This is a genomic window from Rhodococcus sp. KB6, assembly GCF_001445685.1.
Lineage (GTDB): Bacteria > Actinomycetota > Actinomycetes > Mycobacteriales > Mycobacteriaceae > Rhodococcus_F > Rhodococcus_F qingshengii.
This window is the reverse complement of sequence record NZ_LNAK01000099.1, coordinates 56,697-105,638: the sequence shown is the minus strand read 5'-3', so window position 1 is coordinate 105,638 and position 48,942 is coordinate 56,697. Positions and strand designations below refer to the sequence as shown.

Annotated in this window: 30 protein-coding genes (1 of these 30 cut by a window edge); 24 read left to right on the top strand and 6 right to left on the bottom strand. The window is 63.9% G+C overall.

The features are described from left to right. On the top strand, nt 1-1,459 hold a 1,459-nt coding region (locus ASU23_RS13100; protein ID WP_172827058.1), incomplete at its 5' end, for an Ig-like domain-containing protein. A gap of 251 nt (nt 1,460-1,710) precedes the next feature. Further along, nucleotides 1,711-5,184, top strand: coding sequence for an Ig-like domain-containing protein (locus ASU23_RS13095; protein ID WP_156423159.1), 3,474 nt, complete (start codon nt 1,711-1,713; stop codon nt 5,182-5,184). Between the two features lie 10 nt (nt 5,185-5,194). On the opposite strand, the gene ASU23_RS13090 is transcribed toward ASU23_RS13095, so the two are convergent. Then, nucleotides 5,195-6,034: a hypothetical protein gene (locus ASU23_RS13090; protein WP_058038055.1), complete on the bottom strand. Its 840-nt coding sequence runs from the start codon at nt 6,032-6,034 to the stop codon at nt 5,195-5,197. Nucleotides 6,035-6,127: 93 nt separating this feature from the next. Here ASU23_RS13090 and ASU23_RS13085 point away from each other — a divergent pair, with 93 nt between their 5' ends. The 3 genes from ASU23_RS13085 to ASU23_RS13075 are packed head-to-tail and all read left to right on the top strand — an operon-like array spanning nt 6,128 to nt 8,496. Next, on the top strand, nt 6,128-6,883 hold the full coding sequence (locus ASU23_RS13085; protein WP_003943903.1) for a 1-acyl-sn-glycerol-3-phosphate acyltransferase: 756 nt from the start codon (nt 6,128-6,130) through the stop codon (nt 6,881-6,883). A gap of 3 nt (nt 6,884-6,886) precedes the next feature. Beyond that, nucleotides 6,887-7,621 (top strand): 1-acyl-sn-glycerol-3-phosphate acyltransferase, encoded by a 735-nt coding sequence (locus ASU23_RS13080; protein WP_058038054.1) that lies wholly within the window; start codon nt 6,887-6,889, stop codon nt 7,619-7,621. 53 nt (nt 7,622-7,674) lie between these two features. Beyond that, nucleotides 7,675-8,496, top strand: a complete 822-nt coding sequence (locus ASU23_RS13075) for a Cof-type HAD-IIB family hydrolase (RefSeq protein ID WP_037131235.1) — start codon at nt 7,675-7,677, stop codon at nt 8,494-8,496. Nucleotides 8,497-8,533: 37 nt separating this feature from the next. Here ASU23_RS13075 and ASU23_RS13070 read toward each other — a convergent pair whose 3' ends face one another. After that, nucleotides 8,534-10,507 carry an N-acetylmuramoyl-L-alanine amidase gene (locus ASU23_RS13070; protein ID WP_058038053.1) on the bottom strand — a complete coding sequence of 658 codons (1,974 nt, stop codon included), beginning with the start codon at nt 10,505-10,507 and terminating at the stop codon, nt 8,534-8,536. Between the two features lie 331 nt (nt 10,508-10,838). On the opposite strand from ASU23_RS13070, the gene ASU23_RS13065 reads away from it, so the two are divergent. Next, nucleotides 10,839-12,401 (top strand): SpoIID/LytB domain-containing protein, encoded by a 1,563-nt coding sequence (locus ASU23_RS13065; RefSeq protein ID WP_030535824.1) that lies wholly within the window; start codon nt 10,839-10,841, stop codon nt 12,399-12,401. A 102-nt stretch (nt 12,402-12,503) separates the two neighbouring features. On the opposite strand, the gene ASU23_RS13060 is transcribed toward ASU23_RS13065, so the two are convergent. Further along, complete coding sequence (locus ASU23_RS13060; protein ID WP_003943944.1) at nt 12,504-13,997, bottom strand: PucR family transcriptional regulator; 1,494 nt, start codon at nt 13,995-13,997, stop codon at nt 12,504-12,506. Between the two features lie 171 nt (nt 13,998-14,168). Between ASU23_RS13060 and ASU23_RS13055 the strand changes: the two genes are divergently transcribed. From ASU23_RS13055 to ASU23_RS12975, 17 genes are all read left to right on the top strand, one after another. After that, nucleotides 14,169-15,572 carry an amino acid permease gene (locus ASU23_RS13055; RefSeq protein WP_007731826.1) on the top strand — a complete coding sequence of 468 codons (1,404 nt, stop codon included), beginning with the start codon at nt 14,169-14,171 and terminating at the stop codon, nt 15,570-15,572. Nucleotides 15,573-15,662: 90 nt separating this feature from the next. Beyond that, a complete protein-coding gene (locus tag ASU23_RS13050) occupies nt 15,663-16,844 on the top strand; it encodes a thiolase family protein (RefSeq protein ID WP_007731825.1) in 1,182 nt (393 codons plus the stop codon). A 2-nt stretch (nt 16,845-16,846) separates the two neighbouring features. Further along, on the top strand, nt 16,847-17,998 hold the full coding sequence (locus tag ASU23_RS13045) for an acyl-CoA dehydrogenase family protein (protein ID WP_007731824.1): 1,152 nt from the start codon (nt 16,847-16,849) through the stop codon (nt 17,996-17,998). Between the two features lie 110 nt (nt 17,999-18,108). Continuing rightward, complete coding sequence (locus ASU23_RS13040) at nt 18,109-19,032, top strand: MBL fold metallo-hydrolase (protein WP_058038052.1); 924 nt, start codon at nt 18,109-18,111, stop codon at nt 19,030-19,032. 69 nt (nt 19,033-19,101) lie between these two features. After that, entirely contained in the window at nt 19,102-20,316 is a 1,215-nt protein-coding gene (glf, locus tag ASU23_RS13035) for a UDP-galactopyranose mutase (protein ID WP_007731822.1), read from the top strand. Then, nucleotides 20,313-22,226 carry a glycosyltransferase gene (locus ASU23_RS13030; RefSeq protein ID WP_058038051.1) on the top strand — a complete coding sequence of 638 codons (1,914 nt, stop codon included), beginning with the start codon at nt 20,313-20,315 and terminating at the stop codon, nt 22,224-22,226. Before glf ends, ASU23_RS13030 begins: the two co-directional genes overlap by 4 nt. Further along, entirely contained in the window at nt 22,207-22,740 is a 534-nt protein-coding gene (locus tag ASU23_RS13025; RefSeq protein WP_003943893.1) for a phosphatase PAP2 family protein, read from the top strand. Before ASU23_RS13030 ends, ASU23_RS13025 begins: the two co-directional genes overlap by 20 nt. Next, nucleotides 22,737-23,642, top strand: coding sequence for a decaprenyl-phosphate phosphoribosyltransferase (locus tag ASU23_RS13020; RefSeq protein ID WP_003943808.1), 906 nt, complete (start codon nt 22,737-22,739; stop codon nt 23,640-23,642). The genes ASU23_RS13025 and ASU23_RS13020 overlap by 4 nt, the downstream gene beginning before the upstream one ends. Continuing rightward, entirely contained in the window at nt 23,620-25,539 is a 1,920-nt protein-coding gene (gene zomB, locus ASU23_RS13015) for a flagellar motor control protein ZomB (protein ID WP_058038050.1), read from the top strand. Before ASU23_RS13020 ends, zomB begins: the two co-directional genes overlap by 23 nt. Nucleotides 25,540-25,870: 331 nt before the next feature. Continuing rightward, complete coding sequence (locus ASU23_RS13010) at nt 25,871-26,881, top strand: alpha/beta hydrolase family protein (protein WP_007731818.1); 1,011 nt, start codon at nt 25,871-25,873, stop codon at nt 26,879-26,881. A 252-nt stretch (nt 26,882-27,133) separates the two neighbouring features. After that, nucleotides 27,134-29,017, top strand: a complete 1,884-nt coding sequence (locus ASU23_RS13005; protein WP_003943922.1) for an alpha/beta hydrolase-fold protein — start codon at nt 27,134-27,136, stop codon at nt 29,015-29,017. Nucleotides 29,018-29,123: 106 nt separating this feature from the next. Next, on the top strand, nt 29,124-29,675 hold the full coding sequence (locus ASU23_RS13000; RefSeq protein ID WP_003943980.1) for a DUF732 domain-containing protein: 552 nt from the start codon (nt 29,124-29,126) through the stop codon (nt 29,673-29,675). A gap of 9 nt (nt 29,676-29,684) precedes the next feature. Then, nucleotides 29,685-30,638, top strand: coding sequence for a cutinase family protein (locus tag ASU23_RS12995; protein WP_003943848.1), 954 nt, complete (start codon nt 29,685-29,687; stop codon nt 30,636-30,638). Between the two features lie 205 nt (nt 30,639-30,843). Beyond that, nucleotides 30,844-31,839: an LLM class F420-dependent oxidoreductase gene (locus ASU23_RS12990; protein WP_007731815.1), complete on the top strand. Its 996-nt coding sequence runs from the start codon at nt 30,844-30,846 to the stop codon at nt 31,837-31,839. A gap of 182 nt (nt 31,840-32,021) precedes the next feature. After that, nucleotides 32,022-33,911 carry a long-chain-fatty-acid--AMP ligase FadD32 gene (fadD32, locus tag ASU23_RS12985; protein ID WP_003943899.1) on the top strand — a complete coding sequence of 630 codons (1,890 nt, stop codon included), beginning with the start codon at nt 32,022-32,024 and terminating at the stop codon, nt 33,909-33,911. A gap of 37 nt (nt 33,912-33,948) precedes the next feature. Beyond that, nucleotides 33,949-38,874, top strand: coding sequence for a polyketide synthase Pks13 (pks13, locus tag ASU23_RS12980; protein ID WP_058038049.1), 4,926 nt, complete (start codon nt 33,949-33,951; stop codon nt 38,872-38,874). Continuing rightward, entirely contained in the window at nt 38,871-40,412 is a 1,542-nt protein-coding gene (locus tag ASU23_RS12975; RefSeq protein ID WP_003943957.1) for an acyl-CoA carboxylase subunit beta, read from the top strand. The genes pks13 and ASU23_RS12975 overlap by 4 nt, the downstream gene beginning before the upstream one ends. On the opposite strand, the gene ASU23_RS12970 is transcribed toward ASU23_RS12975, so the two are convergent. Beyond that, nucleotides 40,409-41,320 (bottom strand): LysR family transcriptional regulator, encoded by a 912-nt coding sequence (locus ASU23_RS12970; RefSeq protein WP_007731813.1) that lies wholly within the window; start codon nt 41,318-41,320, stop codon nt 40,409-40,411. The two genes, ASU23_RS12975 and ASU23_RS12970, sit on opposite strands and share 4 nt — an antisense overlap. Before the next feature lie 73 nt (nt 41,321-41,393). On the opposite strand from ASU23_RS12970, the gene ASU23_RS12965 reads away from it, so the two are divergent. Continuing rightward, entirely contained in the window at nt 41,394-42,344 is a 951-nt protein-coding gene (locus ASU23_RS12965) for a DMT family transporter (RefSeq protein ID WP_058038048.1), read from the top strand. Here ASU23_RS12965 and ASU23_RS12960 read toward each other — a convergent pair. Together ASU23_RS12960 and ASU23_RS12955 are read right to left on the bottom strand one after the other, a co-directional pair. Continuing rightward, nucleotides 42,341-45,643, bottom strand: a complete 3,303-nt coding sequence (locus ASU23_RS12960) for an arabinosyltransferase domain-containing protein (protein ID WP_058038047.1) — start codon at nt 45,641-45,643, stop codon at nt 42,341-42,343. The genes ASU23_RS12965 and ASU23_RS12960 overlap by 4 nt on opposite strands. 73 nt (nt 45,644-45,716) lie before the next feature. Continuing rightward, nucleotides 45,717-48,942: the 3' portion of an arabinosyltransferase domain-containing protein gene (locus tag ASU23_RS12955; protein ID WP_058038046.1), read on the bottom strand. The gene runs 29 nt beyond the window's last position; the window shows 3,226 of its 3,255 coding nt (coding positions 30-3,255); its start codon lies beyond the right edge, outside the window; the stop codon is at nt 45,717-45,719.

Here is a 48,942-nt window from a genome sequence, read left to right as displayed (position 1 = left end):
TGATCTGACCGCTACCGTGGCTCCCTCGAATGCTGTCGGTACGGTGCAGTTCAAGTCGAACGGCACGGCAATCGGTGCACCGGTGACAGTCACGTCCGGTGTTGCGACTCTGTCGCACGCGTTCGATGCTGCTGGCGCTCAAAGCGTTACGGCTGACTTCACCGCGGGTGCTGGCTTCGTGAGTTCGTCGGCGCCTGCTCAGACGGTGACGGTGTCCGATCCGGCTCCGGTGGATGTGGAGACCACGACGGCGCTCTCGGTTCCGGCTACGGCAATCACGGGTACTGCGGTAGATCTGACCGCTACCGTGGCTCCGAACAATGCTGTCGGTACGGTGCAGTTCAAGTCGAACGGCACTGCAATCGGCACTCCGGTGACGGTGACTGGTGGTGTTGCGACTCTGTCGCATGCGTTCGATGTTGCTGGTGCGCAGAGTGTTACGGCTGACTTCACCGCTGGTGCTGGCTTTGTCAGCTCGTCGGCGTCGGCTCAGACGGTGACCGTTTCTGATCCGGCTCCGGTGGATGTCGAGACCACGACGTCACTCTCGGTTCCCCCGACGGCGGTCACGGGTACTGCGGTTGATCTGACCGCTACCGTGGCTCCCTCGAATGCTGTCGGTACGGTGCAGTTCAAGTCGAACGGCACGGCAATCGGTGCACCGGTGACAGTCACGTCCGGTGTTGCGACTCTGTCGCACGCATTCGATGCTGCTGGCGCTCAAAGCGTTACGGCTGACTTCACCGCCGGTGCTGGCTTCGTGAGTTCGTCGGCGCCTGCTCAGACGGTGACGGTGTCTGATCCGGCTCCGGTCGACAAGGCGACAAAGACGGTGCTGAGTGTTCAGGGTGAAGCCAAGGTCGGACTGCCTGTTGATCTCTTCGCGACAGTGTCCGAAGATCCCTCGGACGCCCTGGTGCCTTCCGGCGGAACGGTCCAGTTCAAGATCGGTGGAGTCGATCTGGGCGCCCCGGTCGCGGTTGTTGACGGAGTTGCCAAGCTCCCGCACGTCTTCGGAGCAGAAGGCACCTTTGCAGTCTCGGCTGTATTCAGTGGATCCGGGGTGTTCACGTCGTCCACTGCGGAGTCTGTCGACGTCAATGTCACGGTTCCGACCCCGTCGGATGTCGAAAGCTCTACGTCGTTGACGGCTCCGTCCTCGGCAAAGGTCGGCACGGCGGTGCAGCTGAAGGCTGTGGTCAGTTCTTCCGGCGCGACGTCGGGAACCGTCCAGTTCTTCGACGGAACGACTCCGATCGGAACTGCCGTTGATGTTGTCGGTGGGCAGGCCGTGCTGAGCCACACCTTCACCACGACCGGCAACCATTCGATCACCGCGGTCTACAGCGGAGCCCAGGGCGTCACGGGTTCCACGTCGACTGCATCGGTTGTGAACGTCGGTAACGGGGGCGGTGACTTCGGTTCGCTCGGATCGTTGTCGCTGCCGTTCGGGTCCTGATTCTCCGATGATGTGATGCCCCTTGCGCCCGACGGGTGCAAGGGGCATCGCTCTTCGCGAATCGATGATTGGTCGTTAGCAGAACTATCGGCAATTCGTGAATATTTGTCTGAAATAACTGATACAAGTACTACTTTCGACGGGTACTGTACGAGCGTCCAGCTCCATTCCGATTTCCGCTCTGTTCGAGTGACCTCCTTCCGTGCGGTTCCCGATCCACGTCTGTTGCTAGCTGAGGAGAGTTCGTGTTGGTGAGAAGAAGTTCCGCGGTCGTGGTGGCGGCGTTGGTCGGTGGCGTGCTGGTGGCAGGTGGCGTTGCTTCGGCAGCTCCGACGTCATCTCCCGCGGTGGAGAACTCGATCGGGTTCAAGCTGGGTTGCGATGGTTATGAACATCTGGCTGTTGATATCGCGGATGTGTTTCATTCGACGGGTGTGACGGTGTCTGCGCCGGAGAAGGTGGTGGCGGGGTCGACGTTCACCTATCGGGTTCAGCCGAACGTGATGTCGGTGCCGACGGGTGGGCATGCAGGCCGCAGTGTCGGTAAGTGGACGCGGCTCAAGTACGACTTCGATATACCTGCAGGGGTGTCGTTGGTGGATGCTCAGGTCGTGGCAGGTACTTCGTCGAATTTGTCCGGTGTGACTCCGTCGGTGATTCGGATCAACGACGGCGGTTCGCCGGATGGCGCGGGTACGCATCTGCGTATTTCGGGGAACAATCAGACTGCTGACTCGAACAACAAGGGCGGTAACGGCCCGAGCACGAGTAAGAACAGTGACGGTGGAATCGAGGTAGGGGCAGGGAAGACCTTCCGGTTGCCCGCGATCGACGTGACGGTGGTTGCCGGTGCCGCGGGTAGTACGGTGCAGCCGAAGTTGCGTGCCACAGATGGTGATTCGGGTGCGTTCAATTCGCCGAAGAATGCGTTCACGTTCTTGCAGTACGAGACCCTTTGGCCGGGGTACTGGGAGCGCTACAACTGCTCTCCGCGCGATTCGAGTGGTGGTGGGTTGAATGCGGGTGGTCAGGCATTGGCCACCGTCAACGTCGTCTCGCAGGCGGGGACCGCGACTGCAGTGACATCCGGCGCGGCTGCAACGGTCGGTCAGTCGACCGATTTGGTTGCGCAGGTCTCCCCGGCACCGACAGGCGGCACCGTTCAGTTCAAGGATGGCGGAACTGACATCGGCGCCCCGGTGGCCGTCGTCAATGGCGTTGCCACACTGCCACATACATTCACCGCAGCGGGAGATCACTCCATCACCGCTGTATACGACGGTGTTCTCGAGTTTCTGACATCCACGTCACCAGCACGCACAGTGAGCGTGGCCGCTGCCGATGTACAGACGACTGCGTCGTTGACAGTGCCGAGTAGTGCCGTCGAGCAGACCTCGGTCGCGCTGACCGCAAACATCTCACCGGCAGCTAACGGTGGAACGGTCCAGTTCAAGGACGGTGGCATCGACATCGGCGGACCCATCGCGGTGACTGGCGGAGCGGCGACCCTGGATCACACGTTCACCACGACGGGATCACACTCGATCACTGCGGTCTACTCAGGTACTGCAGGTTTTGGTGGTTCGACCGCGCAAGCTCAGACCATCGAGATCTCGAGCTCAGCGCTGAGTACGACTACAACGCTTCAAGTTCCGGCTACGGCGGTCACGGGTACTGCGGTTGATTTGACCGCTACCGTGGCTCCGAACAATGCGGTGGGTTCGGTGCAGTTCAAGTCGAACGGCACGGCGATCGGTTCACCGGTTGCAGTTGCGTCAGGTGTCGCGATGCTGTCGCATGCATTCGATACTGCTGGTGCTCAAAGTGTTACGGCTGACTTCACTGCCGGTGCAGGGTTCGTGAGTTCGTCGGCGCCTGCTCAGACGGTGACGGTGTCGGCTCCGGCTCCGGTGGATGTGGTGACCACGACGTCACTCTCGGTTCCCGCGACGGCGGTTACGGGTACTGCGGTTGATCTGACGGCGACGGTTGCTCCGAACAACGCTGTCGGTTCGGTGCAGTTCAAGTCGAACGGCACTGCGATCGGCACTCCGGTTGCAGTTGCGTCAGGTGTCGCGACGCTGTCGCATGCTTTCGATACTGCTGGTGCACAAAGTGTTACGGCTGACTTCACTGCCGGTGCAGGGTTTGTCAGCTCGTCGGCGCCTGCTCAGACGGTGACGGTGTCGGCTCCGGCTCCGGTGGATGTGGTGACGACGACGTCGTTGTCGGTTCCCGCGACTGCCATCACGGGCACGGCTGTTGATCTGACCGCGACGGTTGCTCCGAACAACGCTGTCGGTACGGTGCAGTTCAAGTCGAACGGCACTGCGATCGGCACTCCGGTTGCAGTCACGTCAGGTGTCGCGACGCTGTCGCATGCATTCGATACTGCTGGTGCACAAAGTGTTACGGCTGACTTCACTGCCGGTGCAGGGTTTGTCAGCTCGTCGGCGCCTGCTCAGACGGTGACGGTGTCGGATCCGGCTCCGGTGGATGTGGTGACGACGACGTCGTTGTCGGTTCCCGCGACTGCCATCACGGGCACGGCTGTTGATCTGACCGCGACGGTTGCTCCGAACAATGCTGTCGGTACGGTGCAGTTCAAGTCGAATGGCACTGCGATCGGCACTCCGGTGGCAGTCACGTCGGGTGTTGCGACGCTGTCGCATGCGTTCGATGCTGCTGGTGCTCAGAGTGTTACGGCTGACTTCACTGCCGGTGCTGGCTTTGTGAGTTCGTCGGCGTCGGCTCAGACGGTGACGGTGTCGGATCCGGCTCCGGTGGATGTGGTGACGACGACGTCGCTGTCGGTTCCGGCTACGGCGGTTACGGGTGCGGCTGTTGATCTGACGGCGACGGTTGCTCCGAGCAACGCTGTGGGTTCGGTGCAGTTCAAGTCGAACGGTGCGGCGATCGGTTCCCCGGTCACGGTGTCCGGTGGTACCGCGACCCTCTCACATTCCTTCGATGCCGCTGGCGCGCAGAGCATTACCGCGGATTTCACCGCTGGTGCCGGATTCAAAAACTCGGTTGCGAGTGCGAAGTCAGTTCAGGTCAGTGTTGCCGACCAGGAATCCGTCGTCGAACTGAATATTCCGACCGACGCCAAAACTGGTGTGGCGACCGACTTGTGGGCAACCGTCCGAACGTCGTCGGATGATGCTGTCGGCGTCGGAACCGTGCAGTTCTACGACGGTGGCGTCGCGATCGGCGGTCCTGAAGCGGTTACGGCCGGCGCTGCGGGCCTGACGCATTCGTTTACCTCTGCGGGTGCGCACAGCATCACTGCGGTCTATTCGGGAGGAGCCGGTGTAGTCGGATCCTCGGCCCAGGCGCGGACGGTGAATGTAACGGACCCTGCGCCTTCGGATGTCACCACGGAGACTGTGGTGACGGCGCCTGCCGATGCTGTGGTGAACAAGTCGGTGACGCTGTCGGCGACTGTCAGTTCGGTGCAGAACGGTGGAACGGTGCAGTTCATGGATGGGGACACCCCGATCGGTGACGCTGTGGCGGTGGTCAACGGGATCGCGGCGCTGAACCACACCTTCACCACAACTGGCGCGCATTCGATTTCGGCAATCTACAGTGGCGCAGCCGGATTCACAGGCTCCACCTCGACGGCCCACGCAATTCAGGTCAAGGCTGCAACCGGTGGTGGCACGGGCAGCCTCGGTTCAGGCAGCGCTGGCTCGAGCGATTTCCTTCCCTTCGGTTCCTGACCGAAGCAGTTCAGGTCGCGGCCCCGAGGCAATATCCCTCGGGGCCGATCGACAGGGTGAACTGCATCGAGCGCGAGTTACCGGTTCCGTCGCTGACGGGCAGGGTGACACGGACGTAGTCGCCGCGAACCGGAGTGACTGTTGCAGCGTCGGCGTCGAAAGACTTGATACCGGCCAGCTGATTCGGATCGAGCTTGAGAGGCGGCTGGCCGGTTGCGCCGGTGCCGTCCGGATCCCACGGGCTGTTGCCGGGGCAGATCAGTGGATAGAACGTCTCGACGTCGCGGGTATTGACCGGCCGTCCCGTGGCGCGTGAGAGAAACCTGACGACGGCGTGGGAAGCGTCGGCCGTGGTGTAGAAGTTTGATTGCCCCGCAGGGAAGACGAACGGGCACGCATAGCCGGAAGCGATCTCCGAGCGCTTGGCGGCGACGGAGAGTCCGCCTCCATTCCAGGTGACCGCGTACTGGCCGTCGACGCCTGGTGCGGCGATGGCCGTCAAGATGGCGGGAACATCCGAGTATCGGTCGGCGATCGTTGTGGGCGGCATCGTCCAGCATGCGTTCGTGAGCGCGTCCACGTCCAAGGACACCAGGTCCGTTGCCCAAGCTGCCAAGGCCGGCGCAGCAGCCGGATTGCCGGGCACGTCACCAACCGGAGGTGGCGCGACCGGCGCAGCGGGCGCAATTGTCGTCGTGGGTGCGAGAGTGGTTGTCGTCGTGGTTTCAGTCGTCGGCGGAGACGGTTCGTCCGTCAGGATTCCCGTCCGTCCGTCGTCCTCACATGCGGTTATCGCCAACGTCATGGCGAGTGCGACTGCCCCCACTGCCGCTCGTCCTGCCGACTTCATTCGTTCGTACGCCCCTTTTGCGACATTCTGACCAACATCCACCCCAGAACTGCTGCGGGTCAGATCACGGATTCCCGTCTACGCTAGCGAACTGTGGATCCCGTTTACAGAACAGTCATCGGCATCGCCCGTACCGTCTTCGCTTTCGAGGGCCTGAAGTTCTCCGTCAAGGGAGAGCAGAACATCCCGGCGTCCGGTGGCGCCGTGATCGCGATCAACCACACCGGGTACATGGACTTCACGTATGCGGGACTGCCGGCACGGACCCCGAAGCGCTACATCCGGTTCATGGCCAAGAAAGAGGTCTTCGACAACAAGATCTCCGGACCGATCATGCGGGCCCTCAAGCACATCCCGGTCGACCGCGGCGCGGGCGCCGACTCCTACAAGGCGGCCGTAGATTTCCTGAAGCGCGGCGAATTGGTGGGCGTGTACCCCGAAGCCACGATCAGTCGGAGCTTCGAGATCAAGGAATTCAAGTCCGGCGCCGCCCGCATGGCGATCGAGGCGGGCGTCCCGATCGTTCCCGTCGTCATCTGGGGCGCTCAGCGCGTGTGGACGAAGGGTTATCCGAAGCGTTTGGGCCGCACCAACACTCCCATCTCCATTGCCGTCGGCGAGCCGATTGCACCTTTCGAGCCGGCGAGTGAGCTGACGGCGAAGCTGCGGTCGACGATGCAGGAGTTGCTGCTCGATCTGCAGAAGAACTACGACCATCCCGCCGGCGAGTACTGGGTGCCGGCCCGCCTCGGTGGCAGCGCGCCGACGCTCGAGCAGGCCGACAAGATGGATGCCGATGAGGCCGAGGCGAAAGCCAAGGCTCGCGAGGCGCGGAAGTCCGAAGGCTGACCGATGTCCTTCGAACCCGTTTACACCGCTGTCGAGGTAGTCGCACGTGGTTTGAGCGGTTTCCAGGGCGTGAAAGTCACCCGCACCGGGACGGAGCACGTCCCGGTGTCCGGTGGCGCCGTCATCGCGATCAACCACACGAGCTACCTCGATTTCATACCGGCGGCCCTGGCGGTCGGTACCGCGAAACGCAAGCTCAGGGTGATGGCAAAGGCCGAGTTGGCGGACAACAAGGTACTCGGCTTCCTCATGCGTGGATGCGGTGTCATCGAAGTCGATCGCTCTGCCGGAGCGCAGGCGTATCGAGCCGGAGTCGACGCCCTGAAACGGGGCGAACTGGTGGGCGTCTACCCGGAGGCGACGATCAGCCGGAGCTTCGAGATCAAGGAAATGAAATCCGGAGCAGCTCGGATGGCCATCGACGCCGGCGTTCCGATAATTCCGCTGATCGTCTGGGGCGCCCAGCGGATCGTCACCAAGGGCGGACCGAAAAATCTGGGCCGCAATCATTTCCCGATCTCGGTGGAGGTGGGTGCACCGATCGATCCGGTCGAGCCCGCCGAAGCGTTGAGCGAGATTCTGCGCATCGAGATGGATGCAATCCTGCGCCACGTGCAGGACGGGTTCGTGCACGAGCCCGGGGCGTACTGGGTGCCTCGTCGACTCGGCGGTGGCGCACCGACGCCGGAGGAAGCCGCGGCCATGGACGCACAGGAACGCGCGAAGCGGGCGCGCTGAGCGAGACCGTCGTACCGGGCAGGCACAATGGCGGTGTGAGCCCAGACCGTCGTATCAGCCCTGACCGCCCAACCTTGGTTGCGACCGATGTCGACGGCACCCTCATCGATCACGACGAGTTGGTCAGTGCCCGCACCCGCGCCGCCGTGCATGCCGTCGTCGAATCCGGCACGCCGTTCCTGCTGGCAACCGGGCGTCCTCCGCGATGGATTTCGCCCGTCGTCGAGGGCTTGGGATACGCGCCACTCGCCGTCTGCGCCAATGGAGCCGTTGTCTACGACAGCTACGCCGACCGCGTCCTCAGCGCCGCGACCTTGTCGGTCGACGCACTCACCGAACTCTCCGAGCTGGCACTGGTTGCACTCCCGGGCGCAGGTTTGGCCGCGGAACGAGTGGGGGAGAGCGCACATGACGCCGCCACCCCACAGTTCGTCAGCTCACCAGATTACGAACACGCCTGGCTCAACCCGGACAACACCGAGATGTCCGAGGACGAAGTGCTTGCGGCGCCGGCCGTCAAACTCCTGATTCGCCGTCCAGGCATGACCAGCACGGCGATGTACGACACGCTCGCCCCGCACGTCGGTGCGCTCGCCGACATGACGTACTCCACCGAGAACGGACTGATCGAACTCTCGGCGCCGGGCATCACGAAGGCGTCGGGCCTGGTTGCCGCCGCGGAGAGGTTCGGCTTCGACCTGTCGGGTCTGGTGGCCTTCGGGGACATGCCCAACGACATCCCGATGCTGGGGATGGCTCGACTCGGCGTTGCCATGGGCAACGCTCACCCCGAAGCCAAAGCCGCAGCCGACGAGGTCACCGACACCAATTCGGCACACGGGGTTGCAAAAGTCCTCGAGCGCTGGTGGTCGTAGAACCCACCAGCGCCCGAGGACGTGTCTTGCTCGAGTGTCAGCCGACAGGCGCGCTGTTGGCCATTTCCTGGGCAAAGGTCTCGTTGTAGGTCTTGAGGACCTTCGTGACCATGCCGGTGATCTGGTTGAAGATCAGCGAACCGTTCTCGAAGTCGCTTCGCAGGCCGTCCGGGATCGAGTACTCGTCCGAGATCGGCAATCCCAGTTCACCCGCGTCGGAACCGAAACTCTGCCACGACTTGAAGATCTCGCCGAGCACGGTGAACACTCCGCCGTTCGGCGAGGTGTAGACAGCGCCGTTCTGGAACAGCGCACCCTGGTTGCCGAGCTTCGCCTGCAGAATTCCGGACAGTGCCTGGCCGAGGCGTCCGATCTCGCCACCTTCGGCGATCCACTTCTGCGCGAGCGGTGAATTGTCGGTGATCTGCAGAATCTGGGTGACCAGATCCGGGATCGACGAACCGGTGCCACCGGTGACCGTGTCGACCGGAGTGGTCGGCTTGGGCGCAGGCGTCGACGGATTGGAAGGGTTCGAGGGGTTCAACGTTCCCCCGATGTTCGCGGCCGCGATGTTCCGGATGTCGTTCATGTGTGCGTATGCGGCATCACCCGGGCACGCGGTGTTTCCGACGTCGCGGTGGGCGAAGATGATCGGCAGATCGACTGCTGCGCCCTGCGGGTACGGCGTGAACTCGGTGCCCTCGGAGTACATCGTCGTTCGGCCCTTGGGATCGAGTCCGGCCATGCCGAGCTTCCAACCGAGGAACTTGCCGACGGCGTTGAGCGTCGCCTGCGAAGGCTCGACGGTGGAGTAGTCGCCCATCATCGCGATACCTGTGGTGTTCTCGTTGAATCCACCCGCGTGTGCACCCTGAACTGCCTTGTCGAGTCCGCCTGCGCGGCCTTCGAAGGTCTGACCGTACTTGTCGACGAGGACGTTGTATCCGACGTCGCACCAGCCGAGCGTCTGTGCGTGGTAGGCGTAGATCGAGCGGACGATGCCGGCCGATTCGGCCTTCGTGTAGTTGTTGCTACCTGCGGTGTGGTGAACGGTCGCGCCACCGATGAAGTCGTCGTAGGTGGGGGAGTCGCAGCGAAGTGACTCGTCTGCTCCCCACTGAGCGCGGGTGATGACGGACGGTCCGCTGCCGCCGAGCGGCGCTGCGACGGCCTGCAGATTGCTGTCTGCCTCGCTGGCACCCGGGTCGATCAACACGGCGGTGACGGCATCTGCTGCCGTCGTCACCTGGCGAAGCGGCTTGGACACCGAAGCGGGTGTGTACCCGAGTTCGCCGGTGGCTGCGGGTGCTTCAGTGGGGGCAGCTTCCGGAGCGGGCGCGGGGGCAGCTTCCGGAGCCGGGGCCGGCACAACCTCGGCTGCGGGAGCAGCGGCGCCCTGCGGCGTGAGGATCTGGATGGACTTGGTGGCGCCGACGAAGACCGGTTCGGTGGCGGTACCGGAGTTGGTGGCCTGATCCGAGCTGGCGGAGTCGATGGCGTCAGGGGTGAACCACGGGCCCCAGGTGCCGTCTTCGGCCAGGGCGCGGACCTTGGACTGCGCCGAGGCGATGGTGTCCGAGGTCAACGCGACCATGCTGAACGGAGTGTCGCGGGTGACTTCCTTGACCACGGCACCTGGCTCTTCCTCGGAAGGAACCGGAGCGGTTTCGGTCGGGGCGCCGGGAGCAGCGGGTGCCGGGAACAGCTCGGTCGGCAGCGTGATCCCGGGAGGTAGCGGGATTTCGGTCGGGAGCTTGAGGTTTCTCAGATCACCGAGGTTGATGTCGGGGAGATCGAGACCGGTCAGCTCCTTGACCGGAATGATGATGTCGGGCACCGACGCGAGGAGCACCTCTGCGATCTGGGTCGGCACTGCTACTGACGTCGTCTCGTTCGCGGAACGTACATCGGACGTAGTGCTCGTGAAGCCGTAGACCGCAAAAGGACTTGCGACAGCCACTGCGGCTACAGCCCCGAGTACGAGCGAGGGCTTCGGTCGACGGTGTGGCAAGGGATTACTCCTCGGTTGTAGTTACTTGCGAGCGAACTTCAGGGCCGATGACGGCCGTGAACGGAATCCTTCAAAACCGGATCCGAGCAGGTCGGATGCCATGTTCTGGGGTTGAACTCCAGTTTTCGGACGCGTACGTCTGCAACTCGTGATGCTGATGTGACTCGTGTGACTGGTGTTGCTAACTCCAAACACTCTTGCCACACTAGTCACAAAAGTCCATAACGCTCAACCTTAGGGTGAGACTTTAGTTAAATCGTTGTGGACTGGCCTGCGCGCGAAGTACCGACTTCGCGGACTCGTGAGGCCGGTAGCGATGAGGAGAGCATTGATGGCGAGAAGCGGAAGAAGCGGAACTGCAGGTAAGAAGCCTGTGTCCGGTCGCGCAGGTCGCTTTCTGGTGGGCGGACCCGGGAGGCGAACCTCGCTGATGCGGATCTCGGTCCTCGGTCTCGTTCCGGCTCTTGCGCTCGGCGTCGCGATCGGAGGTTTCACGCAAATCCGCGCTGACGAGCCGTCGATCCTGCACGCCGTCGCTGCCGACACGCAATTCACGCTCTCCGGGCACGGCAACGGACATGGCCGTGGAATGGGCCAGTGGGGCGCTTACGGCTACGCCAAGAACGACGGCTGGTCCGGCGAGCGAATCCTCAGTCACTACTACGGGGGAACCGTCCTGGACTCGATGCCGCCTGCCCAGATGAGTGTGCGGCTCACGGCCCAGGACAACTCGACGCTCGACGTCTACTCCGACGCCGGCCTCGTGGTCAACGGTCAGCGCACCGCGCCCGGCGAGGCTGCCCATCTCACTGCACTGCCCGGTGGCGGTGCGCAGGTAGTGGTCACCAGCGGGTGCGGTGGCGGGGTTGTCTGGGAAGCGGTCACCGACCATCCGTGGGTGGACCCGGTGGACCTCGGTCCTGATCGACCCGCCGACCAGTTCCTGAAGCTGTGCAACAACGACGCGCCCTATCGAGGCGCCCTCGGCGTAGTGCTCGACAACGGCTCGGCTCGGACAGTCAATCTCCTCGACATGGAGGACTACCTGCTCGGCGTGGTGCCGGTCGAAGCGAAGGCCGAATGGGCCGATTCCGGTGGGGCCGAAGCGCTACGGGCGCAAGCCGTGGCAGCACGCTCGTACGCTGCGACCGAGCATCGCAGCTCGTACGCCGACACCTGCGACACTCAGGACTGCCAGGTCTACGGCGGAGCGGGCAAGGAAGATCCCCGCACCACCGAAGCCGTCCGGTCCACCGCCGGCGCCGTTCTGTCGCGTGACGGCAAGATCGTTGCCACCGAATTCTCCTCGTCCACAGGAGGTTACAGCTCCGGCGGTGAATTCCCGGCCGTCGAGGATCTCGGTGACGCCCTTTCTCCGAATCATGACTGGACAGTGAATCTGACCGCAGGGCAGATTGCGGACGCCTTCGATGTGGGTGAGCTGCAATCGCTCAAGATTCTCTCGCGCAACGGATTCGGTACCGACGGCGGGCGAGTGACGGCAGTCGAGGTAGTCGGAACAGATGCAACTGTTGGCGCCACCGGAATTCAGTTCCGCCAGAAACTCGGCCTGAAATCCGACTGGTTCACCATCGGTGACGGTGCGGGTGTGGTAGTGGCACCGGATTCGGAATCGACAGTGCCGGAATCCAATTCGCCATCCGACGATCCATCGGGTACGGTTACGGAGACGCAGATCGAGAAGAAGTATCGGGAGCTCGGCGGTGAAAGCGGCTCTCTCGGTGCTCCTGCCGGCCCGGAGATGCAGTTGCCCTCCGAAGCAGGCACTTTCCGTGTCTACGAAAACGGAACCATCATCTGGACAAAGGTTTTGGGCGCGCAGGTAGTTGATGCCAACGTGCTCCGCGAGTGGATACCGACGGGCGGAAGCTAGGGGAAGGTCGGTCGGTAGCGACTCGCACGTATCGACTCTGAAGGGTCTCTGCCGTAACCCGGCGGAGGCCCTTCAGGTCGTTCAGGGTTCGTTGGTTGTCGGTCAGATGGTCGGGGCGTCGCCGAGCAGGCGGTACTCGAGCCACAACTCCGCACGTTCCGTGGGGGAGCCGAGGTCGAGCTGGAGAAGGCTCTCGATCCGAGCGAGTCTGCTGCGCAACGTATGCCGATGAATATTCAGCGCTGTGGCCGCGGCGTCGCCCACACCGTTGTGTGCCAGCCACATGGCCAAGGTCCGGTAGAGATCGCTACCGCCCTTCGCTTCCAGAAGCGGGCGCAAGTGTGCCGCCGCGAATGCCGTCGAGCGATCCTGGTCGAGAAATGCGGACAATCCGCTCTCCGAGAGTTCGGCGAACCGCATCGAAGGCAGGTTGCGGGCACCGGCCTCGGCTGCTGCCTGCGCGGCTTGGCGTCTGGCGCGCGAGAGATCGTCCCACCACAGCATGTCCGACACGCCGACGGTGACGTCGATTTCGTTGACACGGGCGAGGATTCGCCCGCTGTCGGTAGCCGAGACGACGGCAATCAGTGCACCGTCGGTGATGCCGAACGCCAGATCGCGGCTGAGACCATCGAGCAGTGAGACGGACACGCTCTCGAGCAGGCCACTCGGGCCCGCTACGTGGAAGACCTGGAAAGGCTCGACCGGAAATCCTCCCCACAGTTCCCCGGAGATGTTGCGGGCGAGCGCATTCTGTCCCTCGAACAGCTGATGCATCGCAACGGTACGAAGGTGGTTCATCGTCAGCTGTGCGTCTCGGGTTCGAGCCGTCATCAACGTGAGCAGAGACGCGGCTGCGATGACGATGCCCTGATTCAGTGAACCGACGGCGCCGGGGCAGCCGGCGACGAGGTACCCCATCAGCTTTCCCCTCGACGTCAGCAGCGGATGGGAGATGACGTCCTCGTTCTCACTCGTGAGGAAACTGACTTCCATCGGGCGGGCGTCGCGCTCGGGGGCAGTTCGCTCGATTCCGGCGGCCGCGGCGGTGTGTGAGATCTCGACGGTATGTCCGGCCGAGTCCAGTAGAGCCGCCCATCCGCCGATCAATTCCGCCACCCGTCGTACGACTGCCCGGGTGCCGTTGACCGTCACCGCAGCTTGAAGCAGTCGCCGCAGGCTCTGGTAATTGCTGCGCAGCGCTTTCATGTCGTCGTCGGATTGCGCCTTCGACACCGCTTTGGTCAGGGCGATGAAAGGTGTTCGCAATGGGACGTCGAGAAGGGGCACACTGAAACGGGTGGCCGCATCCACCAGAGTCTGTGGCGCCTGCTCGTATCCGAGGCCGGTTCCGAAACCGATTCCGGCAATTCCGGCCGCCACCAGGGTCCGTACGAATCGGGTCGTTTCCGCGGCCGTCGTCGGTAGTGACACCCCGGTGATGAGTAGTAGTTCACCGCCGTCGAGGAAGGGCGTCGGGTCGGGAAGTTCGGAGACATGTGCCCAGGTCAGGGTGCGATCGAGCTGGTCGTGCCCAGCCAGGACGCGAAGGCCGAACTGTTCGGTCGCACAAAGCTGGCGGAGCGTGATGGGCATGAGTCCAGTCTGACACCTCGAACTCGCCACTTTGTAGTGCCTGCGGTCACGTTTGTACAAAGTGGAGCCTGACGCGAGCTTGCCGAAGGTCCGACACTGGCGCTATCGAAAATGCGCTCCGGATAGAGCGCCACCGAGATCCACGTTCCGAACAGCCCACAAGGAGTACTGATGTCCAGTACAGACCAGCCGGCACTTCAGCACACGCTGAAGAAGCGGCATCTGTCGATGATTGCGATCGCAGGCGTCATCGGCGCCGGACTGTTCGTCGGCTCCGGTGTGGCGATCCAGGAGACGGGACCCGGTGTCCTGATTTCCTACGCGCTTGCCGGCGTCGTCGTCATCCTCGTGATGCGCATGCTCGGTGAGATGTCGGCAGCGTCGCCGGAAACCGGCTCGTTCTCCTCGTACGCCGACAAGGCCATCGGCCGCTGGGCGGGCTTCTCGATCGGCTGGCTGTACGCGTGGTTCTGGATCATCGTGCTCGGCATCGAGGCCACCGCCGGTGCCCTCATCATGAATCGCTGGGTTCCGGGGGTTCCCCAGTGGACCTGGGCATTGATTCTGATGATCGTGCTGACGCTGACCAACATCATCTCGGTCAAGTCGTTCGGCGAGTTCGAGTTCTGGTTCGCCTCCATCAAGGTCGTCGCCATCATCGCGTTCCTCGGCATGGGCATCGTGGCGATCTGCGGATGGATGCCCGGCGTCGAAGCACCCGGAATGACAAACCTGACCGGTCACGGCGGCTTCCTGCCGAACGGAACAGGAGCGATGCTCGCCGCAGTCCTTGTGGTCGTGTTCTCGTTCTTCGGGGCCGAAATCGCCACGATCGCAGCCGGTGAATCGGCCAACCCGCTCGAAGCTGTTCGCGCAGCCGTCAAATCCGTCGTCTGGCGAATTCTCATCTTCTACATCGGCTCGATCGCGGTGGTCGTCACTCTGCTTCCCTGGGACAGCGCGTCGGTTGCACTCAGCCCGTACGTCGCCGTCATGGACTCCTACGGCATTCCGGCCGCGGGCAACATCATGGACGTCGTCGTCCTCACGTCGGTTCTGTCCTGCCTCAACTCGGGTCTCTACACCGCGAGCCGCATGATCTTCTCCCTCGCCGGCCGCGGCGACGCCCCCAAGTCGCTCTCACGTATCGAGAAGACCGGCGTCCCGATGCGCGCTGTCCTGGTCTCGACGATCGTCGGCTTCCTCACCGTCGGCATGAACTACCTCTCCCCGGACAAGGTCTTCCTGTTCCTGGTCAACTCCTCCGGTGCGATCGCGCTGTTCGTCTGGCTGGTCATCTCGGTGTCCCAGCTGCGCACCCGCCGCAAGCTCGAAGCTTCGGGCCAGGAGCTGGAACTCAAGATGTGGTTCTTCCCGTACCTGACCTACGCCACGATCGCCGCCATCATCGCGCTCTGCATCGGAATGCTCACCCTGGACTCGACGCGCAGCCAGATGATCGTGTCCCTGGGACTTGCAGCGATCCTCGTGGGTATCGGGCTCTACCGCTACCGGAACCACAAAGACACCGACGCCGAGGTCGTGCCCGTCGCCGAGAGCGCTCCCACACCCTGACACCAACGTCCCCATCTGCGAGATACTTCGATGTCCTAGTATCGGCCACGGACAGAGAAATCGACGTGAGCACAGCAGATGGGGACAATCATGACCACACCCGAACCGATCGTCATCGTCGACGGGGCCAGGACCCCCGTCGGTAGCTTCGGCGGCGTCTTCAAGGACGTACCCGCGCACGAGTTGGGCGCCGCAGCAGCCAAGGCCGCGCTGAGCCGCGCCGGCGTTGCGCCCGAAGACATCGACGAGGTCGTCATGGGCTGCATCGGCCAGGTCGGCCCGGACGCCTACAACGCACGCCGCGTCGGCATCGCCGCCGGACTGCCCGAGAACGTCCCCGCCTACACCGTCAACCGTCTCTGTGGCAGCGGCCTGCAGGCTGTGTGGTCTGCGGCGATGCAGATGCGATGGGGTGCAGCTGCCATCACGCTCGCCGGCGGTGACGAGAGCATGTCTCGCATGCCCTTCTACGACTTCGCCGCCCGCTCGGGCTACAAGCTCGGCGATCGCAGCCTCGTCGACGGCACCGTCGCGATGCTCACCGACCCGTTCAGCAAGGCTCACATGGGCCGCACTGCCGAAGCCGTCGCCCGTAAGTACGGCGTCAGTCGCGAGCAGCAGGACGAGTTCGCCGTCGAATCTCAGCGCCGCGCCGCTACCGACGCAGCGAAGGCGGCATTCGCCGAGGAAATCACTCCCGTCGAGACCGGTGGTCGGCGCTCCGTCACCGTCACCGAGGACGAGCATCCCAAGCCCGGAACCACCGTCGAAACCCTCGCCAAGCTGCGCCCCGCATTCGAAGAGGGCGGATCCGTCACCGCCGGTAACGCGTCGGGCATCAACGACGGCGCCGGCGCACTCGTCCTCGCGACGGGCACCGAGGCAGCCAAGCGTGGTCTCACCGGACTGGTCACGCTCGAAACCGTCACGACGGCAGCCATGGAGCCCGGCCTGATGGGCTACGCTCCCGTGCTCGCTCTCGAAAAGCTCTTTGCACAAACAGGATTGAAGCCGTCCGACATCGGCACCGCCGAGGTCAACGAGGCGTTCGCTTCGCAGGCCATCGCCGTCATCCGTGACAGTGGCCTGGATCCGGAGAAGACCAACCCGTACGGCGGAGCGATCGCCCTCGGACACCCGGTCGGCGCCACCGGAGCCATCCTCACCCTGCGTGCCGCGCGCGACATGGTTCGCCGCGACCTCGAATTCGGCATCGTCACCATGTGCATCGGCGGCGGTCAGGCACTCGCTGCCCTGCTGAAGCGGGTCTGATCATGGCGACCAAGCGCAAGCCGTCGTGGCACGACGACGAGATCACCGCAGTAGCCGAACTGGCCCGTGGTTTCTTCGATCGTGAACTGATCGCCAAGCGTGAGCAGTGGGACGCTCAGCATCGCGTCGACCGGTCCGTGTGGCTCGAAGCCGGCAAGCTCGGTCTGCTGTGCTGCTCGATTCCCGAGGAATACGGCGGGGGCGGTGGAACTTTCGCGCACGATCTCGCTGTCTTCGAGGCGCAGGGCTACTGCGGTGACTATGCGCTCGGTAACTCCGTGCACAGTGGCATCGTCGCCCACTACGTGCTCGAGTACGGAAGCGAAGAGCAGAAGAAGGCCTGGCTGCCAGGTATGGCGACGGGCGAAATCCTCGGCGCCATCGGAATGACCGAGCCAGGAACAGGTTCCGACCTCAAGGCAATCACCACGTCCGCGATCCGTGACGGTGACCACTACGTCGTGAACGGGTCGAAGACCTTCATCACCAATGGTGGCAGCGCAGACATGATCGTGCTTGCCGTCAAGACCGACCCCAAGGCGGGCGCCAAGGGTGTCTCGCTCCTGATCGTGGATCTTCGTGACTGCGAAGGCTTTGCGGTCGGCCGCGTGCTCGACAAGGTCGGTCAGCACGGCGCCGATACGTCGGAGCTGTCCTTCACCGACGTTCGCGTTCCCGTCTCGAACCTCCTCGGTGAGTCCGAGGGGCTCGGCTTCGGTCAGTTGATGGCGCAGCTGGTGCAGGAACGCCTCATCATCGGCGCGCAGGCCATCGGCACCATCGAGCGTGCAGTCGAGGAGACCGTTGCATACACCAAGGCGCGTCAAGCGTTCGGGCACAGCCTCTTCGAGTTCCAGAACACCGCCTTCGAGCTGGCCGAGTGCCAGACGATCGCACGCACCTGCCGTGTCTTCCTCGACAACTGCATCGAGGATCACCTCAACGGCGAGCTGGACGGCGCAGACGCCGCGATGGTCAAGTACTGGCTCACCGAGCAGCAATGCGCCGTCGTCGACCGGTGCGTGCAGCTCTACGGCGGATACGGCTACATGCGTGAATACCCGATCGCGCGCATGTACGAGGACTCCCGCGTCCAGAAGATCTACGCCGGCGCCAACGAAGTGATGAAGGGCATCATCGCGAAGAGTCTTTGATCACCGGCGTCGAAAACCATTGACACCGACCAGGCACCCACCGAGCATTTCGGTGGGTGCCTTTGTGTGTGCCCACAAGCGGTATCGAGCTGTTCGGAAGGCAAACACTGATGAGCTTCACCATCGACGTCGGGTCGGCACGCGTCACCCAACTGACAGAGCTGGCGCACTGGCCGTTTCCGCCGCGAGAGCTCTTTCCCCAGGCGAGTGAGGCGGAGGTAGAGGAAGCGTCGGCGCGGCTGACACCGGAGTTCTTCGACGCGGGTAGCGGTGACCTCGTACTTGCCATCCACACCTACCTGGTGGAAATCGGCGGCAAGGCCATCGTGGTCGACACCGGCAACGGCAACAGCAAGCACCGGCCGAACCTCTTGCCGCATCACATGTTCGGCACCGACTACCTCTCACGCTTCGCAGCCACCGGTGTGTCCGTCGACGACGTCGATCTGGTGGTCAGCACACATCTGCACCCCGACCACTGTGGCTGGAACACCGCCCTCGACGCCGAAACCTGGCGGCCTACCTTCCCCCGCGCGACCTACATTTTCGATCGCACCGAACTGGCCGCGCTCCAACAACTCGCCGCCGACGGTCCACACGAAGGAGTGGTCTCGGATCTGGCGCAGACCTTCGAGGACAGCGTCCGTCCCGTTCTGGACGGGGCGAAGTGGGAGGCGGTCGACGACGGCCACGTCCTGGTCGAGTCCGAAGGCACACGCGTCGTCGTTCGCAGCGCGCCCGGCCACACGCCGGGCCATATCGTGATCGAGATTCGCACTGCCGACGGCGGCGCCGTCATCTCCGGCGATGTGATCCACCATCCGATCCAGTTTCTGTACCCGGACCTCAGCCAGGGCGGCGACGCGGATCCCGAGATCGCGAGGGTCACCCGCCGCGAACTTCTCGAACGCTGCGCGTCGGAGGGACTACTTCTACTTCCCGCACACTTCCCCGTCGACGAACCGATCGTGATCGAATTCGAGTCGAGCGGTGCACCGAGTGCTTCCGGTCTAATCGGTCTTGCAACGTCCTGACTTGCCGCATCGGCCCTGGTGACGCATCCAACCCTCGGCTTCCGAACAGGTCCGATACCCTGGTTCATCGTGACCGCTGCAAATTCAGAGACCGCCCGTGCCCAGTACGACCTGATCGTCGTCGGTTCGGGATTCTTCGGGCTGACCATCGCCGAGCGTGCCGCTACCCAGCTGGGTAAGCGCGTGCTGGTGCTGGATCGCCGTCACCACCTGGGGGGAAACGCATACTCGGAGGCAGAGCCGGAGACCGGCATCGAGGTCCACAAGTACGGTGCCCACCTGTTCCACACCTCCAACAAGAAGGTCTGGGACTACGTCACCCAGTTCACGGAGTTCACGAACTACCAGCACCGCGTCTTCGCGCTGCACAAGGGACAGGCGTATCAGTTCCCAATGGGACTCGGTCTCGTGTCGCAGTTCTTCGGTCGGTACTTCACTCCCGAAGAAGCACGCGCCCTCATCGCCGAACAGTCCAGCGAGATCGATTCGAAGGACGCCTCCAATCTCGAAGAGAAGGCGATCTCCCTGATCGGACGCCCGCTCTACGAAGCGTTCGTGCGTGACTACACAGCTAAGCAGTGGCAGACCGACCCCACCGAGTTGCCCGCCGCGAACATCAGCCGCCTGCCGGTCCGCTACAACTTCGACAACCGCTACTTCAACGACACGTACGAGGGCCTGCCTGTCGACGGCTACACGGCGTGGCTCGAGAACATGGCGAAGGATCCGAAGATCGAGGTCCGCCTCGACACCGATTACTTCGACGTCCGCGACGAACTGCGCACCGCCAGCCCCGACGCCCCTGTCATCTACACGGGCCCGCTCGACCGCTACTTCGACTACTCCGAAGGTGCACTGGGATGGCGCACCCTCGATTTCGAGACCGAGGTTCTGCCCACCGGAGACTTCCAGGGCACCCCGGTCATGAACTACAACGACGCCGACGTGCCGTTCACCCGTATCCACGAGTTCCGTCACTTCCATCCGGAGCGCGAGTACCCGACCGACAAGACCGTCATCATGCGTGAGTTCTCACGTGCCGCGGAGGCGAAGGACGAGCCGTACTACCCGATCAACACTCCAGAGGATCGCGAGAAGCTCTCCGCGTACCGCTCACGCGCCAAGAAGGAGACCGCGGAGAACAAGGTCCTCTTCGGTGGGCGTCTCGGCACCTACCAGTACCTGGACATGCACATGGCGATCGCCAGCGCGCTGACGATGTTCGAGAACACCCTGCGCCCGCATCTCGAAACGGGTGCGGAATTGGCAGGGGAGAGCGAATGAACGCACGTCATCTACTCGAAGGCGAAGATGCCGTCAGCGGCGACGAGGTGACCTACCTCGGCAAGTCCCTGCTTCAGCGGATCATCCTGCCCCGCGCCGGTGAGCCGCTCGACGTCCGCACGTTGTACTTGGAAGAGTCCTGGTCCAACAGTCGGCGGGCGCACTCGACCTCGCGCACGTCGGTAGCGCTCGGCGCCGAGACCGAGGTCTCGTTCGCCACGTACTTCAACGCGTTCCCTGCCAGCTACTGGCGTCGATGGTCCATCCTGAAATCGGTGGTCCTTCGTCTCGAGCTGTCCGGCCACGGCCGCGTCGACATCTACCGTTCCAAGGCGGATTCCTCGCGAATTCACGTGGAAGGCAAGGAATTTGCCGACGGCGATGCCGCGGTCGAGTTCGAGGTGGAACTGGCGCCGTTCGAGGACGGTGGCTGGATCTGGTTCGACATCACCACCGATACGGCAGTGGTCGTCGAGAGCGGCGGCTGGTACGCGCCCGTCGAGGCTCCCGGCGAAGCGACTGTCGCCGTTGGTATTCCGACGTTCAACCGTCCGAACGACGCGGTCAAGGCGCTTGCTGCACTGGCTTCGGATCCGCTGGTGTCGGACGTGATCAAGGCCGTCATCATGCCGGATCAGGGCACCCGCAAGGTGCGTGACGAACCCGGATTCGCCGAAGCTGCTGCAGCGCTCGGTGATCGGCTCGCCATTCACGATCAGGGCAACCTCGGCGGCTCGGGCGGATACAGCCGAATCATGTACGAGGCACTCAAGACGACGCAGTGCCAGCACATCCTGTTCATGGACGACGACATCGAGATCGAACCGGACTCGATTCTGCGTGCGCTTTCGTTCTCGCGTTTCGCGAAGTCGCCGATGCTGGTGGGTGGGCAGATGCTCAACCTGCAGGAACGAAGCCACCTCCACGTGATGGGTGAAGTGGTCGACCGCGGCATCTTCATGTGGACCGCGGCACCGAACGTCGAATACGACCACGATTTCTCGAAGAAGCCGCTGCGCGAATCGAAACTCCTGCACCGCCGCATCGACGTCGACTTCAACGGCTGGTGGATGTGCATGATCCCGCGCCAGGTCGCCGAAGAAATCAAGCAGCCACTACCGCTCTTCATCAAGTGGGACGACTGCGAATACGGTTTGCGCGCAAAGAAAGCCGGATACCCGACCGTCACGCTGCCCGGTGCCGCGATCTGGCACATGGCGTGGAGCGACAAGGACGACGCCATCGACTGGCAGGCGTACTTCCACCTCCGTAACCGTCTGGTGGTGGCCGCGCTCCACATGCCGGGCAACGGCCGTGGCCTCGTGGTCAACACGGTGAAGGCAACGCTCAAGCACCTGCTGTGCCTCGAGTACTCCACCGTCGCGATCCAGAACAAGGCCATCGCGGACTTCCTCGCCGGACCCGAGCACGTCGCGAACATGCTGCCGACGGCACTCGGTGAGGTCCACGCCCAGCGCAAGGAATTCTCCGACGCCGTCGTACTGCCGTCGTCGACTGCGTTGCCGCTGCCCTCCGGTGCGGATGTCGGAGACGTGAGCCTGCCGCTGTCGACCGTCGCGAAGATCACCCGGGTCCTCAGGGCCGGAGTGCACAACGTGAAGCCGGCCAAGCCGGAACACCTCGAGCGCCCTCAGCTCAACGTTCCGACCATCGACGCCCGTTGGTTCCTGCTCTCGCAGGTCGACGGCGTCACCGTCACCACGGCCGACGGTCGCGGCGTCGTCTACCGCAAGCGAAACCCGAAACTCGCGCTCGAACTGCTCAAGGAAGCAACACGGTTGCGCCGCGAACTCGCCGCCCGTTTCCCCGAGCTCAAGAAGCAGTACCAGGACGCCGTTCCTTCACTGACCAGCACGGAAAGGTGGGAACGTGTCTTCGGCATCTCCTGAAGTACAGATTCTGGCCGGGATTCAGTCGACCGTCGGGCAGCTGCCGGGAGCCGTCAAGGTCGCCCGCGGTATGTCTCACTTCGGTGAGCACTCCCTCGGGTGGATCGCGATCGCTGCCGTCGGAGCTGCTGTGGACAAGCCGCGTCGACGGGAATGGGCCGGAGCAGCCGTCGGAGCATTCGGTGCACACGCCGCCTCCGTGGTGATCAAACGAGTGGTCAGGCGCAAGCGACCTTCCGATCCTTCGGTGCAGGTCAACGTCTCGACACCGAGCAAGCTCAGCTTCCCGTCATCACACGCGACGTCGACGACGGCGGCGGCTGTGCTGATCGGTCGGCTCACCGGGCTACCCTTACCGGCGTTGCTGGTGCCCCCGATGATGCTTTCGCGTCTGGTCCTGGGAGTTCACTACCCGACCGACGTACTCGCCGGAGCGGCACTGGGAGCCGCATCCGCGGCGGTAGTTCGCCGGGTCGAAGAAGCCAGAGCCGAACAGAAATGTGGAGATAAATGAGCGAGGAACCGGCTACGGTCAGCGGACCCCCGAAGTCCCTGCCCGCCGGCATCGTCAAGGCGCTTCGCCCACGTCAGTGGGTCAAGAACGTCCTTGTGCTGGCAGCGCCCATCGCGGCCGGAACCGCCACCGAAGCCGACGTGCTGTTGCCCGTCGCGCTGGCGTTCGTCGTGTTCTGTATGGCGGCATCAGGCATCTATCTCGTCAACGACGCGATGGATGTCGAAGCCGACCGTGCTCACCCCACGAAGCGATTCCGTCCCATCGCGGCCGGCGTTCTACCCGTCAACATCGCCTACGGCATGGCAGTCGTGCTGCTTGCCGGTGCGATCGGGCTGTCCTTCCTGGCCAACTGGCAACTCGCCGTGGTCATGGGCGTGTACATCGTCATCCAGCTCGCCTACTGCTTCGGTCTCAAGCATCAGGCCGTCATCGACATCTGCATCGTCTCGTCCGGCTTCCTGCTTCGAGCGATCGCCGGTGGCGTTGCCGCCGAGATCGATCTCTCGCAGTGGTTCCTGCTGATGATGGCGTTCGGCTCACTCTTCATGGCGGCAGGCAAGCGCTACGCCGAACTGCAGTTGGCCGAGAAGACCGGCGCCAAGATCCGTAAGTCCCTCGAGAGCTACACGATGACGTACTTGCGTTTCGTGTGGACGATGGCAGCGACGACGCTGGTCCTCTGCTACGGCCTGTGGGCGTTCCAACAGGACGCCATCAAGGGCACCAACTGGTACGCCATCTCGATGGTGCCGTTCACCATCGCGGTGCTGCGATACGCGGTGGACGTCGACGGCGGCGAAGCCGGAGAGCCTGAGGAGATCGCGCTCGGTGACCGGGTGCTGCAACTCCTCGCGATTGCGTGGATCGGAGTAGTGGGTGTCGCTGTCTACCTCGTCTGAGCCACGCACCGAGGCCGACCCGCACGTCGACACTGCGGCGAATCGCACCACCCTCAGTCGAGGAGTTTTTCTCGGCGGGGTGGTGCTTGCTGCTGCCCTCATGTTCTGGGGTGCGTGGGAGCGTCGCTGGATCGCCGACGACGGACTCATCGTCTTGCGAACCGTCCGCAACCTGCTCGCGGGGAACGGCCCGGTCTTCAACGCGGGTGAGCGTGTCGAGGCGAACACGAGTACCGCGTGGACGTACATCGTCTACGCGTTCAGTTGGCTCACGCAGATCCGTCTCGAATACGTTGTTCTGACGATCGCGCTCGTACTCTCGACTGCTGCCGTCGTGTTGGCGATGCTCGGCACCGGTCGTCTGTACCGCGGCGTTCGGTCGTCGGCGGGCGGAACGATCCTGCTGGTACCGGCAGGTGTTCTCGTTTACATCGCGGTTCCGCCTGCGCGAGATTTCGCCACTTCCGGGCTCGAGACATGCTTGGTGATCTTCTGGATCGCGCTCCTGTGGGTACTGCTCGTTCGGTGGGCGCAGGCGTCGACGCCGTCCACGGCGTCGATCCTGACTCTCTCGTTCGTGGCCGGACTCGGACCACTGGTTCGACCCGAGATGGCGATTCCCGGTGCTGCCGCGTTGATGATGATCGTTCTCTCCGCAGGCCTGACCTGGAAGATTCGCACACTGATCGTCGTCGTCGCCGGACTTGTCCCGGTGGGCTATCAGATCTGGCGAATGGGCTATTACGCCTTGCCGTACCCGAACACCGCGGTGTCGAAGGACGCCGGTGGCGCGAAGTGGGCGCAGGGTTTTGCGTACCTGTGGAACCTCGTCGGGCCGTACCTGCTCTGGTTGCCGTTGCTGTTCCTGCTCATCGGTGCGCTGCTGCTCGTGTGGCGAAGCCGAGCGGACACACCTACCGCCACCGCAGATCAACCCGCACGCCCGCTGTGGCAGCGCTTTCAGCAGTTTCTGCGCACGCCGCGGGCGATTGTCACCTTCATTCTCGGCAGTGGGCTGATCCTCGGGATCTACTCTCTGCGCGTCGGCGGCGACTTCATGCACGGCCGCGTCCTGTTGCCGGTGCTGTTCTGCCTGCTCATCCCGGTGGCGGTCATTCCGTTGCGGGTGCCGGCGCGGGCAGCGTTCGGAAGTAATCGCGACACCGCGATCTTCGGAGTCTCGGCGGTGCTGTGGATCGGCACGATCATCTGGGCCTTCTTCGCCGCGAACACGACGGGTATGCCCGAAGGATCCGTGGTGGGTCGCTCGGGAATCGTCGACGAGCGAGCGTTCTACGCACTCAACACCGGTCACAAGCATCCGATCCTGGCCGAGGACTACCTCGACTATCCGCGAATGCGTGCCATGGTCGAGACCATCGCGCGGACTCCGGAGGGTGGGCTGCTGCTGCCGTCCGCGAGCTACGACTCCTGGTTCGTCGTCCCACCACCCGGACCGATCGAAGAGCCGGCCGAGCACGTCGTCTTCTTCCTCAACCTCGGAATGACGAGCATGAACGTCGGCCTCGACGTTCGGGTGCTCGATCAGATGGGGCTGGCGTATCCCCTGGCAGCTCACACCGAGCGACTCGAGGACGGCCGGATCGGGCACGACAAGAATCTCTATCCGGACTGGGTGGTCGCGGACACGGGAATGATCGACGTTCGACCGTGGCTGCCGTTCTTCCTCGACGAAGACTGGGTTGCGGACGCAAAGCTGGCCATCACCTGCCCGGAAACTCAGGAGCTGCTCACGTCGTACCGCTCCGAGCTGACCTGGGCCAGATTCAAACAGAACTTCCAGCAGGCATTCGACTTCGCGAAGTACCGATTCGACCGGGTTCCGGCCTACGAATTGGAACGCTGCGGTCTCGTTCCACCGGAGTCACCCAGGTGATGTGATCAGCATCACCGACTGTTGAGGGTTTGAATATTTCGATTCAGTAACACCGAATTGATTGGCCACGATGTACTCGAAGACGATTCACCTAACCTGAATCACCCCCGAGGGGTGATGACGGTGTTGCTCGCGGATTGGGACGTAACGGTCCACCTATTTGTCACAGCTGAACCTGTGACATAAAGTCCAGCGAGCGCAGTGTGACTTGGAAGAGGTCCGCTGCCGACCCGAACTCGTTCGGGCTGGCAGAAAAGCCTGTTCCCCGACGGAATCCGCCGGAACCACTCCACCGAGTGGGTTCCGCAGACGAAGAGAGAGAGCAGTATCCATGCGTTTTGCCAGAAAGAGGCTGACCCAGCGCCTCAAGCACCGAGCGTTGGCCATCGGTGCCGCAGCACTTGTGCTCCCCCTTGCTGCAGGAGTTGCCGGTAGTGCTGTCGCCTCTGCTGCGCCTGCGCACACTGCTCCCAGCCACACCGCCCCCTCCGGCGGATACGACGAGCTGTGGGTGCCCTCCTCGATGGGCAACATCAAGGTCCAGGTCCAGTGGGCCGCTCGCGGCGGAAACGCTGCCCTTTACCTCCTCGACGGCCTGCGTGCGCGTAACGACGCCAACGCGTGGAGCTTCGAGACCAATGCGATGGACCAGTACCGCAACGACAACATCACTCTCGTGATGCCCGTCGGCGGCGAGTCCAGCTTCTACAGCGACTGGTATGCACCGTCGAACTTCAACGGCCAGCAGATCACGTACAAGTGGGAAACCTTCCTCACCGAAGAACTGCCCAACTTCCTCGCGAACTACGGCGTCTCGCCCACCAACAACGCGGTCCTCGGCCTCTCGATGGGTGGCAGCGCTGCTCTGACGCTGGCTGCTTACCACCGTGACCAGTTCAAGTTCGCCGGCTCGCTGTCGGGCTACCTGAACATCTCGGCTCCGGGCATGCGCGAGGCAATCCGCGTCGCAATGCTCGATGCCGGTCGCTTCAACGTCGACTCCATGTGGGGACCGCCGTGGAGCCCGTCCTGGCTGCGCAACGACCCGTTCGTCTTCGCACCGCGTCTGCAGGGCCTGTCGATGTACATCTCGTCGGCAAGCGGCCTGCCCGGTGAATACGACCACCCGCGCGCACCGATCGATTACTACAACACGGCTAACGGCATGGGTCTCGAGGCTCTCGCCCTGGTCAACACCCGTGCATTCCAGATCCGCATGAACTCGCTGGGTATCCCGGCCACCTACAGCTTCCCGTCCAACGGCACGCACTCGTGGCCGTACTGGTCGGCAGAGCTGTGGAAGGCTCGCGGCCAGATCCTCGACACCATGAACGCTTGGTGATCGTGCGCGATCCCGTGACCTAGTCACTTCACCAGTGCCGTTCCGGACTCCTCGAAGGAGAACCGGGACGGCACTTGTGTATTCAGGTGCTGCACAAGCGCCCGATGTCAGTAACAATTGCACCACCAGTAACAGCGCGGCTACCCCAAGCGGGGATCGTTTGCGTGTAGAAATAGTTTCAACGGGGGTCTGGCTGCTCAGGCGGCCACACGATCGACGCGCGGACCGAACGTAAGGAAAGAGAGTGAGCTCATGCGAGTAGGCCTTGCCACGGAGGACCGTCGCCGGTCCCGGGCAACCTTCCGGACAAAGGTCGTCGGCGCACTGGCAGCGATGCTGGTTCTGCCGATCGCCGCGGGCTTGACGACGGCCGGAACCGCGGCAGCCGCGCCGGCACCTGCTCAGGCCGCACCGGCCGCCACCCAGAACCCCACCGGAGCAGCGGTCACGAAGGTCGACTGGCTCAGCGAGCGTCGCGTCGCGCTGTGGGTGAACTCTCCCGCGATGGGCACCCCGATTCAGGTGCAGATCCTCTTGGCCCGCGATTGGAACGTCAATCCGTCGGCCAGCTTCCCCTCGGTCTGGATGCTCGACGGTCTTCGCGCGACCGACAACGAGAACGCCTGGACCTACGAGACCGACGCCGAGTCCTTCTACGCGGACAAGAACGTCAACGTCATCCTCCCGGTCGGCGGTCAGTCCAGCTTCTACTCCGACTGGCTCCAGCCCGACAACGGCAAGAACTACCAGTGGGAGACGTTCCTGACCAAGGAACTGCCCCCCATCCTCGAAAAGGACTGGCGGACCACGCAGACACGCGGTGTCGTCGGACTGTCGATGGGCGGCACGTCCGCCATGTTCCTCACGGCGCGCAACCCCGGCTTCTTCAAGTTCGCCGCTTCGCTCTCCGGCATCCTCACCACCACCTCGCTCGGCATGCCTCAGGCAATCCAGTTCGCGATGACCGACGCCGGTGGATACAACTCCGCCGCGATGTGGGGACCGCCGTCCAACCCGCAGTGGGCTGCACACGATCCGTACGCGCTCGCCGAGAAGCTCAAGGGCGTCAGCCTGTACGTCTCGAGTGGTAGCGGTACGACCGGCCCGTACGACCAGCCGTCGGGAATTCCCGGCGTGAGCACCAACTACGCAGGCATGGGCCTCGAGATCCTCGCTCGCCTGACCTCGCAGACCTTCGCGACCAAGCTCAACCAGCTCGGCATCCCCGCGCAGGTCAACTACCGCCCGTCCGGAACCCACTCGTGGCCGTACTGGCAGTTCGAGCTTCATCAGCTGTGGCCGCAGTTGGCCAACGCCATCGGCGTCGAGGTCGAGAAGCCGGCTTGCGGCACTTCGGGTGAGATCGGTGCGACGGCCGCAGCCAACGGCTGGATCGGTGACTGCATCACCCCCGAGTACAGCGTCGCGGGTGGCCTGGCACAGGACTTCCGCAACGGTCGCATCTACTTCACCAGTGGAACGGGCGCCCAGCCCGTCGCCGGTCGTATCGCCGGCGCGTACATGAACACCGGAGCAGCGGCCGGCCCGCTCGGCTTCCCGCGTACCCCCGAACTCGGTACCCCCGACGGACGCGGACGCTTCAACCACTTCCAGAACGGCTCCATCTACTGGACCCCGCAGACCGGCGCTCACCCCGTCAGCGGCGACATCCTCGCCGAGTGGTCCGCACAGGGTTGGGAAGGTGGCCCGCTCGGCTACCCGACTGCCGACGAGATCGCGACCCCCGGCAAGCCGGGCAAGGTCCAGGGATTCGAGATCGGCGCAATGTACAGCAGCGCCAACGGAACTCACGCGGTTCTCGGAATGATCATGGGCAAGTACGGCGAACTCGGCTGGGAAAACGGCTGGCTCGGATTCCCGAAGTCGAACGAGGTTCCGATCAAGGACAACGGACGCTTCACCGAGTTCGAGGGCGGCAACATCTACTGGAGCCCCGGCACCGGTGCATGGTCCGTCGAGAACGGTCCGCTGTTCGACGGTTGGAAGAGCGTCGGATACGAAGGTGGACGACTCGGATTCCCGATCAGTGACAAGTTCGACATTCCCGGTGGTGTCCAGCAGAACTTCCAGTTCGGCTACATCACGGTGATCGGTGACAAGACAGAAGTTCACTAACTCACAGTGGTGCACGACGGGCGGGCCCGATCACGGATCGGTGCCCGCCCGCGTGCGTTGCGTAACCTGTTGATGGACTTTCGACTGAAGGCAAGGACGGACATTGATGTCGCTTTTCTCGGGTAACCGAAACACTTGTGCACGCGCGATCGCTGTCGGCGCCCTGGCGCTCGCCACCGGTGGCGCGCTTGTCGCGTGCGGTAGTGACGACTCCACTGCAACCTCCAATCCGGTCACCACGACGTCCGCGGCGGCTTCGTCCTCGAGCGGTTCGGCATCTGCGTCCGCCTCTGCGACCACGACGGCGTCGGCTGCGCCCACCAGTCCGGGAGCCGCGGCCACCGCGCCGCCGGAGCAGCCGCAGAGCATCGAGGGCTTCCCGGGTCCCACAGTCGTCGAGGTCAGTCCCGAGGCACAGAAGTTCCTCGACGGACTGAAGGCGAAGGGCATCACCCCAGCCGGTGACGGAAGCATCGCCGTCAACACGGCCAATTACATCTGCGCTGCCGGTCCTCAGACCGACGACGAGGTCCTGACCTTCGTGACCGCCTTCGTCGGCCAGGAAGCGTCGGCGGAAGGCAAGCAGATCACTCCCGAGCAGGCAGGTGCGAACGCTCAGATCTACATCGACGTCGCCAACGCCACCTACTGCAAGTAGGCGCGGGTCATGGCGAGGTCTGGAAAGCGTCGTGGGTGCCTGATCCCGCTGCTGATCATTCTTGTGGTCGCAGCGGTCGTGATCGGCGGTTGGTACATCCTGGCCGGGCGGGTGCCTTCGCCGACTCCGATCCCGCCGAGCCCGGAGCCTCCGGTGTCTCAGCCGGCCAGTTGCCCCGATGTCCAGGTAGTAGCCATACCGGGTACGTGGGAGTCGAGCGCTACCGACGACCCGTACAACCCGACGGCCAATCCGGCGTCGTTGATGCTGAACGTGACCCGTCCTCTGCAGGAGAAGTTCGATACTTCACGGGCCGACGTCTACACCGTTCCGTATGTCGCACAGTTTTCGAATCCGGTGGCGATCCCGCCGGACGGACAGCAGTCCTACAACAACAGTCGGGCCGCGGGAACTGCTGCCACTAACGACTTTCTGATGAAGCGGCACGCCGAGTGCCCGCTCACGAGTTACGTCCTGACTGGATTTTCCCAGGGCGCGGTGATCGCGGGTGACGTCGCCGCGAGTATCGGCGACGGTACCGGCGCGGTGCCTGCCGATCTGGTTCTGGGCGTCGGCTTGATCGCCGACGGTCGGCGCGATCCGGCGTTCGGGAACACCGTTGGCCCGAGCGTTGCCGGTGTCGGCGCCGAGCTGTCGCTGAACGGGCTGAAGCTGCCCGGTCTCACGATGACCGGCCCGAGGCCCGGCGGGTTCGGTGACCTCAACGATCGGACCTATCAGATTTGCGCGCCGAGCGACGGTATCTGCGACGCGCCGGCAGCCGCTCTCAACCCGACCAACTGGCTGAGTTCGGCGCCGCGACTGCTCGAGTACTACAACAACCCTGTGCACGCGATGTACAACTCCTTCCAAGTCGATCCGAACGGCACGACGGCCACCCAATGGATGGCACAGTGGGCTGCGGAGAAGATCGACGCTGCACCGACGCCGCCCCACAGTTGAGTCACCGCCGCACTGTTGATTCGTCACAATCGGGCGTCTCGGGAGTTCGCTCGCGGGTAATCTGCTCGTTTGGTCCCGGTAGAGTGCTGCACGGTCCGGGGGCTTCCTCTACAGTGCTGTCACGTAAGTGACTGGCGAGTAGGTTCGATTTGTCCGAGTTTGTAGTTCGAGTACGACGTACGTGTCCATCACAGGAGATCGATATATGAGTTCCACCCACGGCAGCGATGCCCTACGCAAATTTCGGTTTGCGGCCGGTGGCGAGGGCAACGCCGAAGAGGGTGGTGCGCGACGCTTCGTCAAGCTCGCGCAGAAGGCCGAGGAACTCGGCTACGACTCGTTCATGATTCCGGATCACCTGGGTAATCAGGTCGGCCCGATCGCCGCTCTCGGAGCGCTCGCGGTGGCCACCGACAAGATTCGTCTCGGCACCGCCGTGTTGGCCAACGGCTTCCGTCATCCTGCTGTGCTCGCGAAGGACGCGGCGACAATCGACGTGCTGTCCGGTGGTCGACTCGAACTCGGTATCGGTGCGGGCTGGATGAAGGAAGAGTTCGACAAGGGCGGCATCGCCTACGAAAGTCCGGGCGTTCGCATCGAGAAGCTCGAGGAGTCTCTGCAGATTCTCGACGTTCTGCTGCGCGGGCAGGAATGCACTTTCGAAGGCAAGCACTATCAGGTGCGCGGCCTCAAGGGCAGCCCGCGACCGCGGCAGGGCCCGCGGCCACCGATCATCGTGGGCGGCGGAGGCCCGAAGATGCTTGCTCTCGCGGCGAAGTACGCGGACATCATCTCGGTCGCCACACCGACCAACCGTGACGGGCGGCTTCTGCTCTCCGGAATCACGATGGAAAAGACCATCGAACGTGTCGAGCGGATCCGCGAAGCTGCCGGCGAGCGTTTCGATGAGATCGAACTCAACTGGACCATCACCATGATCATGATCACCGACGATCGAGAGCAGGCTGCCGAAATGGCAATCGCCGCTCTGGACCAAGGTTTTCCGCCGAACATCGAAGTGGATCGTAAGCTGAGCGTGGAGGAGCTGTTGAACTCTCCATACCTGGCTGTGGGCACTTTCGAGGAAATCGCAGACCAGATTCGACTGGTCCGCGAGAAGACGTCGATGTCGTACGTCGGGGTCTTCCCGACGCAGATGGAAGCGTTCGCCCCGATCATCCCGTTACTGGCGGGCGAGTAGGCCGGAGAATACGGACGATGCGAATCTGTAACATATCGATGGTTTGGGATCGATGAAGTGATTCAGGTGAGTTGCGCACAAAGTGCGATTCGATTGATCGAAGATGGACCCGAGAGAGCGAAGGAAGTCTGGGGCGCAGGCATGAAAGACAGTGCTTGTGTGATCGCTTCGGAGGAGATGGAATGAACGCGCTGTTCGATGGCTTTCTCGACGAGAAGGGCCAGATCCGCCTGCAACCAGGCTTCACGCTGGTCGACTACGTCGAGCAACACTCGCGTGTCAACGCGGACGAGCTCGCGTATCGGTACATCGACTACTCACGCGAGCGTGACGGTGAAGCCCTGGAGCTGACCTGGGAGCAGTTCGGTGTGCGTCTGCGCGCTGTTGCAGCCCGTCTGCAGCAGGTCACCAAGCGTGGCGACCGTGTCGCGATTCTTGCTCCGCAGGGACTCGACTACGTCATTTCGTTCTTCGCGGCCATTCAGGCCGGTTCCATCGCGGTGCCGCTCTTCGATCCGGACGAGCCCGGTCACACCGACCGTCTTCACGCTGTTCTCGGTGACTGCAAGCCGACTGCGATTCTGACTGCCGCATCGTCCGCGGCCGGTGTTCGACAGTTGTTCCGCTCGCTTCCCGCTGCCGAGCGTCCGCGCATCATCGCCGTCGACGCGATTCCCGACACCGTCGGTGAAACGTGGGTTCGCCCCGACATCGAACTCGACGACATCGCGTACCTGCAGTACACCTCGGGTTCGACCCGAGTTCCCGCCGGTGTGGAGATCACCCATCGTGCTGTCGGAACGAATGCGCTCCAGATGGTCGACTCCATCGAACTCAACGAGGACTCACGCGGCGTCACGTGGCTGCCGCTGTTCCACGACATGGGCCTGCTGACGGTCATCCTGCCTGCTCTGGGCGGCAAGTACATCACCATCATGAGCCCGCGTGCTTTCGTGCAGCGGCCGTACCGGTGGATCAAGGAACTTGCTGCGGTTTCCGACGGCGCCGGCACCTTTGCTGCCGCTCCCAACTTCGCTTTCGAGCACGCTGCCGCGCGTGGCCTGCCGAAGGACGGCGAGACCCTGGACCTGAGCAACGTCATCGGTCTGATCAACGGCAGTGAGCCGGTCACGACGTCGTCGATGCGCAAGTTCAACGACGCTTTTGCTCAGTACGGTCTGCCCAAGACTGCGATCAAGCCGTCGTACGGCATGGCCGAGGCGACGCTCTTCGTCTCCTCGACCAAGCATTCCGACGAGGCCAAGGTCATCTACGTCGACCGCACGGAACTCAACAAGGGACGCATGGTCATCGTCGACCAGTACTCCGAGAACGCAATCGCGCAGGTCTCCTGTGGGTACGTCTCGCGCAGTCAGTGGGCGGCGATCGTCGATCCCGAGACGCTGACCGAGGTCCCCGACAATCACGTCGGCGAGATCTGGTTGCACGGCGAGAACATCGGTATCGGCTACTGGGGTCGCCCCGACGAGACGGCGGAGACCTTCCACAACAAGCTGGACAATCGGTTGAGCGAAGACAGCCACACCGAGGGCACGCCGGCGGATGCCAACTGGATGCGTACCGGCGACTTCGGCGTCTACGTCGACGGCGAGCTGTACATCACCGGGCGCGTCAAGGACCTCGTGATCGTCGACGGTCGCAATCATTACCCGCAGGACCTCGAGGCTTCGGCTCAGGAAGCCAGCCCGGCTCTGCGCCCCGGCTTCATCGCTGCGTTTGCCGTACCGGCCAACCAGCTGCCGTCCGTCGTGTTCTCCAACACGCACTCGGGTCTGAAGTTCGACGACGACGATTCCTCGGAGCAGTTGGTCATCGTGGCCGAGCGTGCTCCCGGCGCAGGCAAGGCCGATCCGCAGCCGATCGCGGACACCGTGCGTGCGGCGATTTCTTCCCGTCACGGTGTTACGGCCCGAGACATCCTGCTCGTCCCCGCGGGTTCGATTCCGCGTACGTCCAGCGGCAAGATCGCTCGCCGCGCGTGTAAGGCGAGCTATATCGAGGGAACGTTGCGAGGCGGCTATCAGCAGACCGCATTCCCCGATAGCGTTTGAGGAGCAGTCCCTTCATGATCGGTGGCTTGGTGAGTTGATGGTTGAACAAGATGGTGCGCAGAGCAAAGACGTTGTGAGCGAGATGAGTGTCGCGCAGCTGCGTGAGTGGCTTCGCAATTGGATCGCCAACGCGACCGGTCAGCCGGCGGGTTCGATCACGGACGATCGCCCGATGGAAGAGTTCGGGCTCGCCTCGCGGGACGCAGTTGCTCTGAGCGGAGACATCGAGGATCTGCTCGGCGTCACGCTGACCGCCACGGTTGCCTATCAACACCCCACCATCGCTTCGCTGGCTACTCGGATCATCGAAGGTGAGCCCGAGGCGCCGGAGGAGACCGTCGACGCGTCGTACTACGTCTCAGGCGGCGCGACGGACGCTCACGACATCGCCATCGTCGGACTGTCCACACGATTCCCCGGTGCCGGGCACACGCCTTCGGACATGTGGGAAATGCTGGCGGCCGGACGCGACGGCATCAGCGACCTCCCCGAGGACCGCTGGGCCGAGTTCATGTCGGATCCCGCCATCAAGGCCGCGGTCGAGAACGCGAACACCAAGGGCGGGTACCTCGACGACGTCAAGGGCTTCGACGCCGAGTTCTTCGCGATGTCTCCGCTCGAGGTCGTCAACGTCGATCCGCAGCAGCGCCTCGCACTCGAACTCGCGTGGGAAGCACTCGAGCACGCTCGCATTCCGGCCAGTGGGCTCAAGGGCAAGCAGGTCGGTGTTTTCATCGGCAGTTCCGCCAACGACTACCAGTTGCTCGCGGTCAGTGATCCGACGACGGCGCATCCGTACGCGTTGACCGGAACGTCGACGGCCATCGTCGCGAACCGTGTCTCGTACTTCTTCGACTTCCGTGGACCGTCCATCGCTCTGGACACCGCGTGTTCGTCTTCGCTGGTTGCCGTTCACGAGGCTGTGCGCTCGCTGCGCAGCGGTGACTCCAACATCGCGCTGGCCGGTGGCGTCAACATGCTGCTGGCCCCTCCCGGAACCCTCGGTTTCGATCAGACCGGGATGCTCGCTCCCGACGGAAAACTGCGTGCCTTCTCCGCTCAGGCTCAGGGCATCGTTCGCAGTGAGGGCGGCGGACTCGTCGTGCTCAAGCGTCTCGAAGACGCCGAGCGTGACGGAGATTCCATCCTCGCGGTGATCGCCGGATCCGCGGTCAACCAGGACGGCCGTTCCAACGGTCTGCTCGCACCCAATCCCGATGCCCAGGCCGACGTGTTGCGTTTCGCGTACCGCGACGCCGGAATCTTGCCGACCACCGTCGACTACATCGAGGCGCACGGAACGGGTACCGATCTCGGTGATCCCATCGAGGCCGACGCGCTCAGTCGTGTCGTCGGTCGTGGTCGTGACGAAGACAAGCCGGCACTGCTCGGTAGCGCGAAGACCAACTTCGGGCACCTGGAAGCAGCTGCAGGCGCCGCCGGCCTGATCAAGGTCGTTCTGGCGATGCAGGAAAACAAGATTCCCGCGACGATCAACTACCTGGGCCCGAACCCGCACATCGACTTCGAGAAGTCGCACCTGCAGGTGACGCCCGAGGCCACCGACTGGCCGCGCTACACCGGCAAGGCTGTCGCCGGTGTCTCCGGTTTCGGTTTCGGTGGAACCAACGCGCACGTCGTGGTCAAGGAGTACGTGCCTGCCGAGACGGTAGTGGATGCCCCTGTCGCCGATGCACCTGTGGAAGACGAGAGCACCGTTGTGCTGGCTGTGTCCGGCGCGCTGCCGTCGCGTCGTCGCCGCGCAGCCGCTGACCTGGCCGACTGGCTCGAAACCGAAGAGGGAAGCAAGACGCCCCTCGCCGACGTCGCCCGCACACTCGCGCGTCGCAACCACGGACGCTCGCGCGCCGCTGTTCTGGCGAAGACGCGCTCCGAGGCCATCAGCTCGCTGCGCGCCGTCGCCGCAGGCAAGCCTGCTCAAGGAGTCTTCTCCGCCGACTCGCCGTCGCCCAAGGGCGCGGTGTGGGTGTTCTCGGGTTTCGGCTCGCAGCACCGCAAGATGGCCAAGCAGCTCTACACGGAGAACTCGGCCTTCAAGGCGGCCGTCGACGAGGTCGACGCGCTGATCCAGGACGAGGCCGGCTACTCGATGGTCGAGATGTTCCTCGACGATTCGATCGAGTACAACGTCGAGACCGCCCAGGTGGGAATCTTCACCATCCAGGTCGGTCTGGCCGCATTGCTGCGTCACCACGGCGCCGAGGCCGAAGCCGTGGTTCCGCACTCGATGGGTGAGGCCGCTGCCGCGTACGTTTCCGGCGGTCTGAACCTGGAAGACGCTGTCCGCGTGATCTGTTCACGTTCACGGCTGATGGGTGAGGCCGAGGGCGCACTTGTCGGCGACGACATCCGTCTGATGGCTCTGCTCGAGTACAGCGCATCCGAGATCGAGGCGCTGCTGCCCACGTACCCCAAGCTCGAGGTCTGTGTTTACGCAGCTCCGACGCACACGGTGATCGGTGGACCACAGCCGGACATCGAGGCGATCGTCGCGGCCGCCGAGGCCGACGGCAAGATGGCGCGTGTCCTGCAGACCAAGGGCGCCAGCCATACTTCGCAGGTAGATCCGCTGCTCGGTGAGCTTGCCGCCGAGTTGGCCGGTATCGAGCCGACCACGTTGAAGCTCGGCGTCTACTCGTCCGTCGACAAGGACACCTTCTACCGTCCCGGTCACGAGCCGATCCATCAAGAGGCGTACTGGGTCAAGGGTCTTCGCCACAGCGTGTACTTCACCAACGCGGTACGCGGTGCAGTTGCCCACGGCCACACCACTTTTGTCGAGCTTGCACCCAACCCGGTGACGTTGATGTCGGTGGCGGCTACCGCTTTCGATTCGGGCCTGCACGACATGGAGCTCATCCAGACGCTCAAGCGTAAGGAAGACGAGTCCGCGGGTGTTCTTGCCGCTCTCGCGCAGCTGTACGTGCACGGCCATGCCGTGAACCTCGAGTCTCTGCTTCCCGCAGGCGATTTCGCTTCGGTTCCGCGTACCGCATTCCTGCGTAAGCCGTATTGGCTCGACATTCGCGTCAGTGCCGGCGGTTCGGCTCGCGTACCCGGTTCGCACGTCGCTCTGCCCGACGGCCGCCACGTGTGGGAGGTCGACGCATCCGCCGTCACCGACCTGGCGGTGCTGGTGAGCGCCGCTGCCGGACAGGTGCTTTCGGATGTCTCTCTGACCGCTGCTGTTCCGCACGGTGAACTGGCCGGTGCTTCGACCCTGACCACGACACTCAACCCGCATCCGGGTGGAGCGTCGGTGCAGGTGCACGCTCGTGAGGGCGCTACGTTCCGTCTGCTCTTCGACGCCGTCGTCACGTCGGGTGAGCCGCTGCCCGAGCTGGTCGTCAGCGCGCCGGTCAAGACCAGTGCGCCGATGGAATCCTTGGCCGAGGTCGTCGAAGACGCCGGAGACAAGTGGGATCCGAACGGTTCGCAGAGCCTCGACGACCGCCTCAAGATCGTGGTTGCCGAGTCGATGGGGTACTCGCCGGAGGATCTGCCGGCCGAGGTTCCGCTCATCGAACTGGGTCTCGACTCGCTCATGGCGATGCGTATCAAGAACCGCGTCGAGTACGAGTTCGACATTCCGCAGCTCCAGCTCCAGGCAGTCAAGGACGCGAGCCTCAACGAGGTCAACAAGTACCTGCGCTACGCGATCGACAATCGCGAAGAGGTTCAGGCGATGGCCGACAAGCAGGCCGCGGAGAAGTTGGCGGCCGACGCTGCTGACGAGGACGTTGCTCCCGCCGAGGTGGCAGTGGAACTACCTACCACTGCTCCGGTTGCTGCTGCGCCTTCCGATCCTTCTCGAGCCGGAACTGCCGACGACGCAGGCTCGGACGTTCCGCCGCGAGATGCGGCCGAGCGCTTGACGTTTGCGACGTGGGCGGTTGTCACCGGGAAGTCGGCCAAGGGCATCTTCAACGATCTGCCGATCGTCGGTGACGAGGTCGCCGAGAAGCTTGCTGCTCGGCTTTCCGAGCGTGCCGGTGGCGAGATCACTCTCGACGACGTTCTCGACTCCACCACCATCGAAGAGCTTGCGGACGTCGTTCGCCAGTACCTCGAGGACGACGGCAAGATCGACGGACTCGTACGTACTCTGCGTGCCCGCCCCGAAGGTTCCACTGCCGTACCGGTATTCGTCTTCCATGCTGCCGGTGGTTCGACGGTGACGTACGAGCCTCTGCTCAAGCGCCTGCCCGCCGGCACGCCGATGTACGGATTCGAGCGGGTCGAGGGCTCGATCGAAACCCGCGCTGCTGCTTACGTTCCGCTGCTGCGTGAGATCCAGGGCGACGGGCCGTACGTGCTGTGTGGCTGGTCGTTCGGTGGCGTGATGTCGTATGCGGTCGCGAAGTTGCTGCGCGAGCAGGGCGCCGACGTGCGTGTGGTCGGGCTGCTCGACACCGTCATGGCCGGCGAGGTCGTGCCGGACACCGAGGCGGAACGACGCAAGCGTTGGGAGCGCTACGGCAAGTTCGCCAAGCGCACCTACAACCTGGATGTGCCGCTGCCGCTTGACGTTCTGGCTTCCACCGAAGCCGACGAGGATCAGATCCAGATCTTGATGGACATGATCAAGATGAGCGGCGCCAAGATTCCCGGCGGCATCATCGAGCATCAGCGGACGTCGTGGTTGGACAATCGCGCCATCCAGACGGCCGAGTTCAGCAGTTACGACGGCGACGTCGTGCTCTACATGGCTGACAAGTACCACGACGAGCTGATGACGCTCGAGCCTGCATTCAAGACCCGCAAGGCAGATGGTGGTTGGGGTGACTACGTGAAGAACCTCGAGGTCGTCTACATCGGCGGGGACCACCTGCAGATCGTCGACGAGCCGTACATCGCGAAGGTTGCGGCAGACCTCACCACCAAGCTGGCCCAGATCGAGACAGCTCAGACCAAAGCAGCGGAAACCGGAGTTCAGAAGTGACGACAACCACCGCGGAGAAGCTCGCTGAACTCCGCGAAAAGTTGGAGAAGGCAAAGGAACCCGGCTCGGCTCGGGCCATTGCCAAGCGCGATGCAGCAGGGCACAGCACGCCGCGCCAGCGCATCGACATGTTGCTCGACCCCGGTAGCTTCATCGAGATCGGTGCCCTGGTGAAGATGGCGGGCGAGGGCAACCCGTACAGCGACGGCGTCATGACCGGTCACGGAACCGTCGACGGGCGTCCGGTAGCCGTGTTCGCGCACGATCAGACGGTGTTCGGCGGTGCCGCCGGAGAGATGTTCGGCCGTAAGGTCGCAGCTGTCAACGATTTTGCGCTGAAGGTGGGCTGCCCGGTCGTCGGTATCAACGATTCCGGTGGAGCTCGCATCCAGGACGCCGTTTCCTCGTTGGCCTGGTACGCCAACATGGGTTCACGTCAGGAGCCGTTGTCCGGCCTGTGCCCGCAGATCTCGGTCATCCTCGGTAAATGCGCCGGCGGTGCCGTGTACGCCCCGATCAACACGGACGTCGTGGTCGCGACCGAAGAGTCGTACATGTTCGTCACCGGACCCGACGTCATCAAGTCGGTCACCGGCGAAGAGGTCAGCCTCGAGGACTTGGGTGGAGCCCGCAAGCAGGCGGAGTACGGAAACATCCATCACGTCGCTCCCGACGAGAAGGCTGCCTTCGACTGGGTGCGTGAGTACCTGAGCTTCATGCCGTCGTCATGCCAGGAGAAGGCGCCGCTGATCAACCCGGGCCTCGAACCCGAGATCACCGAGTCGGATCTCGAACTCAATGCGTTCATGCCGGATGCCGACAACGCCGGCTACGACATGCACGACATCATTCTGCGGATCTTCGACGACGGCACTTTCCACGAAATCGGAGCCCAGGTCGCGCACAACGTGATCACCGGATTCTCCCGCGTCGACGGCCTGCCCGTCGGTGTCGTGGCCAACCAGCCCACGTACCTCAGCGGCGCCCTCGACGCGGACAGCTCCGACAAGGCCGCCCACTTCGTGCGTCTGTGCGACGCTTTCAACATCCCGCTCGTCTTCGTCGTCGACACACCGGGCTTCCTTCCCGGCGTCGATCAGGAAAAGGTCGGCGTCATCAAGCGCGGCGGGCGTTTCCTGTTCTCGTACATCGAAGCCACTGTGCCGAAGGTGACTGTGGTGGTTCGTAAGGCGTACGGCGGCGGTTATGCCGTCATGGGCTGCAAGCAGCTCGGTGCCGACATCAACCTCGCGTGGCCGACCGCTCGTATCGCCGTGATGGGCGCCGAGGGTGCCGTCAACATCATGGGGCGGCGTCAGCTCGCCGAGGCCGGCGAGAATGCACCCGCGGTGCGTGCTCAGCTGATCAACTTCTACAACGAGTTCGTCGCGACGCCGTACATCGCGGCCGAGCGCGGATACATCGACGCGGTGATCGAGCCTTCGCAGACGCGTCTCGAGATCCGTAAGGCTCTGAAGTTGCTCGCGGACAAGACGATCTTCAAGAACCCGCGCAAGCACAACTTGATGCCGCTCTAGTTCTTTTTGTCACCGAGGGCGTCGAACTGGCGGCGTAGCGCTTCTATCGCCGCCAGGACGGCCGGCCTTTCGCTGTCTGTCCGCCAGGCGAGGTAGATGTCTCGGCCGAGCGGCGGAACCGTGTCGAGCATTCGAACACCTTCCGGCGGTACAACTCTCGCCAGACGTGGAATCAATGCGACGGCGAGGCCCTGAGCGACGAATTCGACCTGGGTGGGAAACTCGGCGACCTCGTACTCGATTCGTGGGTCGAACCCCTGCGCGCGCAGGGTCCGGACGGTGAAGGTGTGAAAGTCCGTTCCCCGTGTCCACGTCGCCCAGGCATGCTCGGACAGCTCGCTGAGCGCGACGACCTTGTTCTCCGCCAGCGGATGTGACGCCGGGAGAGCGAGCAGCGCCACGTCGTCGTACACGGGCGTGAAGGAGAGTCCGTCGGGAAGTTCGACGGGCAGAGTGCTCCAACTGTCGACCACCACGACGTCGAGGTCGCGGCGAATCAGTGCGGGGAGCAGTTCTTCGGATTCGCCTTCGTTGAAGGTGATTTCGAGCTGCGGGTGCGCATGCCTGATTTCGGCGATGGCTCGCGGCAGCACCGTCCTGCTGGGGGAGACCAGGGCGCCGATACGTACGCGGCCCGTCACCTCGCTCTGCAGCGACGCGATTTCCGCCTCGGCCTGGGCGAGCGTCGAGAGAACCTCTGCGGTTCGGCGCGCGAGGATTCGGCCCGCTTCTGTGAGTCGCACACCGCGGCCCTGCGGTTCGAGGAGCGGAACACCGACCTCTCGCTCGAGCTTGTTCAACTGCTGCGAAATTCCGGAGGGTGTGACATGCAAGGTGCGGGCGGCAGCCGCTACTGATCCGTTCTCGGCGACGGCGTGCAGGGCGCGAAGTCTTTCGAGATTCAACACAGTAGTAATGCTACCGAATATACGGTCTGAACATTTGCTTGTGCTGAATAGTTAGCGGCAGGAACATTGTCGAGTGACCACACTGACCTCCGCGACCGCGCAGACATCGACACCCACCCGAACTCCTCGGGGGCGCATCGACCCTCGATTGCTCGTCGTCGGAGGCGCAGCTGCGATCTCGATCAGTTCGCTCCTCATCAAGCTGGCCGATGTGGGGCCCTCGACCGCCGTCTTCTTCCGTTGCTTCCTGGCCTTGCCGCCGCTGTTGTGGTTGGCGTGGCGGGAGTACCGCCGGGTGGGCAAGCCGAGCCGGCGGGCAGTCGTTCTGCAGGTGCTCGGCGGTCTGCTGCTCGGGCTGGATTTCGCGTTGTGGTCGCAGTCGATTCTGATGATCGGCGCGGGGATGGCGAGCGTCGTCGTGAACGTGCAGGTGGTCGTGGTGCCCGCACTGTCCTGGTTGGTGTTCGGCCATCGGGTGCCGATGCGGTTCGTCTTCGCCCTGCCGTTCATGTTCACGGGAATCGCCTTGGCGGGCGGCGTGTTCGGGGGTGGGGGAACCGGCGACGACTTGCTGTGGGGAACGGCGCTCTCGCTCGTCTCCGGAATCGCCTACGGCGGCTACATCTTCGTGGTCGGCCGGACGGGCGAGGCGGATCGGGCAGCGAGCCAGGTGTTGATCTCGACGACGTCCGCGGGCATCGCCGGGTCCGTCATCGGATCACTGTGGGGCCGGATCGATTTCGTCCCGGGCTGGGAAGCCTTCGGCTGGCTCGCGGCACTGGCGCTGGTCGGCCAGGTGTTCGGCTGGATGCTGATGGGGCACTCGCTCCCTCGGCTTCCCGCCGAGGTGGGCGCGACGCTCCTGCTCATGCAACCGGTACTCGCCGTACTGCTGGCGGTTGTGCTGCTCGGCGAACGGCCCGGTATCGGGCAACTACTCGGGTGCGTCGTCGTTGTCGGAGCGGTCTCTGCCGTCTCCGTGCGTCGCACCCGAGCAGTCACCCGAGTAGGTAGCGCAGGCTAGTGCACTCGCATCTCGCCGGGCATCCACATGCCCGAGCGGGTTGCGGTGCCCGTCTCCACCTCTGCCGGAACCGCATTGGGGAAGTACCGGTCGTACCGCTCGAGTGATCCCCAGTCCCGCGCCCAGTCGTCCTTCAGATATGTAGGAACCGTCGTCGCACCGGCAAGAACCTCGGTGAATCCGAGCGGGCCACCGTTGTCCGCGGACTGCCAGGTGTCGGTGGAACTGACCGCAAGAGGACGGTCCGGGAGGATGCGGAAGTTCGGCATCTCGGCCACGCCGTTCTGATGTGTGAACGGACGTTGGCACGGGAACTGAAGGCCGACAGCCCAGTCCAGGAGGACCGGCTGCTCGTTGCCGATGTACGAGTTCAGGGACTCGAGCTTGGGCACGCGCGGCGGCGTGAATGCCATCCACTGATCGCCCGTGAGGTTGGGATCGAACGCGACCACCCGAACGGCGTCGGCGTCCGGCGCGAGTTCGTCGATCGGGATACGGACGTTGCGCCACGACGGCGCGGGTCCGATGTCTCGCGGCATGTACGAACCCTGAACCTGCACGGTTCCGTCGGGCTGAGTCCTGCCGTACTCGACCAGCAGTGACTGGCCGTACGTGATCGCACCGGTGTTGTCGACGGACCACACACGCCCGGCGACGGACATGACCACCAGCGGTGATTCTTCACTGCGAGTGGGCAATCCGTACCAACTCGAGATGAGGGAAGCAGGTTCCTGCACGCCGGGCTGGTAGCTGCCCATGACCGGTGTCTTCGACGGATCGAGGCCGAAGGGGAGCTTGGCCGTGCTGCCGTTGACGCCGACGTTGCCGGTGCCGCCGCTGGTTCCGGCACCGGAACCGGTGGCGAAGGTGGGACCGACACTCTGGCTGTCGGTATTGCCCATGCCCTGCTTGACTTCGATGTAATCCGCAGTCAGATCGCTGGGAACCCCATTGGGGGAGAAGCCCTTCGAATCAACTCCCGACAACGGATCCTCGGCGTTGAATCCGGGAGCGGTCAGAGGCCGCAGATTCCCGGAATTGACGTCGGTCTCGACCAGAACGTCCTCGGCCATGCCGCAGGTCTTGCCCGCGAGTGCCTCGATGTTGCTTCGGCCCAGCGAGTACGCCGGGTACTGCGACACTGCACCCTTGAGTAGCGAGAGCACCTCGAACAGGACCATCAGACCGGCAATCACGGTGAGGGGAGCGGCCGCGAACTTGCGAATTCGTCTGCCCTTGGCCGTGTTCGGCTTCTCGGGCGGGGCGGCAAATCCCTCACGCAGGTACTGCCAGGCGGCAAAGGCCAAGGCGAGAGCAAAGAGTGCGAGGAACAGGGTGTTGGATTCACGGCCGTCGTAGGAGATGGTCTTGTCGAACCACGGCACGCCGTAACTCGAGACGTACCAGTAGCCGTTGATGCCGGCGAACGTCAACGCGAGCATCAGGAGCAGTCCGGCCACGAACACCGATCGGTTACGACGCGAGCGCAGGGCGGACGCGGACACGGCCACGGCGGTCAGCGCGGCGAGAGAACCGGCGATGCCCGCGTACGCACCGAAGTGGTGAGTCCACTTGGTGGGGTTGAACATCATCAGGAACATCGTGCCGAAGACGACGCCGACCAGGCGCCACGACGGACCGGTTGCCGCGCCGGGGACGCGGCCGCGGCGCAACAACACGAAGAGCGTCGTGAAGAGGCACAGGATCATCGTCAAGAACGCGAAGCGTCGGGCAACCGAGCCGTCGACCGTCTGGACGAAGAGGTAGTAGTAGCGCAGGAAGTCCTGGTACCACTCGAGATTGGGGCCGATGATCGTTCGGACGCGCGTGGCTTCCATGACGCCGGCAAAGGTCTGGTCGGCGAAGATGACCACCAGCACGATGGTTCCGGCAGCGGCGATCGGAGCGAGAAGCGGCAGGGTGCCGACCAGTCGGTGACGCTTGACGACGATGCGCACCAACGGGCGCACACCGGCGAGAAGGGCTGCGATACACATCAATCCGGTGGGTGCGGCGGCAAGAGTGAAGGCGCCGATCAAGATTGCCGTGGCCGCGGGCAGCAGACGTCCGGTGGCGATGGCGCGCTCGATGGAGCACCAGGTGAGCAGTGCACCGAGAGCCACGATGGGCTCGGGGCGAAGACCGTTGTTGTACGCCAGCCAGAAGGACAGGAACACCAGACCGCCGGTCCAGAGGGCGACGTTGCTCCGGCGAACCGCCCGCCCGAGACGCGGGACGACCTCGCGGCTGATGACCATCCAGCAGAGGATTCCGGCGAGCAGAGCGGGCAGACGCATGAACGGGCTCGCGGTCGAGATCTTCGCCATCACGGCCAGCACTTCGTAATACCAACCGAACGGGGCCTCGGGAACGCCGAACCAACGGAAGTAGTTGGCCATGTATCCCGCGTCCGGTGAGACTCGGGCCATGGTGAGGAGGTAACCGTCGTCGGCGGTGTTCGCGCCGATGAAGTGCCACACGACGAGCGTGCCGACCACCACTCCGTCGATACCGGAGAACTTCCACCAGCGTGCGGGCAGGAAGCGTCGGTGCTTGCGGCCGTCGGTGCCGTCGAGGCGAGCCAGGGCGACCAGCGCGACGATGGTCGAGAGGACGGCCACGATCATCGCGACCAGCTTCAAGACGCTCGGGCTCGACGAGAAACGTGAGTCGATCGTCATCGAGAAGCCGAGGCCCTCGGGGGCAGCGCCGTCGGGCAGGTCGCTGAAGACGCCGACCACCTGCGGGCGGAAGTCACCGTCGAGCTGGCCACGAATCGGGTTGCCGTCGGGATAGGTCAGTCCGACGAACTCTGCCGTGGTTCGGTTGACGTCGGAGCTGAACGCGATGGCGCCACAGCGACTGGACTCGACGTCCTCGCGTGCCGCCGAAGCGACGACGACGTTGCGATCGAGCACGTCGACGCTGGTAGCGGACACGCGGACGAACATCGACGAGAGCGCGGCGCCGTCGCCCTGAGCAGGTGCCGTCGACAGCAAGATGCCGCCGCCCTCGGGCAGCGAGCTGACCGCGGTGCAGGGGATCGACGCGTTGACGTCGATGGGAACCTGCGCCATCAGAGGTGCCTCGACGTCGCCGATCACGCCGTTCTGCGGCCAGTTGACCGAAGCCGTCGTCTGCACGACGGGAAGCAGCGGAGTTGCCAGTGCGAGCACGAAGCCGAGCAAGCCGGCGATGATCGCGACCCATCGCGTGCGATGGAAACGCTCGCGGGCATCCTGACCAGCAGGAGGCGGCGAACTCGAAGTCTGAGGTGAAGCTGTCACGGCGTCGGGCACGGCTACCGATGGTATGTCAGGGCTGAGCGTGGACCTACCGTGCCTGGGTGGTTGGTAGGTCCACGCGTAACAGTTACGACTGGTAACGAATCGGGCCCGGTGTCCAGGTGCCCGATCGGGTCTCTGTGGTGACGTTCATTTGCGCGGGAACCGCGTCCGAATCGAGCGGTGTGTACTGCTCGAGCGATCCCCAGTCACGATCCCAGTCGTTGTCCAGATAGGTCGGCAATGCCCTGGCCGAGAGCAGTTCGGTAGTCCAGCCGAGCGGTCCGCCGCCGTAGTGGTCCTGCCAGGCGTTGGTGGACTCCGCGCCGATGCGGTCGGGCAGGATGCGCCAGTCGGGGATCTCGGCGACGCCGTACAGGTGATCCACCGGACGTTGGCACGGGAAGGCCAGACCGACAGCCCAGTCCATCAGCACCGGGTCGGTGGATCCGACGACGTCCTGCAGCGTGCGCATGGTCGGCACTCGTGGCGGTGTGACCGCCAGCCACTGGTCGGCGCTGATGTCGGTGTCACTGGCCACCAGACGCACGGTGTCGGCGTCGGCGGGCAGCTGATCCATCGGAACGCGCAGGTTGCGCCACGACGGCGACGGGCCGATGTCGATCGGATCGACACGTCCCAGTGCGTCGACGCTCCCGTCGGCCTGCTTCTTGCCGTACTCGACCTGCAGCACTGCGCCGGGGGTGACGATGCCGTCGGAGTTGACGTAGCGGATGCGTCCGGCGGCCGCGACGGTCAGGAGCGGTGCGGCGTCGTTGCGCTCGGGGAGTGAATACCAACCGGTGGTCAGTGACGCGTTCTGAGGTGCTCCGTAACTACCGAGCACCGGGGTTTTTGCGGGGTCGAGCCCGAACGGGAGCGCGACGTTGCTGCCGTTGACGCCGGCCGTCGACTGCGAGCCACCGGCGGTGCCGGATCCGGTTCCCGGCGTGGTGGTGCCGGACTGCGAGGTCGAGGTGTCGAGGCTGTTTGCACTGCCTGCTGTCGAGTCCTCGGCGTCGGCCGTGAGGTCGCCTGCAACCCCGTCCGGCGAGAACCCGGTTGATTCGCTCGCACCGAATGCACCTGCGCCGGCGAGATCGGTGGGCCGATCCGTCAATTGCAGAACGCCGGCGTTCGGATCGGACTCGACGAGTACCTCACCCGCGAGACCGCAGCTTCCGCCGAAGACGGATTCGATGTTGGACTTGCCGATCGAATACGCGGGGTACTGCGCGACCGCGCCCTTGAGCAGGGACAGCACCTCGAACAGCACGACCGCTCCGGCCGCGATGGTCAACGGTGACGGGGCGAGAAGGCGGAGTCGCCTGGTCTTCTTGACGCTGTCCTCTGTGCCGTTTCGCCGGCGCGGCTCCATGACGTGGTACCACGCGGCCAGCAGCAGCGCGAGAATCGTGAGGCCGAGGAAGGCCGTCGAGAATCCCTTGCCGGCGATTGACGGCGGCTTGTCCCACCACGGGACGCCGTAACTCGAGACGTACCACCAGCCGTTGGAGCTCGTGAACGCCACAGCGAGGATGAACAGGATGCCCGCGGCGAACAGCGCGCGGTTTCGTTTGGAACGCATGCTCGACGCACTCACACCCACGGCGGCGAGGACGGCCACCGTGGCGGCCAGACCGGCGTACACACCGAAGTGGTGAGTCCACTTGGTGGGGGTGAACTGCATCAGGAGCAGCGACGCGAACACGATCCCGAGGATTCGGCGCGAGGGCCCGATAGCGGTGCCCGGGATCCGGCCCTTGCGCAGGATCATCATGACGCAGAAGACGAGTCCGACGATCATGACGAACATGCCGAAGCGGCGGGCCAGTGAGCCGTCGGGGGAGATGGTCATCAGTGCGTCCCAACGCAACCGTTCCTCGAACCACGGAACGTTCGGCCCGACGGCCGTTCGCACTCTGGTCGATTCGAGAACTGTCGCGAGGGTTTGATCTGCGAAGACCGCGACGAGCACCACGGTTCCGGCGGCGAGAATCGGCATGATCTGGGACAGGAAGCCGACGCGTTTGCCGCGGGCGATCAGGATCTGCAGGATCGGCCTGGCTCCGGCGATCAGCGCGCCGATGGCGATCAGCCCGGAAGGCCCGGCGGCCAGCGAGAATGCGGCGATCAGCACGGCCATCGCGGCGGGCAACAGACGTCCGGTGGCGATGGCGCGTTCGATGGAGCACCACGTGAGCAGGGCGCCGAGGGCGATGATGGGCTCGGGACGCAGGCCGTTGTTGTACGGCAACCAGAAGGCGAGGAACACGAGCCCGCCGGTCCAGATGGCAACCTTGTTGCGGCGCACCGCAACACCGAGTCGCGGTATCACCTCGCGGCTGATCACCATCCAGCACAGAATGCCGGCGATCAGCGCGGGCAGGCGCATCCACATGCTCGCGGTGCTGACTTTCGCGAACAGCGCCAGCACGTCGTAGTACCAACCGAACGGCGCTTCGGGGACGCCGAACCAGCGGAAGTAGTTGGCCATGTACCCGGAGTGCTCCGAGACTCGGGCCATGCCGAGCAGGTAACCGTCGTCGGAAGTGTTGGCGCCGAAGACATGCCACAGCGCCAGCGTGCCGATAACCAGGGCGTCGGTGCCGGTGAACTTCCACCATCGCGCCGGCAGGAACCGCCGTGCACGACGGCCGTCGACGCCGTCGATCCGGTGCAGTGCGTACAGCGAGACGATGGTCGAGAGTGCCGCGACGATCATCGCGAACAGTTTGAGAAGTGTGGGGCTGGACGAGAACCGGGAGTCGACGTCCATGTGGGCGGACAGTCCGGCGGGCGCTGCGCCCTGCAAGTCGGTGAAGATGCCGACAACCTGTGGGCGGTAGTCACCGGTCAGGGTGGTGCCGACGCCGTCGATACCGGTGACCGCCGCGACGGTCTGCTCGGAGTTGGTCGTGATGGTGATCGCCGTGCACCCGCTCAGTTGATCGAGCGGGGTCGAGATCAATACCGAATCGCGGGTGAGTGCTTCGAGGCGGTCGGCAGTGGTGCGGACGGTGAGGCCGCGGGCGTTTCGGTCCGGCGCCCCGTTCGGCATGGTCGAGAGCAGTGTGCCGCCGCTGCCGCCCAACTGGCCGAGAGTGGAACACGGGATGGTGATGTCGAGCGATGTGGGCGAGTAGGAGATCAGCGGCGACGAAACGCCGTTGACGGTCCCACCCTGCGGCCAGTCGATGCTCGCGGCTTCCTGCTTGACGGGCAGGAAGGGCGTAGCGAGTGCAAGAAGCAGGCCAAGAAGGCCGGTGACTATCGCGATGAGTCGTGCCGTCCGGACTCTCTGGGAATCCGAT

Coding starts and splice junctions, on each gene's coding strand:
- ASU23_RS12990 (WP_007731815.1), top strand. CDS start 30,844: ATGAGTTCCACCCACGGCAGCGATGCCCTACGCAAATTTCGGTTTGCG.
- ASU23_RS13080 (WP_058038054.1), top strand. CDS start 6,887: ATGTCCTTCGAACCCGTTTACACCGCTGTCGAGGTAGTCGCACGTGGT.
- ASU23_RS13060 (WP_003943944.1), bottom strand. CDS start 13,997: ATGCCCATCACGCTCCGCCAGCTTTGTGCGACCGAACAGTTCGGCCTT.
- ASU23_RS13055 (WP_007731826.1), top strand. CDS start 14,169: ATGTCCAGTACAGACCAGCCGGCACTTCAGCACACGCTGAAGAAGCGG.
- ASU23_RS13090 (WP_058038055.1), bottom strand. CDS start 6,034: ATGAAGTCGGCAGGACGAGCGGCAGTGGGGGCAGTCGCACTCGCCATG.
- ASU23_RS13005 (WP_003943922.1), top strand. CDS start 27,134: ATGCGAGTAGGCCTTGCCACGGAGGACCGTCGCCGGTCCCGGGCAACC.
- ASU23_RS13050 (WP_007731825.1), top strand. CDS start 15,663: ATGACCACACCCGAACCGATCGTCATCGTCGACGGGGCCAGGACCCCC.
- pks13 (WP_058038049.1), top strand. CDS start 33,949: ATGGTTGAACAAGATGGTGCGCAGAGCAAAGACGTTGTGAGCGAGATG.
- ASU23_RS13065 (WP_030535824.1), top strand. CDS start 10,839: ATGGCGAGAAGCGGAAGAAGCGGAACTGCAGGTAAGAAGCCTGTGTCC.
- ASU23_RS13010 (WP_007731818.1), top strand. CDS start 25,871: ATGCGTTTTGCCAGAAAGAGGCTGACCCAGCGCCTCAAGCACCGAGCG.
- ASU23_RS13000 (WP_003943980.1), top strand. CDS start 29,124: ATGTCGCTTTTCTCGGGTAACCGAAACACTTGTGCACGCGCGATCGCT.
- ASU23_RS12995 (WP_003943848.1), top strand. CDS start 29,685: ATGGCGAGGTCTGGAAAGCGTCGTGGGTGCCTGATCCCGCTGCTGATC.
- ASU23_RS13040 (WP_058038052.1), top strand. CDS start 18,109: ATGAGCTTCACCATCGACGTCGGGTCGGCACGCGTCACCCAACTGACA.
- ASU23_RS13020 (WP_003943808.1), top strand. CDS start 22,737: ATGAGCGAGGAACCGGCTACGGTCAGCGGACCCCCGAAGTCCCTGCCC.
- fadD32 (WP_003943899.1), top strand. CDS start 32,022: ATGAACGCGCTGTTCGATGGCTTTCTCGACGAGAAGGGCCAGATCCGC.
- ASU23_RS13030 (WP_058038051.1), top strand. CDS start 20,313: ATGAACGCACGTCATCTACTCGAAGGCGAAGATGCCGTCAGCGGCGAC.
- ASU23_RS13045 (WP_007731824.1), top strand. CDS start 16,847: ATGGCGACCAAGCGCAAGCCGTCGTGGCACGACGACGAGATCACCGCA.